General features: G+C 75.0%; 43 protein-coding genes, 2 pseudogenes and 2 riboswitches (1 of these 47 running past the window's edge). Of the genes and pseudogenes, 17 read left to right on the top strand and 28 right to left on the bottom strand.

Going from position 1 to position 44,029, the window contains the following annotated elements:
• The 3 genes and pseudogenes from AB0G14_RS16010 to AB0G14_RS16000 all read left to right on the top strand — a co-directional run.
• A pseudogene (locus AB0G14_RS16010) lies at positions 1–211 on the top strand (IS30 family transposase); the annotation flags it as partial.
• Positions 212–226: 15 nt separating this feature from the next.
• Complete coding sequence (locus AB0G14_RS16005; protein ID WP_357697886.1) at positions 227–547, top strand: HIT family protein; 321 nt, start codon at positions 227–229, stop codon at positions 545–547.
• Between the two features lie 119 nt (positions 548–666).
• Positions 667–981, top strand: coding sequence for a VCBS repeat-containing protein (locus AB0G14_RS16000; RefSeq protein WP_357697884.1), 315 nt, complete (start codon positions 667–669; stop codon positions 979–981).
• A gap of 103 nt (positions 982–1,084) precedes the next feature.
• Here the strand turns inward: AB0G14_RS16000 and AB0G14_RS15995 are convergent, their stop codons facing one another.
• Complete coding sequence (locus AB0G14_RS15995; RefSeq protein WP_357697882.1) at positions 1,085–2,374, bottom strand: lipase; 1,290 nt, start codon at positions 2,372–2,374, stop codon at positions 1,085–1,087.
• 279 nt (positions 2,375–2,653) lie between these two features.
• On the opposite strand from AB0G14_RS15995, the gene AB0G14_RS15990 reads away from it, so the two are divergent.
• Together AB0G14_RS15990 and AB0G14_RS15985 are read left to right on the top strand one after the other, a co-directional pair.
• The gene (locus AB0G14_RS15990; protein ID WP_357697880.1) at positions 2,654–3,592 is read left to right on the top strand and encodes an ATP-binding cassette domain-containing protein; all 939 of its coding nucleotides are present in this window, start codon (positions 2,654–2,656) and stop codon (positions 3,590–3,592) included.
• Complete coding sequence (locus AB0G14_RS15985; RefSeq protein WP_357697878.1) at positions 3,589–4,416, top strand: ABC transporter permease; 828 nt, start codon at positions 3,589–3,591, stop codon at positions 4,414–4,416. Before AB0G14_RS15990 ends, AB0G14_RS15985 begins: the two co-directional genes overlap by 4 nt.
• Positions 4,417–4,495: 79 nt before the next feature.
• Here AB0G14_RS15985 and AB0G14_RS15980 read toward each other — a convergent pair.
• The 12 genes and pseudogenes from AB0G14_RS15980 to AB0G14_RS15925 form a co-directional block, all read right to left on the bottom strand.
• Positions 4,496–4,639, bottom strand: a pseudogene (locus AB0G14_RS15980) (LuxR C-terminal-related transcriptional regulator); the annotation flags it as partial.
• Between the two features lie 110 nt (positions 4,640–4,749).
• Positions 4,750–6,261 (bottom strand): histidine kinase, encoded by a 1,512-nt coding sequence (locus AB0G14_RS15975; protein ID WP_357697876.1) that lies wholly within the window; start codon positions 6,259–6,261, stop codon positions 4,750–4,752.
• 343 nt (positions 6,262–6,604) lie between these two features.
• A complete protein-coding gene (locus tag AB0G14_RS15970) occupies positions 6,605–6,970 on the bottom strand; it encodes a hypothetical protein (RefSeq protein ID WP_357697874.1) in 366 nt (121 codons plus the stop codon).
• A 44-nt stretch (positions 6,971–7,014) separates the two neighbouring features.
• The gene (locus AB0G14_RS15965; protein ID WP_357697872.1) at positions 7,015–7,782 is read right to left on the bottom strand and encodes an ABC transporter ATP-binding protein; all 768 of its coding nucleotides are present in this window, start codon (positions 7,780–7,782) and stop codon (positions 7,015–7,017) included.
• On the bottom strand, positions 7,782–8,948 hold the full coding sequence (locus AB0G14_RS15960; protein ID WP_357697870.1) for an iron chelate uptake ABC transporter family permease subunit: 1,167 nt from the start codon (positions 8,946–8,948) through the stop codon (positions 7,782–7,784). The genes AB0G14_RS15965 and AB0G14_RS15960 overlap by 1 nt, the downstream gene beginning before the upstream one ends.
• A 5-nt stretch (positions 8,949–8,953) precedes the next feature.
• On the bottom strand, positions 8,954–9,961 hold the full coding sequence (locus tag AB0G14_RS15955) for an ABC transporter substrate-binding protein (protein ID WP_357697868.1): 1,008 nt from the start codon (positions 9,959–9,961) through the stop codon (positions 8,954–8,956).
• Positions 9,962–9,989: 28 nt separating this feature from the next.
• Positions 9,990–10,173: riboswitch (cobalamin riboswitch) on the bottom strand.
• 83 nt (positions 10,174–10,256) lie between these two features.
• Complete coding sequence (locus AB0G14_RS15950) at positions 10,257–10,958, bottom strand: ATP-binding cassette domain-containing protein (protein ID WP_357697866.1); 702 nt, start codon at positions 10,956–10,958, stop codon at positions 10,257–10,259.
• Positions 10,955–12,019: an ABC transporter ATP-binding protein gene (locus AB0G14_RS15945; RefSeq protein WP_357697864.1), complete on the bottom strand. Its 1,065-nt coding sequence runs from the start codon at positions 12,017–12,019 to the stop codon at positions 10,955–10,957. Before AB0G14_RS15945 ends, AB0G14_RS15950 begins: the two co-directional genes overlap by 4 nt.
• The gene (locus AB0G14_RS15940) at positions 12,016–12,885 is read right to left on the bottom strand and encodes an ABC transporter permease (protein ID WP_357697862.1); all 870 of its coding nucleotides are present in this window, start codon (positions 12,883–12,885) and stop codon (positions 12,016–12,018) included. The genes AB0G14_RS15945 and AB0G14_RS15940 overlap by 4 nt, the downstream gene beginning before the upstream one ends.
• Complete coding sequence (locus AB0G14_RS15935; protein ID WP_357697860.1) at positions 12,878–13,915, bottom strand: ABC transporter permease; 1,038 nt, start codon at positions 13,913–13,915, stop codon at positions 12,878–12,880. The genes AB0G14_RS15940 and AB0G14_RS15935 overlap by 8 nt, the downstream gene beginning before the upstream one ends.
• A complete protein-coding gene (locus AB0G14_RS15930; protein WP_357697858.1) occupies positions 13,885–15,477 on the bottom strand; it encodes an ABC transporter substrate-binding protein in 1,593 nt (530 codons plus the stop codon). Before AB0G14_RS15930 ends, AB0G14_RS15935 begins: the two co-directional genes overlap by 31 nt.
• Before the next feature lie 441 nt (positions 15,478–15,918).
• Positions 15,919–17,154, bottom strand: coding sequence for a hypothetical protein (locus tag AB0G14_RS15925; RefSeq protein WP_357697856.1), 1,236 nt, complete (start codon positions 17,152–17,154; stop codon positions 15,919–15,921).
• A gap of 214 nt (positions 17,155–17,368) precedes the next feature.
• Here AB0G14_RS15925 and AB0G14_RS15920 point away from each other — a divergent pair, with 214 nt between their 5' ends.
• The gene (locus AB0G14_RS15920; protein WP_357697854.1) at positions 17,369–17,884 is read left to right on the top strand and encodes a sigma-70 family RNA polymerase sigma factor; all 516 of its coding nucleotides are present in this window, start codon (positions 17,369–17,371) and stop codon (positions 17,882–17,884) included.
• Positions 17,877–19,067, top strand: a complete 1,191-nt coding sequence (locus AB0G14_RS15915; protein WP_357697852.1) for a hypothetical protein — start codon at positions 17,877–17,879, stop codon at positions 19,065–19,067. The genes AB0G14_RS15920 and AB0G14_RS15915 overlap by 8 nt, the downstream gene beginning before the upstream one ends.
• 44 nt (positions 19,068–19,111) lie before the next feature.
• On the opposite strand, the gene AB0G14_RS15910 is transcribed toward AB0G14_RS15915, so the two are convergent.
• Positions 19,112–19,570, bottom strand: a complete 459-nt coding sequence (locus AB0G14_RS15910) for a hypothetical protein (protein WP_357697850.1) — start codon at positions 19,568–19,570, stop codon at positions 19,112–19,114.
• A 2-nt stretch (positions 19,571–19,572) separates the two neighbouring features.
• The gene (locus AB0G14_RS15905; protein ID WP_357697848.1) at positions 19,573–22,008 is read right to left on the bottom strand and encodes a molybdopterin oxidoreductase family protein; all 2,436 of its coding nucleotides are present in this window, start codon (positions 22,006–22,008) and stop codon (positions 19,573–19,575) included.
• Positions 22,009–22,188: 180 nt separating this feature from the next.
• Between AB0G14_RS15905 and AB0G14_RS15900 the strand changes: the two genes are divergently transcribed.
• From AB0G14_RS15900 to AB0G14_RS15890, 3 genes are all read left to right on the top strand, one after another.
• Positions 22,189–22,644 carry an ATP-binding protein gene (locus AB0G14_RS15900; RefSeq protein ID WP_357697846.1) on the top strand — a complete coding sequence of 152 codons (456 nt, stop codon included), beginning with the start codon at positions 22,189–22,191 and terminating at the stop codon, positions 22,642–22,644.
• Positions 22,645–22,733: 89 nt separating this feature from the next.
• Positions 22,734–23,567 carry an MEDS domain-containing protein gene (locus AB0G14_RS15895; protein ID WP_357697843.1) on the top strand — a complete coding sequence of 278 codons (834 nt, stop codon included), beginning with the start codon at positions 22,734–22,736 and terminating at the stop codon, positions 23,565–23,567.
• A complete protein-coding gene (locus tag AB0G14_RS15890) occupies positions 23,564–24,526 on the top strand; it encodes an anti-sigma factor RsbA family regulatory protein (RefSeq protein ID WP_357697841.1) in 963 nt (320 codons plus the stop codon). The genes AB0G14_RS15895 and AB0G14_RS15890 overlap by 4 nt, the downstream gene beginning before the upstream one ends.
• Before the next feature lie 27 nt (positions 24,527–24,553).
• Here the strand turns inward: AB0G14_RS15890 and AB0G14_RS15885 are convergent, their stop codons facing one another.
• Together AB0G14_RS15885 and AB0G14_RS15880 are read right to left on the bottom strand one after the other, a co-directional pair.
• Positions 24,554–25,363 carry a hypothetical protein gene (locus AB0G14_RS15885; protein WP_357697839.1) on the bottom strand — a complete coding sequence of 270 codons (810 nt, stop codon included), beginning with the start codon at positions 25,361–25,363 and terminating at the stop codon, positions 24,554–24,556.
• A complete protein-coding gene (locus AB0G14_RS15880; RefSeq protein ID WP_357697837.1) occupies positions 25,363–25,941 on the bottom strand; it encodes a sigma-70 family RNA polymerase sigma factor in 579 nt (192 codons plus the stop codon). Before AB0G14_RS15880 ends, AB0G14_RS15885 begins: the two co-directional genes overlap by 1 nt.
• Before the next feature lie 227 nt (positions 25,942–26,168).
• Here AB0G14_RS15880 and AB0G14_RS15875 point away from each other — a divergent pair, with 227 nt between their 5' ends.
• The 3 genes from AB0G14_RS15875 to AB0G14_RS15865 all read left to right on the top strand — a co-directional run bounded on the left by AB0G14_RS15875 (position 26,169) and on the right by AB0G14_RS15865 (position 29,145).
• The gene (locus AB0G14_RS15875; RefSeq protein WP_357697835.1) at positions 26,169–27,407 is read left to right on the top strand and encodes a DUF2786 domain-containing protein; all 1,239 of its coding nucleotides are present in this window, start codon (positions 26,169–26,171) and stop codon (positions 27,405–27,407) included.
• A 98-nt stretch (positions 27,408–27,505) separates the two neighbouring features.
• Positions 27,506–27,874, top strand: a complete 369-nt coding sequence (locus tag AB0G14_RS15870; RefSeq protein ID WP_357697833.1) for a YciI family protein — start codon at positions 27,506–27,508, stop codon at positions 27,872–27,874.
• Complete coding sequence (locus AB0G14_RS15865) at positions 27,871–29,145, top strand: DUF6596 domain-containing protein (protein WP_357697831.1); 1,275 nt, start codon at positions 27,871–27,873, stop codon at positions 29,143–29,145. Before AB0G14_RS15870 ends, AB0G14_RS15865 begins: the two co-directional genes overlap by 4 nt.
• Positions 29,146–29,196: 51 nt before the next feature.
• On the opposite strand, the gene AB0G14_RS15860 is transcribed toward AB0G14_RS15865, so the two are convergent.
• The 6 genes from AB0G14_RS15860 to AB0G14_RS15835 form a co-directional block, all read right to left on the bottom strand.
• Positions 29,197–31,080 (bottom strand): alpha/beta hydrolase, encoded by a 1,884-nt coding sequence (locus tag AB0G14_RS15860; RefSeq protein ID WP_357697829.1) that lies wholly within the window; start codon positions 31,078–31,080, stop codon positions 29,197–29,199.
• Positions 31,081–31,218: 138 nt separating this feature from the next.
• Positions 31,219–31,719 carry a hypothetical protein gene (locus AB0G14_RS15855; RefSeq protein ID WP_357697827.1) on the bottom strand — a complete coding sequence of 167 codons (501 nt, stop codon included), beginning with the start codon at positions 31,717–31,719 and terminating at the stop codon, positions 31,219–31,221.
• Positions 31,720–31,901: 182 nt separating this feature from the next.
• Positions 31,902–32,075: a CsbD family protein gene (locus AB0G14_RS15850; protein ID WP_357453060.1), complete on the bottom strand. Its 174-nt coding sequence runs from the start codon at positions 32,073–32,075 to the stop codon at positions 31,902–31,904.
• Between the two features lie 207 nt (positions 32,076–32,282).
• Positions 32,283–34,535 (bottom strand): heavy metal translocating P-type ATPase, encoded by a 2,253-nt coding sequence (locus AB0G14_RS15845; protein ID WP_357697824.1) that lies wholly within the window; start codon positions 34,533–34,535, stop codon positions 32,283–32,285.
• A gap of 10 nt (positions 34,536–34,545) precedes the next feature.
• Complete coding sequence (locus AB0G14_RS15840; RefSeq protein ID WP_357697822.1) at positions 34,546–35,547, bottom strand: hypothetical protein; 1,002 nt, start codon at positions 35,545–35,547, stop codon at positions 34,546–34,548.
• Positions 35,548–35,576: 29 nt separating this feature from the next.
• Positions 35,577–35,786 (bottom strand): copper ion binding protein, encoded by a 210-nt coding sequence (locus tag AB0G14_RS15835; RefSeq protein ID WP_357697820.1) that lies wholly within the window; start codon positions 35,784–35,786, stop codon positions 35,577–35,579.
• A 148-nt stretch (positions 35,787–35,934) separates the two neighbouring features.
• Here AB0G14_RS15835 and AB0G14_RS15830 point away from each other — a divergent pair, with 148 nt between their 5' ends.
• A complete protein-coding gene (locus AB0G14_RS15830) occupies positions 35,935–36,237 on the top strand; it encodes a metal-sensitive transcriptional regulator (protein WP_350681148.1) in 303 nt (100 codons plus the stop codon).
• A 54-nt stretch (positions 36,238–36,291) separates the two neighbouring features.
• Here the strand turns inward: AB0G14_RS15830 and AB0G14_RS15825 are convergent, their stop codons facing one another.
• Together AB0G14_RS15825 and AB0G14_RS15820 are read right to left on the bottom strand one after the other, a co-directional pair.
• Entirely contained in the window at positions 36,292–36,921 is a 630-nt protein-coding gene (locus AB0G14_RS15825) for a DUF305 domain-containing protein (RefSeq protein WP_357697817.1), read from the bottom strand.
• Positions 36,922–36,998: 77 nt separating this feature from the next.
• Entirely contained in the window at positions 36,999–37,571 is a 573-nt protein-coding gene (locus AB0G14_RS15820; RefSeq protein ID WP_357697815.1) for a hypothetical protein, read from the bottom strand.
• Between the two features lie 427 nt (positions 37,572–37,998).
• Here AB0G14_RS15820 and AB0G14_RS15815 point away from each other — a divergent pair, with 427 nt between their 5' ends.
• Both AB0G14_RS15815 and AB0G14_RS15810 read left to right on the top strand, forming a co-directional pair.
• Positions 37,999–39,351, top strand: a complete 1,353-nt coding sequence (locus tag AB0G14_RS15815) for a YibE/F family protein (protein WP_357697813.1) — start codon at positions 37,999–38,001, stop codon at positions 39,349–39,351.
• Positions 39,352–39,517: 166 nt separating this feature from the next.
• Positions 39,518–39,649, top strand: a riboswitch (cyclic di-AMP (ydaO/yuaA leader).
• A gap of 3 nt (positions 39,650–39,652) precedes the next feature.
• Positions 39,653–40,672 carry a hypothetical protein gene (locus AB0G14_RS15810; RefSeq protein WP_357697811.1) on the top strand — a complete coding sequence of 340 codons (1,020 nt, stop codon included), beginning with the start codon at positions 39,653–39,655 and terminating at the stop codon, positions 40,670–40,672.
• A gap of 272 nt (positions 40,673–40,944) precedes the next feature.
• Here AB0G14_RS15810 and AB0G14_RS15805 read toward each other — a convergent pair whose 3' ends face one another.
• The gene (locus AB0G14_RS15805) at positions 40,945–41,733 is read right to left on the bottom strand and encodes a carbonic anhydrase (RefSeq protein WP_357697809.1); all 789 of its coding nucleotides are present in this window, start codon (positions 41,731–41,733) and stop codon (positions 40,945–40,947) included.
• Positions 41,734–41,939: 206 nt separating this feature from the next.
• Here AB0G14_RS15805 and AB0G14_RS15800 point away from each other — a divergent pair, with 206 nt between their 5' ends.
• Positions 41,940–42,266 carry a MarR family winged helix-turn-helix transcriptional regulator gene (locus AB0G14_RS15800; RefSeq protein WP_357697807.1) on the top strand — a complete coding sequence of 109 codons (327 nt, stop codon included), beginning with the start codon at positions 41,940–41,942 and terminating at the stop codon, positions 42,264–42,266.
• 220 nt (positions 42,267–42,486) lie between these two features.
• Here the strand turns inward: AB0G14_RS15800 and AB0G14_RS15795 are convergent, their stop codons facing one another.
• Positions 42,487–43,179, bottom strand: coding sequence for a hypothetical protein (locus AB0G14_RS15795; RefSeq protein ID WP_357697805.1), 693 nt, complete (start codon positions 43,177–43,179; stop codon positions 42,487–42,489).
• Positions 43,176–44,029, bottom strand: the 3' portion of a protein-coding gene (gene eccE, locus AB0G14_RS15790; protein ID WP_357697803.1) for a type VII secretion protein EccE. It continues 622 nt past the right edge of the window; the window shows 854 of its 1,476 coding nt (coding positions 623–1,476); the start codon falls outside the window, past its right edge; its stop codon occupies positions 43,176–43,178. Before eccE ends, AB0G14_RS15795 begins: the two co-directional genes overlap by 4 nt.

Below are 44,029 nucleotides of genomic sequence, written 5' to 3'. Positions count from 1 at the left end.
ACGCGGCACGAACGAGAACACCAACGGGTTGCTGCGCCAGTACTTCCCCAAAGGCACCGACCTATCACGACACAGCATCACCGACCTCGGCGCCACCGCCGCCGCACTCAACAGCCGGCCGCGCAAGTCTCTGGGGTGGAGAACGCCAGCAGAAGCCCTGAACGAACACCTAGAATCGATCCAACGAGCCGGTGTTGCAACGACTCCTTGAACCTAAGGAGGTCACATGCTTCTCGTCCCGGCAGGTCACTTCGGCGGCATCGCCGACGTGCCGCCCGAGAAGGCGGCACCCATGCTGGCCGCGCTTCAGGTAACGACGCAGGCGGTGAAGGCTGCATTCGGCGCCAGCGGGACGACGGTGCGCCTTAACCTGGGACCTCCCGCTCAAGACATCTTCCATCTCCACTGGCACATCATTCCGCGGTACGTGGGCGATGACTTCAACAGTGCTAAGTCCTCCGAGCTGCCCCTGAGCGAACGTTTGCAGCTCACGGCGAAGCTTGGCCAGCACCTTGCCAGACGGGCTTCGGCCCGGGTCCGTAAGTGATCAGTCGCCGGCAAACAGCACCGCACCCGTTCGCTCTACCCGGTCTTCCAGACGAGCATGAACGCTCTGGTGGAGCAGGGGCGCACGCCTAAGGGCGGATCCGCTACCCGGTCTACGAGGTGCCGGACGCGATCGCCATCGCCGGCGTGAACAACGACGGTCGTGACGACGTCGCCATCACCCACGGCGGCTGGAGTTCCGCGGGCGTCCTGCTGCAGCGGCCGGACGGCTGGCTGGGCAACGAGTTCCGCGTCTCCCAGTTGCCGCCCGCCAGCTCCTTCACGCCACGGGGGCTCGCGGTCGCCGACATCAACGACGACGGCCTGAAGGATCTGCTGATGGCCAACTACAACTACGGGCTCGTGGTGGTGCCGCAACGCCCCGCAGCGGCGTCGGCGGCGACGTCGACGAAGGTCCAGGTGGGTCGGGCCTGAGCGACGACGGACAACGCCGTTCCCGCCTGGCAGGCGCTGGAGCGTAGGGCCCGAGGACGCCGCCGGCCCGCCTCGACGGGCCGGCGGCGTCCTCGACGGTTGGTCAGCGGACGAAGGTCACGTCGGGGTGCCTCGGCGACGGGCGGTCGAGCAGCGCCCGGGGTCGCTGGCGGAGGTGCTGGTCGAAGAAGGCGGTGAGGTAGGCGCGTTGGGAGGTGACGATCCGGCCCGGGTCGACGGTGCCGATCAGGCCGGCGACGAGGCCCTCCGGCAGCGGGAACGCCGCGTCGAGCTGCGGCAGCAGCACCTGGCGGTCGGTGAAGGTGAAGTGCTGGCCCTCGGGGACGTACAGGTCGAGCTTCCAGCCGGTCGAGTTCACCCAGAACGACCGCCAGTCCGGGGCGTCCAGGTGGGTGTACGGCCTGCTGCCGACGAGACCGGCGCCCATCAGCAGGAACGGGCGGTCCAGCCCGCGCTCGGCCACGTCGCCGAGGTCGTCCCGGCCGTACGCCATGCTGCCGTCCAGGTCCGCTCCCGCGTCCAACCGCCGGTCGGCGAGCATCGCCTCGGCGGTGGTGAAGCCACCGGCCGAGTGGCCGAACATGCCCGCGCGGGACAGGTCCAGCGCGGCGCCGAGGCCGCGCGGAAGCGGGCGCCTGCCGGCGTCGGGGTTGCCGCCGCCGGCGAGGACGGCGAGCTGGTCGAGGACGAACCGGGTGTCCTGGATCCGGGTGCGGATCTGTGCGCGCATGAGGTCGGCGGGTTCCAGGTCGGGTAGGCGCTGCGTTTCCACGCGTCCGCCGGGGAACTCGACGACCGGCGCCTCGTACGTGTGGTCGACCGTCACCACGACGTAGCCCCGGCTGGCCAGTTCCTCGACGAGGACCGTGCCCTCCGCGCGGGGCCGCTCGCCGCCGGGCGAGTACACGACCACCGGGAATCCGCCGCGCTTGGCGCGGGCGGGCGCGCCAGCCCGGGCATGGGTGGTGATGCCCGCCCAGTCGACCTGCCCGGCGGGGATGCCGAGCATGCCGGCGAGATTCTCGCCGTACCGCTGCGCGGCCAGCGGCGGCAGGTACGGCGCGAGTGGTTCGCCGCCCGCCGGGCGAGCCGGGTACCAGACGGTGACCATGAGTTCCCGCGGCTTGGCGGCCACCCACGGATCGGGCCGGCCGTGGTCGACCAGATGCAGTTCGGTGGCGGCGACGGGGTGCGGGCCGGTCGGTGCGGGAAGACGCAACCGCAGCGGCGCGCTCGTGGCCGACGGCGGGGCCGAGCCTGATCCCGGGTCCGGTGCGGCCAGGGCGGGAGCCGCCGGCGCGGTCGACACCATCGCCGCCGACACCGCGACCGCGGCGCCGCCCAACAGCCATCGTCGAGAAATCGTTCGCATGCGGCAAGGCTCGCCCGGCGCGCTCGCCGACGGCATCTGCCGGAAGTAACCATGTCGCCCCTGAGAAATCTCAGGGACGGCGGGCCTCGGGCCGGGAGACACCACGGTGGACGGCAGGTCGGGCCGGTCACGGGCCACCGTCCCGGCCCCGCGCTCCTCGGCGGCGGGCGCACCCGGGTCCTGACTTTCGTCAGGGCCGGCCGATGCCGATCGGCGGCTGTGCCCCGCCCGGCCGGTTCCTAGCGTCGACGCCGAGATGGCACCTTCACCGGGAGAACAATGATCACATTAAGCGGGTTGACGAAACGCTTCGGCGCGACGACAGCCGTCGACAACCTGACCCTGGACCTCGCCCCGGGCCGGGTCACCGGTTTCCTCGGCCCGAACGGGGCCGGGAAGTCCACCACGATGCGCATGATCGTCGGTCTGGACCGGCCCACCGCCGGCGAGGCGCTCATCGGCGGCCGGCGGTACGCGACCCTGCGGCACCCGCTGCGCGAGGTCGGTGCGCTGCTCGACGCCAAGGCGGTGCACCCGGGGCGGAGCGCACGCAACCACCTGCTGGCGATGGCCCGCAGCAACGGCATCCCCACCCGACGCGTGGACGAGGTGCTCGCCACGGTGGGCCTGACCACCGTCGCCGGCAAGCGGGCCGGCACCTACTCCCTCGGCATGGGCCAGCGCCTCGGCATCGCCGGCGCCCTGCTCGGCGACCCCGGGGTGCTGATGTTCGACGAGCCGGTCAACGGACTCGACCCGGACGGGGTGCGCTGGGTCCGCCAGCTCATGCGGTCCCTGGCCGCCGAGGGACGGACCGTCTTCGTCTCCAGCCATTTGATGAGCGAGATGCAGCTCACCGCCGACCAACTCGTGGTGGTCGGCAAGGGCCGGCTCCTCGCCGACGCCCCGATCGCCGAGGTCATCGGGGGCAGTTCGTCGACGGCGGTGCTGGTGCGCAGCCCACAACCGGCCGGCATGGCCGAGCTGCGGCGCCGGCTGGTCGCGGCGGGCGTCGCGGTCGAGCAGGAGGCGGACGGCGCACTCGTCGTCACCGGCGCCGGCACCGAGCAGGTCGGCGACCTGGCGTACGAGATCGGCGTACGCCTGCACGAGTTGAGCGTGCGCGAGGCGTCACTGGAGGAGGCGTACATGGAACTGACCGCCGACGACGTCGAGTACGGCGCGCTGGCGACCACCCGATCGGGGGCGCGGAGATGACGACGGCCGAGACGACCCTGCCCGCCGCCGACCGGTCGACCCGGCGCGGCGACCCGACCGGCGGCGGCCTGACCGGTGCTGTCGCCAGCGAGTGGACCAAGCTCTGGTCGGTGCGCTCGGTCTGGTGGAACCTGCTCGCCAGCGCCCTGCTGATGGCGGCGGCGGCCGGGCAGGAGGCCATCTACGTGGTCAACGAGAACACCAACTCCGACCCCGCCGACGACCCGGGGGTGGTCGGTGTCGGTACCGTCGCGATCAGCTCCGTCCTTCTGGCGCAGTTCACGGTGCTCGCGCTGGCGATGCTGGTGATCACCGCCGAGTACGCGACCGGCACGATCCGGAGCACGCTGCAGTGGACCCCGTCACGGGGCCGACTGCTGCTGGCCAAGACCGCCGTGGTCGCCGTGGTCACGTTCGTGGTGGGCGCGCTGCTCGGGGCGCTGGGCTCCGCCGTCGCCGACCCGGTGCTCGGTGAGTGGGGCCGGTTCCGGGCGGCGGAAACCGTCGGCGACGTGCTGGCGGTGGCCGCGTACCTGTCCCTGATCAGCGTCTTCACCCTCGGGCTCGGGACGGTGCTGCGCAGCGCGGTCGGCACGCTGACCACCGTGTTCATGATCCTCATGGTGGTGCCGATCTCGCTCGGCGCCCTCGACATCGAGTTCGTCAACCGGCTCGTCGACGGGCTGCCGGGGGTGGCCGGATCCCACTTCATGAGCGGCGACACCGACCCGTACCCGCCGGCGGCCGGCCTCGCCCTGCTCGCCGCGTGGGCCCTCGCGGCGATGCTCGCCGGTTACGCGGTGCTGCGGTCCCGGGACGCCTGATCCGGGGGAGGGTGGCGGCGCTGGAGCCTCGGGTCGTCTGAGCCGGGGCAGGGTGGCGGCGGTCCGTGACGGACCGCCGTCACCCGGCGTCGTCCACCAGGCCGGCGTCGTACGCGACGATCGCGGCCTGCACCCGGTTCCGCACGCCGAGCCGGGCGAAGATCGTGCTGAGGTAGCTCTTCACCGTGCCCTCCACCAGGAACAGCCGCCGGGCGATCTCCGCGCACATCTCCTCGGGGTCGGGCGCGGACGGCATTCGGCCCGCGCGGGAACGCATCGCGTGAATGACGAGCCCGGCGGCCGAGCCAGGTCGTCGCCGGCCGCCGGCCGCCGTCAGTCGGACATCCGGTCCTTGGTCAGCAGCCGGCCCTCGGCGAAGCAGAGCCGGTAGGTGGCCTGGCCGAGGGGGAAGTTGCCGTCGGTGTAGAACTCGCAGGAGGCGCCCGGGGGTAGCGACCAGTCCGTCGGGTCCGGCCGTTCGACGACCTGACGCTCCGGCAGCAGGCCCCGCAGTTCGGTGCGGTGCTGACCGATCCGCATCCGGTCGAAGTCCGCCGGTTCGAGGACCGCGTCGAAGGTGGCGAACGGGTAGTAGGCCAGTGACAGCACGCCGGCGGCCACCACCGGGGCGGCCACGGCCACCACGAGGCTGCGCCGCACCCGCCGCCGCGCCTCACGCAACCGGGTCGCCGACGCCGGCCGGACCGGGCGTACGCCCTCGTCGGCGTCGACCGACACGGCGCCGGCGGCGTGGGGCAGGCGGGCGGTGACCTCGAAACCGCCGCCTCGTGGCCCGGCGCTCAGCGCGCCGCCGGCCAGCCGTACCCGCTCCCGCAGGCCCAGCAGGCCGGAACCCGTCGAGGTCACACCGGGCGGCAGACCGTCCGGCGGGGTCTCGTTGACCACGCTCACCACCGTCTGCTCGGCCGAGCGGGTCAGCAGGACGGTCACGGCGGCGCCCGGCGCGTGCCGGGTGGCGTTGGTCAGCGCCTCCTGGACCACCCGGTGCACCGCCCGCTCGACCATCGGCGGGGCCGGCGCCTCGGGCCCCTCCCACCTGAGCCGGACCGTCATCCCGGCGTCGCGGGCCCGCCCCACCAGGTCGGCGACGCCCTCGGCGGCCGGCCGGGTCGGAGCCGGCGCGCCGTCCTCGCGGAGCACGCCGATGATCTGGGCGAGCTGCTCGGTTGCGGCGGTGACGCTGGCACGCAGCTCCCCCGCCGCCCGCCGGTGCCGCTCGTCGAGATCGGTTGCCACCTCCAGCCCGCCGGCCTTCAACGCGATCAGGGCCAGGTCGTGGCCCAGGGAGTCGTGCATGTCCTGGGCGATCCGGGCCCGCTCCCGCATCCGGACCCGCTCGGCGGCGGCGCGCTGCTGCCGTTCGAGCAGATCGGCGTGTTCCCAGCCGGCGTGGACGAGCGCCCGCTGCTGGCGGCGGTGGCGGCCGACCAGCCAGGGGAACACCCCGACGAAGAGCAGGGTGGTGGTGAGGAAGAACCAGGTGGTCACGCCCGAGCCGAGGACGCCGACCGTCAGCGCGGTCCCGCCCGCCGCGATCACGGCGAACGTGTACGCGGCCGGGCGGGCCCGGGGCATCCGCAGGCCCACCAGGTAGCTCATCACCGGGACGGCAAACACGAAGTTGCCCTCGAACGCGGTCGGCACCACGACGATCAGCAGGGAGACCGTCGGGTGGTGCCGGCTGACCACCACCGCGAGGGCCATCAGCAGGAGGGAGCCCGCCAGCCGCCAGCCGGCGTACGGGCCGGTCGGGGCGACGACCAGGTCCCAGCCGATCGGCACCGACAGGACCGCCCAGAGCGACACGTCGGACAGGACCTTCACCCACGATCCGGCCTGCCCGCCGGAAGGCGGCCCGCCGGAGCGGGGAAAAGGCATCCACCGCTGCCGTCCGCCGCGCCACCAACCTGTCACGGGGCCAGGTTACAAAGCCCACCACCTGCGTCGTTACTGCCAAAAGTCAGGTCGGCACGACGGCCCGGGCGGCGGCGACCGGTCGGGCCGCCGCCCGGGACCGCGGAGAGGCGCTGCACATGGACGCGCCGAGCGGGAGGTCCTCGGCGAGATGGCGTTGGGCAGGTCCAAGGTGGGCATCGCTCGCTCGCTGCCCCTGTCGGTGCCGGCCGTCGAGAAGAACGTCAGCGATCCGCCGGCGGCCCCGACCGCCTCACCCGCCGGTAGGGAGCGTCGGAGCGACCACCGACAGCTCCAGGGTGGCGGGCAGCGGCGCGACGCCCGGCCCGCCGGCGCGCACCCAGTCGGTGATGTCGTCGACCACGGAGTCGTGCAGGACCAGGCCGAACCAGACCGGCCGCGCACCGGCCCGTCGCGCCGACGGCGCGGGGTGGACGACGACCAGGTTGGACTGCGCGCAGAGGTCGAGGCAGGCGCTGACGCGCACCCGGTGCGGCGCCGGCAGCGCGGCCCGCAGTCGCCGCAGCTGCGCGTCGTGGTCGACGGCGGGGTGTTTGCGGGTGCTGCCACAGCAGCAGTCGCGGCACACGGTGACCAGACAGCCCGGTGTGACGGTCATGTCCGACTCCTTGGTCGCGGTCGAGCCCGGCGGCACGTGCCGGGTCACGACGCGGGCGGGTGGTAGGTGATGGTGGGCCGCCCGGTGCCCGGGTGCGTCGCCACGTCGGCCCGGACGCCGTAGACGTCGGCGAGCAGCCCGGGTGTGAGGACCTCGGCGGGCGGGCCGGCGGTGACGACCCGGCCGGCGGCCAGGACGACCACCGTGTCGCAGAACATGGCGGCGAGGTTGAGGTCGTGCAGCGCGGCGAGGGTGGTGACCCCGGCGCGGCGGACCAGGTGCAGCAGTTGCAACTGGTGGCCGATGTCGAGGTGGTTGGTGGGCTCGTCGAGCAGCAGCAGGTGCGGTTGCTGGGCGAGCGCGCGGGCCAGCTGGACCCGCTGCCGTTCGCCGCCGGAGAGGGTGTGCCAGCGGCGGTCGGCGTACCCGTCGAGGTCCACCCGGGCCAGCGCGTCGGCCGCGGCGGCACGGTCGGCGTCGCTGTCCGACCATCGCGAGCGGCGGTGCGGGGTACGGCCGAGCAGCACCACCTCCTCGACGGTGAGATCCAGGTCGGTGTCGGCGTGCTGGGCGAGCAGCGCGGCGCGGCGGGCCAGCGCCGCGCGGGGCAGGGTGGCGACGTCGTCGCCGCCGACGGTGACCCGCCCGCTGTCGGGCGCGGCGAGCCGGGCGACGATCCGTAGCAGGGTGGTCTTGCCGCAGCCGTTGGGGCCGAGCAGCCCGACGAGGCTGCCCGCCGGCACGGCACAGGTGACGCCGTCGAGGATCCGCCGGGCCGCGACGGCCCAGGACACGTCGGTGACGGTGAGCATCAGTCGCCCGCCTTCCGGCGCCCGGCCCACCGTCCCCGGAGTCGCCGCGACTCTGCCGGCCGTGCCCGGTGCAGCAGGACCACGAAGGCGGGCACCCCGAGCAGCGCCGTCAGCACGCCCACCGGCAGTTCCCTGGGCGCGAACAGGGTCCGCGCGGCGGTGTCCACCCAGACCATGAAGATCGCGCCGGCGAGGACGACGACAGGCAGCAGGCGCCGGTGGTCCGCGCCGGTGAGGAACCGGGCGGCGTGCGGCAGGATCAGCCCGACGAAACCCACCGCGCCGCTGACGGCGACCAGCGCCGCGGTGAGCAGCGCGGTGGCGACCAGCAGCAGCCACCGGACCCGGGTGACGGGCACGCCGAGGGTCTCGGCGGCGTCCTCGCCGAAGGCGAAGGCGTTGAGCGTGCGGGCGTACGCCGCCACGAGGGCGAGCACGGCGGCCAGCACCGGTACCACCCAGGCCAGGGCGGCCCAGTCGACGCGCGCCAGCGAGCCGGAGAGCCAGAAGGTGATGCTCTGCGTGGCGTGCGGGTCGGCGACCCAGACGATGACGAACGACGTCGCCGCCCCGCACAGTTGCGCGACGGCGACCCCGGCCAGCACCACCCGGGTGGGTGCCAGCGCGGCCCGCCGGCCGGCCACCGCCGCCACGACGGCGAACGCGGCCAGCGCGCCGGTGAAGGCGCCCCCGGTGAGCGCCGCGACCCCGCCGCCGACGCCGAGGACGAGCACCGCGACCGCGCCGAGCGACGCCCCGGAGGAGACCCCGAGCAGGTACGGGTCGGCCAGCGGGTTGCGGGTGACGGTCTGCGTCACCGCCCCGACGGCCGCCAGCCCGGCGCCCACCGCCGCGGCGCCGAGCACCCGGGGCAGGCGCAGACGCCAGACGATGTGCTCGCGCAGCAACGGCACGTCGGCGTGGGCCAGGCCCAGGCGGTCGGCCACGACGGCCCAGACCGTCGACACGGGGATGTCGGCCGGCCCGACGGTGACGGCCGCCCCGATCGACACGACCAGACCCGCCAGCAACGTGACCAGCAGGGCGACCGTGCCGACGGGACGGATGGGCCGGCCGCGCCGGGCCCCGGAGGCAGTGGCGCCAGGGTCCGCGCCGGCCCGACCGCGCACGGCGAGACGGCGGGCCACGGCGGTACGGCGCGCCACGGCGGTCAGCGGCCCGCTCCGTCGGGAAGCTGCGCCATCCCCGCGGCGAGCGCCTCGACGCCGAGCACCGCCCGCACCCCAGCGGTGGTGGACGAGAACGGGATGACGACGAACCGCTGCCCGGCCACTGCGGGCAGGTCCTTGAGGGTGGGGTGCCGGGCCAGGAACGCCTTCTTCGCGGCGGCCGGGTCCCAGGTCGCGTCGACCAGCACGATCGCGTCGGGGTCGCGCGCGACGGCGCTCTCCCAACTGGTGTCGGCCCAGCCGCCGGCGAGGTCGCCGAAGGCGTTGCCGACCCCGACCGCCGACATGATCATGTTGGGGCTGCCGCAGCAGGCGCCCACGCTCGGGGCGTCGGTGCGGGCGTCCCACCAGAGCACGGAGACGTCCCGCGTGCCGTCGAATCTGGCGGCAGCGGCGGCGATCCGGGCGCGGTGGTCGGCGATGAGCCTCTCGGCCCGCGCCGGCACCCCGAAGACGGCCGCGACGTCCCGGATCTCGGCGAACACGTCCTCGACGGTGAGCTTCCCCGGCCGGTGCGGCTTCGGGCACCCGGCGGGTGAGAGGTAGGTGCCGATGCCGAGCCCCGCCAGGGCGGCCCGGTCGCCGACGCCCTCGTCACCGAAGGCGCTGTGGAACGAGGCGTAGACGAAGTCCGGCGCCGTCTCCAGGAGTTTCTCCTTGGCCGGGTACTTTCCGGACAGCACCGGCACCGATGCGTACGCGGCGGCGTGCTCCGGCAGGATCGCGTCGTCCAGGTACGCCGTGCCGGCCATGCGGTCGGCCAGGCCGAGCGCCAGCATGATCTCGGTGGCGGGCTGGTTCAGGGTGACCGCCCGCTGGGGCGGGGCGGCGACGGTGACCGGCGTGCCGCAGTTGGTCAGGGTGGCCGGCGCGCCGGATGCCGGGGCGGGGTCGTCGTCCGTGGCGCAGGCGCCGAGCAGGACGAGGAGGACGGACAGGGGCGCGGCTACGCGCCGGGACAGGGTGGACCGCACAGCGCGCACGCGCATCGGGACCGCCTTCCAGCACCTCGTGGACGGGTCATCGCAGTGCCGTGGCCGGTCTCCTGGCTGACGGGAGGTGCGTCCGTGGCCGGCCTTCCCAGGCGTGCGACACGCCCAGTGACCTCTGACGACGAGGGCCTCGGACTTCCCGATCACAGTGGCGAGGGCCGCACCGGTCTTCCACCGGCTTCCCGAACACCACGGCAGCGTCACCCTAGCCTGCGCCCGACCCCGAATGCCACGGTGACGAATGCCATGGAGCGGCTTCTTCACCACTGTGGACGGTTCGGTGCGCGACGGGTCATGCCCCCGGCGGGGGCGGGAGGTCGACGACCCGGGTCGCCCAGCGGGCCATCAGGGCCGGGTCGTGGGTGATCAGCAGGACCCCGGCGCCGCGCTGTCGCTGGTAGTCGGTGATGACGGCGGCGAGGTGGGCCTGGGTGGAGGCGTCGAGCATGGCGGTTGCCTCGTCGCAGAGCAGGTAGGCCGGCCGGTGCACGAGCGCCCGGGCGAGGCAGGCCCGTTGCAGCTGCCCGTCGCTGACCGCGTGCGGGCGGCGGGCGAGCAGGTCCGTGGTGAGGCCGACGAGGTCGGCCAGCTCGGCCGCGCGGGCCCTGGCCTGCTCGGCCGGTACGCCGGTGGCGCGGAGCGGTTCGGCGACGATGTCCGCCAGGCTGAGCCGCGGGTCGGTGGCGGCGCGTGGGCTCTGGAACAGGATCGCGACGCGGGTACGGACGGCCGCCGGCAGCCGGTGACGGACGCCGGCGACCCGGTGGCCGTCGAGGGTGACGTGCCCGGCGTCCGGGGCGTGCAGCAGGGCGAGCACCCGGGCCAGGGTGGACTTGCCGCTGCCCGAGGGCCCGTGCAGCCCGACCGTCTCGCCGGGGGCGACGTGCAGGTCGACGCGGTCGAGGACGCGCTGCCGACCGTAGGCGACGGTGACCTGGTGGGCGGCGAGCGCGGTCGCGGCCGGCGCGGCGCTCCGACGTGCGGTCGTGGTCATGCCGGCGCTCCGACGGGCAGTGGGTGGTGGCAGGCGACATGGCCCGGGCCGTCCGCCGTCGGGGTGGGTGGGGTGCGGCAGGTGTCGGTGGCGCGGTCGCAGCGCGGGGCGAAGGCGCAGCCGACGGGCAGGTCGGTGAGCATCGGCGGGTGGCCGGGGACCGGTCGGAAGGCGCGCTCGGGCAGGGCGTCGAGCAGGCCGGCGGTGTAGGGGTGGGCGGGCGCGGCGAACAGCGCCTCGGTGGGCCGGCGCTCGACGACCCGGCTGGCGTACATGACGGCGACGGTGTCGGCGACGCGGCGGGCGGCGGCCAGGTCGTGGGTGATGAGCAGGACGGCGTTGCCGGCGTCGCAGCGGCGGCGCAGCAGGTCGAGGGTGTGGTCGACCAGGGGCCGGTCGAGGCCCGTGGTGGGTTCGTCGGCGAGCAGCAGCGGCGGGTCGGGAGCGAGCGCGAGTGCGGTGGCCAGGCGTTGCGCCATGCCGCCGGACAGCTCGTGGGGGTAGCGGTCGAGGTCGGCGGGGTCGAGCCCGACGTCGGCGGCGACCCGCTCGGCCGCCGAGGGCGCGTCGCGGCGGGCGTGCCCGTGGGCGCGCAGGGTCTCCGCCAGCAGCCGCCGGCCGGTGCGTACGGGAGTCAGCGCGGTGGCGGGGCTCTGCGGCACCAGCCCGACCGCGCGGCCGCGTACGGCGCGGGCGAGGTGACGCTCGGTGCAGCCGATCAGGTCGACCTGGTCCCCGCCGGGCGGGCGCAGCCGGGCGCGGCCCGAGACGGTGGCGTTGCCGGGGAGCAGGCCGAGCAGGGCGTGGGCGAGCACGGACTTGCCGCAGCCGGACTCCCCCACCACGGCCACCAGTTCGCCGGGGTGGACGGTCAGGCGCAGGTCGGTGACGGCCCGCACCACGGCGTCGCGGAGCTGGAAGCGGACGGTCAGCCCGTCGACCTCCAGCAGGGCGCGACGAGGACCGGCGGCGGTGGTGGCGGTGCCGGCCGGGCCGGGCGTGGCGTCGCCGGTGGCGGCGGTGCCGGCCGTGACGGTGCGGGGCTCGCGGGTGGTGGTCACAGGTTCAGCTCCGCTCGTACGCGCGGGTCGAGGCGGTCGCGCCACCGGCCGGTGAGGGTGGCCAGGGCCAGCGTGACGACGACGAGGAGCAGGCCGGGGACGAGGCTGGCCCACCAGGCGCCGGTGAGCAGGGACCGCTGCCCGTCGTTGATCATGTTGCCGATGGAGGCCAGGTGCGGGGGCAGGCCGAGACCGAGGAAGGACAGCGCGGTCTCGTGCCAGACGGCGTGCGGCACCATCAGCGTGGTGGCCAGGGCCAGCCGGGGCAACACGTGCGGGAGCAGGTGCCGGGTGATCACCCGGGCGCGGCTGGCGCCGCCGGCGATCGCGGCGTCGACGAACGGCCGGTTGCGCAGGCTGAGCAGCTCGGAGCGGACGATGCGGGCGGTGGACAGCCAGTGCGTCAGCCCGATCGACACGATCACCGCGCCGAGGCTGGGGCGCAGCATCGCGACGATGAAGATGCCCAGCAGCAGGTGCGGCAGCGCCGCGATGGTGTCGACCACCCGCATCAGCGCCCGGTCGACCCAGCCGCCGAGGGTGCCGGCGACCGCCCCGACGAAACCACCGATCACGGTCGCCACCAGCGCGGCGACCGCGCCGACGAGCAGGGAGACACGCAGGCCGTAGAGGCCGCGGTGGGCCACGTCGCGGCCCAGGTCGTCGGTGCCGGCCGGGTGCGCGGCCGAGGGCGCGAGCCGGGTACGCGCCAGGTCGACGGCGCTCTCGTCGAGCGGCCAGAGGACGGGGGCGAGCAGGCAGGCGGCGACCGCGCCGACGAGCACGGCCCAGGCGACGGCGCTACCGGCGCGGCCGGCACGCGGCTTCGGCCGCCGGACGCGGGCGGGGCGGGCGAGGTCAGTCATCGAGGCGTACCCGGGGATCGGCGGCGGAGTAGGCGAGGTCGGTGGCCAGGTTCGCGGCCAGCACCACGACGGTGGTGGCGAGGGTGGTCGCGGCCAGCAGCGGGAAGTCGCTGCCCAGCGCGGCCTGCACCGTCACCGCGCCGAGGCCGGGCAGGGAGAACACGGTCTCGACCAGGACGGCGCCCCCGATCAGCTCCGGCAGGTGGGTGCCGACGAGGGTGAGGAACGGCAGCAGCGCGGTACGCAGGGCGTGGCCGAACAGGACGGTGCGGCCGGGCAGGCCGCGGGCCCGGGCCGCGAGGACGTGGTCGTCGCGGAGGCTCTCGGCGACGGCGTCGCGGATGAACAGGACGAACCACGGCGCCTGGGCGACCGCCAGCACCGTCACCGGCAGGACCAGGTGCCGAGCCACGTCGGCGGGGTCGGTGGTGGTGGCGGTGACGTCGGTGAGCCCGCCCGCCGGCAGCCAGCCGAGGGTCAGGGCGAACAGGGCGATCGCGGCCAACCCGATCCAGAACACCGGCATGGACTGCACCGCGTACGCGCCGGCGCGCAGCGCCCGGTCGAACCAGCCGCCGCGCCGGTACGCCGCCAGGGTGCCCAGTAGCAGGCTCGCCACGAGGACGAGGGCGAGGGCGGCGCCGACGAGCAGCAGGGTCCAGCCGGCGCGGGCGGCCAGCACGGAGGTGACGGGTTCGTGCCGGCTGGTCGACCAACCCAGGTCACCCTGGAGCAGGTTGCCCACCCAGCGGAGGTACTGCACCGGCAGCGGGTCGTCGACCCCCCAGTTGGCGCGGATCTGCGCCAGGTTCTCCTCGCTGGTGGTGAACGCCGCCGCGCCCGCGTACTGGTGGGCGGGGTCGATCGGCGAGGCCGCGCCGAGGGCGAACATGCCGACGCTGGTGGCGGCGAGGATCGGCACGGCCACCAGCAGACGCCGGCGGACCACGGCACCGGCTCCCGCCAGCCGTCGGCGGCGGGCGGGGGTGGCCGGTGCGGTCACTTCCTCGTCCAGGTGTGGATGTTCCACCAGAGGCTGTTGGCCACGTCGTGCTCGTGCGGCTCCACCCGCGGCGTCACCCCGGCGAGGCCGCCCCTCACCACGTAGGTGTGCTTGAGGTAGGTGAGGAACACCCACGGCAGGTCGGTGGCGAGCTGCTTCTGGAAGGTGGCGTACGCGGCCCTGCGGGTGGCCGGGTCGGCGTTGTCGCGGGCGTCCTGCAACGCCTTGTCCACGACGGCGGACCGGTATGAGCCGGGGTTGAAGAAGCCCTGGCCGGCGAAGTCGGAGCGGAACAGCTTGTAGGAGAGGAAGTCCGGGTCGTACGGGGTGCCGAAGCCCATGACCACCGCGTCGTGCTTCATCCGGGGGGTGATCGCGTCCCAGGTCAGGCCCTCCGGCGTGATCTCGATACCGACCTTCTTCGCGTCGGCGGTCACCGCGAGGGCGAGTTCCTTGCGCAGGCTGTCGGTGGCCGGGTACATCAGCGCGAAGGCCGCCCGCCGGCCGTCCTTCGCGCGGATGCCGTCCGGGCCCGGCTTCCAGCCGGCGGCGTCGAGGGCGGCGGTCGCGGCGGCCGGGTCGGCGGCGGGCTTGCCGACGATCGACGGCTCGGCGAACTCCGACGACGGCGGGACCGGCCCGAACGCCGGCTCACCCGCCCCACCGAGCAGGCCGGTGACCATCGCCGCGCGGTCCATCGCCGCGTTCAGCGCCCGCCGCACCGCCGGGTCGCCGGTGACCGGGTTGCCCATCGGCAGCACCACGCCCCGGTAGTCGGCGGTGGGCACCCGCTCCACCCGGTGGCCGGCCAGCCCGTCGAAACCGGCGGCGAGCTTCGGCGCCAGCTCCGCCGCGTCGAACTCGCCCGCCCGCATCCGCTGCGCGCGGACGTTGTCGTCGGGGACGAACGCGACCACGACGCCGGAGTTGGCGGGCCTGCCGCCCCAGTACTTCTCGTTGGCCGCGAGCACGAGCCGGTCGCCCGGCGTCCACGAGGTCACCCGGTACGGGCCGGTGCCCACCGGCCTGCGGTTGAACTCGGCCTTGTTGACGTCCTGCCCGGCCAGCGCCTTGGCCGGCACGATGCCCAGCGCCAGCCGATGCGGGAACGGCGCGTAGGCGTACTTCAGGGAGAACACCACGGTCGACGGGTCCGGCGCGGTGACCGAGGCGAGCATGTCGAGGTCGGAGCGGAGCGTGGAGTCGACCTTCGGGTCCAGCACAGCCTGGTAGGTGAAGACCACGTCCTGGGCGGTCAGGGGACTGCCGTCGTGGAACAGCACCCCGTCGCGCAGCTTCACGGTGACGGTCCTGCCGTCCGCCGACACGGCCGGCAGCTCCCGCGCCAACGCCGGCACCAACTGGTTGCGCGCGTCGCGTTCGACCAGCCCGTCGAAGATCAGCGAGCCGCCGTCGACCCCGTAGTTGAGCACGGGGTTCAACGCCTCCGGCTCCCCCGCCGTCGCCACGACGAGGGTGTCGGCCGCGCCCGGGCCCGTCGACGTGCTCGTCGGGGACGAGCAGCCCGCCACAGCCAGGACAGCGCCAGCGGCCATCGCCGCCACCCGCACGGACACCGGCGTACCCATCACATGCTCCCCGGTCTGTTCGTCGCACGACCCCGGCGTTCGCCGCGCCGGAGCCCTGAGGTGGGCCGACCGTGACCGCGGCCGATGGCGTGCGGCGTGGCCGGCGGCGGGCCGGATCAGCGCCGCGCGACGGGGACGGCCCGCCGCGCGGTCAGATGATCTCCAGCGCCGCTGCCGCCAGCATTCCGCAATTGCCAAACATGTGCAAGAAGGCACCCGGCGCCGCCCGGGAATGGCCCTCCGTCCGTGGGGGCGCTCCCGGCATCCGCCGGGTCGGCCGCCGGTGGTTCAGCCGATCGGCAGGGCCGTCACCCGGCTCTGCCGGGCGGGCTCGGCGCGGGCCGGATCCTGGTCGGCCGCGAAGACGTGGTGGCCGAGGACCGGGGCGTCGCCGCGCCCGGCGCCGGGAAGCCGCAGCCGGCCGGCCGGGGCGGGCGCGCCTCAGGGACCGCTCGGCGGGCAGAGGAGCCGGTCCAGCAGGGGCAGCCGGAGGACGTCCAGACAGAGGTCGACCGCGGCGGGCTCCGACGCCGGCGGCGCGGTGGTCGGGGCCGGCGCCGGGGCGACCGGCGCCGTGGTCGTCGGCGCCGGGGCGGCAGGGGGCGGGGCGGCAGGCGGGGCCGGCGGCGGAGCGGGCGCCGGGCCCCTCGCCGGGGCGGCCGGCGGAACGGGGCCGCCCGTGCTCACCACGTCCTGCCGCACCACCGGCCCCCGCGCTCCCGCGGCGACGCGGGCCCGGGGAACCGCCGTCCCGCCGGCACCCGGCCCGACCTCCTCCGGCACCACCGGCTTCTCGGCGGTGCTCGTAGCGACGGTCGGCACCACCGGCACGGCGGGAAGACTCCCGGCGCCGCCGTCCGCCCGGTACGACGGGCCGGGCTGCTCCGACCCGAACGTGCCGGCGGTCAGCATCGCGTACGCCAGCGTGGCGACGGCGGCGGCGAGCACCGTCCGGCGATCGGGGCGCAGCGCGGTCAACGGGGCCCGGCCCGGCACGGCCGGCGCCGGCGGGACCGGCCGCGCGTGCTGGTGGGCGGCCAGCAGGGCGTCGAGCTGCGCGACGACGGCGGCGCGTTCCCCGGTGGCGACGGCGAGGGCGAGCGTGAGGTAGAAGCGGAAGTTCACCGTGGCGGTGGCCGGCACCCGCAGCCCGGCGAGCCGACTGCCGTCGGTGGTGTGCAGCAGGGTGAGCGGGACGTTGGGGTGGTGCGCGGCCCCGAGCATGTCCGCGTACGCCCACTCGCGCCGCCCGGCGCGGCCGGCGAAGGCCACCCGGCGGTTGGTCACGACGGCCGGGCCCGCGTCGACGACCCGGAGCCCCTTCGGCAGCGCGCGGCCCGTCGCCGCGACCTCGGCCGTGGCGACCGTCAGCCCCGGCGCGGGCAGCCCGGGCACGTGCCGGGCCTCCGCCTCGACCAGCTCCGCGGCCGGCAGCACCCGGAACACGACCTCGTCGTCGCCGAGGTCCACCGGCAGGCCGGCACGCGGCTGCGCGTACCCGAGGAAACCGGCGGCCTCGATCCGCAGCCGGATCAGGTGGTCGTTGCGCCGGCGCCAGCCCTCGACCTCGACGTCGTACGCGCGCGACCGCCGCCCGCTCTCACGCTCCGCCCACCTGACCCGCCAGGCCGGCCAGGCTGCCGCCGCCGGGATCACGATGTTGGTGCGTGGTTCCACCGTCACGCCCGGTACAACCGCCCGCCTTCCGTCCAGGACACGCGCGGCGATCGATACTTCCCATTGTTCCGATAGATGGCGGTGTGCGAACCGTAGGGATCTGCCACCTGCTGAGATCAGCCCGCTGACCGTTGGCCGATCTTTCACCCGAAGCGGATGCAACCCCTCCCCTCTGCCACTGGTCCGTGTAGTAGAGGCGTCGGGAGGAGAGCGGATGGACGGCGTGACGGCGGTGCACGAGGCATACCGGGCGCACTACCGACGGCTGGTGGGTCAGGTGTACGCGTTGACGGGCAGCCTGCCCGAGGCGCAGGACGTGGTGCACGAGGCGTACGCGCGGGCGCTGGCTCGGCCCGCGCGCTTCCTCGCCGTCAACGACCCGGAGACCTGGCTGCGGACGGTCGCGATGAACCTGGCGCGGACCCGGCACTGGCGGCAGCGGTTCCTCGACCGGCTGATCCGCAGCGGCAGGGCCGGGCCGCCCGATGACCATCCCGGACTTTCGCCCGACCGGGTCGCGCTGGTGGCCGCGCTGCGCAAGCTCCCCCGCCCGACCCGCGAGGCGGTGGTCCTGCACTACCTGGCCGACCTGCCGGTGGTGGAGGTGGCGGCAGCGCTGGACGTGCCCGTGGGCACTGTCAAGGCCCGCCTCTCCCGAGGCCGGGCCGCGCTCGCCCGGCACCTGACCGACGAACCCACCAGCGACGAGAGGACGGTGCGGTATGCCTGAGCCGGACTTCCACGGACTCCGCGACGAGGTCGACCGGCTCGTGCGGCAGCCCGACTTCGACACCGTGCGGCAGCGGGCCGGCCGGCTGCGGACCCGGGCCCGGGTCGCGGCGACTACCGGCGTGCTCGGGGCACTGGTCGCCCTCGCGCTCGGTGCGGCCTCCGTGCTGCCGTTCCTGCGGACGCCTGTCGCCCCAGCGGCGGGCGAGGCCCGCGTGCTGTGGGCCGGCGGCGGCGACCGAACCCGCCTGTACGCGGTGCTGGCCGACTGTGCAACCTGCCCGCACCGCCTGGTCGCCTCGACGGACGGGGGACGCAGTTGGGACCGCCGCGCGGAATTCCCGTCCAGCGTCGGTGACGACCCGGTCGCCGTGACCGTGCTCGGCCCGGAGTTCCTGGTGGCGCAGGTCCCGGTGGGACCGGCCAGTAAGGGCGGAGGCGAGACCGTCCGGCGAATCAGCACCGACGGCGGCGCGACCTGGCGGGACGCCGGCCAGGGCGGCACGCCGCGCGCCGCGGCCGTGCCGGGCACCCGGCTCTGGGGCTGCCTGATCCACGTTCCGCAGGGCTGCGACATTCTGGTGCCCGACCCGCGGAACGCCGCCGTGGTGCCGCTGGCGACGCAGCCACCGCTGGACGCGGCCGTGCCCGTCGACGCGCCACCGGCGGCCGGACACTGGGTACGCGGCTGCGATCCGGCGACCGGGCGGAGAGCCGCCGCGGTGAGCCGCACTGGCGGCCGGAGCTGGCAGAAGATCGTCTTCGACCGGGAACCGGAAGCCGACCGTCCGGTCGGCTGCGCGTTCGACCTCGCCACCACCGACGGCAGGACGGTGTTCGCGACGCTCTCCGACGAGCAGGGCGTCCCACGGCGGGTCTACCGCAGCGTCGACGGCGGTGCCACCTGGCAGGGGGAGGAGCCGCGGCTGCCGGATGGCTGGGTCGTGCAGGCCGGTTCGACGGTCACCGTGGACGGAACCCACGTCCTGCTCGCTGAGCTCGAGTCCCGGTTCGGGCTACTGACCAGCCGGGACGGACGGACCTACGCGCCACTGGCGGTCGACGGGCCGGTGCACCACGACGCGCCGCGGGCCGTGGCCCCGGACCGCTGGATCCGCCACGACGAGCGGACGGTGTACCTGTCCGACGACGGCCTTCACTGGCGACCGCTGGACGTCGGCTGACATCCGGGCCCGGCAGCAGGCGGCCCGTCGCGGCCGGGGCACGGCTAGTCGGCGACGACCAGCGCCTGCGGGGCGGCGGCCTTCATGCGGGTACGCAACCACTTGAGCTGGATGGCGGTCTCCGCCTCGCAGCGCTCGACGACGGCCAGCAGTTCCTCGTCCCGGGCGCCGTAGGCGGCCTGACCGACGACGGTCCAGGCGATGTCGCACTCGGCTGCCATCAGGTAGAGGTCCTGCAGGTCGCGGAGCAGGCCGATCCCGCCGGTACGGGTGCCCGTGAACAGTTGCGAGTGCAGCCGGTCCGGTTCGGCGGGAGCCTCCTCGGAGTAGCGGGCGGCGAACGGCCGCAGCCGTTCGGCGCGCTCGTCGCAGCGCTCCGCCTGCCGCTGGCAGAGGTGGCGGACGTCCGGCTCCTCGGCGTGGGCGTCGGCGACCTGGCGGAACGCGTCGGCGAGGTTGACCTGGGCGCGGTGCAGCAGGCCGAGGTAGTGGGCCAGGTGCACGGTCACTCCTTCCCGCTGGTGGCTTCGGCGGCCGGTCCGCCGACCGTCGGCGGCACACCGGCCTCCGGGGGCGGCGCGCTGCCGCCGACGGTGGGTGCCGGGGACGGGGTGCCGCCCCCGTCCGCGAGCTTGGCGACGGCGACCGCGGCGACCTTGAAGAGCGGCTGCTTGGCGACCGGGTCCCAGGCGGTGAGGGTCAGCTCGTTCGCCGCCCGGGGCGTACGGTCGTGCGGATCCTGGTCGAAGTATCCGTAGTGGAACGGCAGGAACACCACGCCGGGGCGGATGCCGCAGAGACGGGCGCGGGCCTGGACGGCGCCGCGCGCCGAGGCGATGCCGACCAGATCGCCCTCGGCGATGCCGAGCCGCTCGGCGTCGGTCGGGTTGAGTTCGACCCAGACGTCCGGGGCGGCGGCGTCGAGCTGCGGGGCACGGGCGGTCTTGGTGCGGGTGTGGAACTGGTAGACCGTCCGCCCGGTGGTGAGCAGCATCGGGTACTCGTCGTCGGGCACCTCGGGCGAGGGCTGGTAGTCCACGGCATGCAGGAAGGCCCGCCCGCCCGGCTCCTTCGCGCGGTACTCCGGCTCGGTGAACTCCGCGCCGGTGGCCAGGTCGTGGCCGTACGTCTCGCAGTCGTCCGGATCGGTACGGAAGACGCCGTCGGAGTAGAGGCGTTCGGTGCCGTCAGGGTGCTCCTCGGTGCACGGCCACTGGATGCCGGAGCCGCCGCGCAGCCGGTCGTAGGTGATGCCGGTGTAGTCGCAGGGCCGCCCCCGGGAGCACTCCTTCCACGCCTCGAACACCTCCTCCGGGCCGGTCCAGCGGACCAGCGGGTTCCCGTCCCGGTCGCGGAAGTCCATCCGGCGGGCGTAGTCGAGGAGGATGTCCAGGTCCGCTCGGGCCTCGCCGGGCGGATCGACCGCCTTGTCGCTGATGTGCACCGTTCGGTCGACGCTGGTGAACGTGCCGGTCTTCTCCCCCCACGTCGCGGCCGGCAGCACCACGTCGGCCAGCTCGGCGGTCTCGGTCAGGAACAGGTCCTGCACGACCACGAACAGCTCCGGCCGGGCCAGGATGCGCCGGATGCGGGACAGGTCGGGCAGGGAGACGGCCGGGTTGGTGGCGGTGATCCAGAGCAGCTTGATCGAGCCCTGCTCGGCGTACCGGAAGATCTGCATGGCGTGGGTCGGCGGCGCCCAGTGCGGGATCGTGTCGGCCTCGACGTTCCACAGCCTCGCCAGCTGCGCGATGTGCTCCGCGTTCTCCCAGTTCCGCAGGCCGGGCAGGTCGCCGTCGGCGCCGGTCTCCCGGGTGTTCTGCGCGGTGGGCTGCCCGTTCATCTGGTAGATGCCGGCCCCCGGACGGCCGAGCATGCCCCGGACCAGGTGCAGGCTGTTCACGCCGCAGGCGGCGGCGGTGGCCTGGTTGGACTGGTAGAAGCCTTGGAGCACCGTCGACAGCAGGCGTTGCGAGGAACCGAGCAGCTCGGCGGCGCGCTCCACGTCGGCGGCGGGCACGTCGCAGATCTCCGCCACCCGCCGCGGCGGGTAGGCGTCCACCGTCCGGCACAGTTCCTCGAAGCCGAGCGTGTGCGCCTCGACGTAGGCCCGGTCGTACCAGCCCCGGCGGACGATCTCGCGGAGCAGGCCGTTCATCAGGGCGAGGTTGGTGCCGTTGCGCACCGCCAGGTGCAGGTCGGCCTCCCGGGCCACCGGCGTCGCGCGGGGGTCGACCGCGAGCATCGCCGGCGGGTTCGGGCCGCGCCGCCGGTCGAGCATCCGCATCCAGAGCACCGTCTGGGTCTCCGCCACGTTGTGCCCCCACAGCGCGATCGCGTCGCAGTGGTCCACATCCGTGTACGACCCGGGCTGCCCGTCCGCGCCGAAGCTCGCCTTGAGCGCCGCCGCCGCGGTCGCGGTGCACAGTCGGGTGTTGCCGTCCATGTGCGGGGTGCCGAGGCCGGCCTTGCCGATCACGCCGAGGGCGTAGTACTCCTCCAGGAACAGCTGGCCCGAGGTGTAGAAGCCGAAGTGCCCCCACCCGCCCGGGCCGTCGAGGAGTTCCTTCGACCTGGTCACGATCCGGTCCATGGCGGTGTCCCAGTCGGTCTCCACCAGGCGGTCGCCGTCGCGGACCAGCGGGCGGGTCAGCCGGTCCGGACTGTTGTTGGCCTGCCAGCCGTACAGGTCCTTCGGGTCGAGGCGGCCCCGGTTGATCCGGTCCACCGCGCGGCCACGCACCCCGACGATCCGACCGTCGGCGACGGCGATGTCCATGGCGTCGCCGTTGGAGTGCAGCACCGAGGCCGACTGCACCCACCGGTCCACGTCCGCCTCGGTCAGGTCGCCGGCGAGGTGGCGATCCACCCGCACCGGCCACGGCTCCCCCGGCCCGTACGGCGTGCGCGACCCCCACGGGTCGGCGATCCGGTCGACCACACTGCCCTCCCCTCCGGCGCGCTCACCGACCTACTTCTCCCAGAACACGATCGTCACACCTTCTCGTCTCCGGAGGACCGGAAATCCGATCCGCCGGTGTGCCGCCCGGCACACACGAACCGGTGCGCTGACCGACCCGTCCCCGGCTTGAGCCGGGCGGGGACGGGGTACCACTCCGCCATGGGTCAGCTCAGCAGTTCGCCGCCCCCGCCGCAGGCCGTCGAGCTGCGGCGGTGGACGTTGTCCGAGGGGGCGGACCTGCGCGGCCTGCGGGCGTCCCTGCACGAGGAGTTGACGGGCGACGTGCTCGGCGAGGGCGAGGCCCTGGAGGAGGTCCCCGAGCTGGTCGTGCTGATCGCCACGGAACTCGCCACGAACGCTCTGCGCGACGGGAGGCCGCCGACCATCGTCCGGCTGCTCGCCACCGACGACCACCTCGTCCTCGACGTCGCCGACCACGACCTCGGTTCCCTGCCGGAGCTCGCCGACACGCAGCCCGAGGGTGCCGGCGGGCGCGGTCTGCAACTCGCCCGCGCCCTCTCCCTCGACGTCGGCTGGTACGCCACCGGCACCACCAAGAACATCTGGGCGTCCTTCCCCCGCACCGCCCGGTTGGGCGGCGCGCGGCACGCCTGACCGGTGGGCCGCCCGCACCGGCCGGGCAGTTCGGGCCCCCGGGGCCCCGTCTCCCGACAACCTACACTGGTTGCCGTGGGGCAATCAGCGTGATCGGCGAAGAGCGGCGGGCCGCGCCGCGGGGGCACCTCTGCTGGGCGTACGAGGACCTGGGGTCGCTCGCCGCCCGGGCGGAGCGCTACCTGCTCGCGGGCCTCGCCGCCGGCGAACGCGTCTGGTACGTCACGCCGCACCCCGCGGACGCGGTGGCCGACCGGCTGCACCGCCTGCCCGGCTTCGCCGCCGCCGTGCGCCGGGGCGCCGCCGCCGTGGTCCCCCTGTTCTCGACCTACTCGCACGGCCACGTCGTCGACCCACCGACGCAGGTCGCCGCCTACGCGGCCGCCACCGACGAGGCGCTCGCCGCCGGGCACACCGGGCTGCGCGTGGCCGCGGAGGCCACCGAGCTGGTCCGCACCCCGGCCCAGCTGGAGAGCTTCACCCGCTACGAGCACCTCGTCGACCGCTACATGCGCACCCGGCCGTTCTCGGCCATGTGCGCCTACCACCGACCCGGGCTGGGCGACCGGGCGGTCGCCGAGCTGGCCTGCATGCACCCGGCCAGCAACGTCGACGACGTGCTGTTCCGGTTGTACGCCGTCCCGCCCGCCGACGGGCACGCCGCGCTGGCCGGCGAGCTGGACCTCTCCAACCACGAGCTGTTCCGCACCGCCCTGGACCGCGCCGACCTGCGCCCCACCGACGGTGAGCTGGTGCTGTCCGCGGCCGGGCTGCGCTTCCTCGACCACCGTGCCCTGACCCACCTCGCCGAGTACGCGCGCCGCCGCGGCGCGACCGCCGTGCTGCGCACCTCCCGCTCGGCGGCGGCCCGGTTGGTCGACCTGCTGGACCTGCCCGGCATCCGGGTGGCGGTCGCGCGATGAGGACCGGCGCCGCCGCCCAGCACCACGGCTACTACCACGAGGCCGTCCGGTACGACTCCGACGACGAACTGCTCGCCGTGGTGGTGCCGTTCCTGCTCGGCGGCGTCGAGGCGGGCGAGCCCACCTACGTGGCCCTGGGCGAGCGCACCGGCGCGCTGGTCCACTCGGCGCTGCCCGCCGGCTGCGGGGTCGAGTTCCTGCCCAGCGGCGACGTCTACGCTCGGCCCGCCTCCGCCATCCGGTCCTACCGTGAACTCCTCGCGGCACAGGTGGCCGCCGGCGCCCGGCAGATCCGGATCCTCGGCGAGGTGCCCCCGGCCGCGTTCGACGCGACGTGGGACTGGTGGGCCCGGTACGAGTCGGCGATCAACCACGCCTACGACGACTTCCCGCTGTGGAGCATGTGCGCGTACGACACCCGGTGCACGCCGCCGGAGGTGCTGGCGGACGTGGCCCGCACGCATCCCCGGTTCGCGACCGCCGACGGCCGGCACGTGCCGAGCACGACCTGGACGTCGCCGACGGATTACCTGCGGGAGACCCGGCCGGTCGTGCCCGACCCCCTCCAGGTGGAGCCGCCGGTCGTCGAGCTGACCGACCCGACGGCGGCCGAGGCGCGCGCCGCCGTGCACAAGGCCGACCGGGGCCAAATGTCGGCCGACGACGTGGACGATCTCGTCGTCGCGGTCAGCGAGATCGTCACCAACGCGCTGCGCCACGGCCGACCGCCGGTCCTGCTACGCGTCTGGTCCGGCGACGACCGCATCGTGGCGACGGTCCGCGACGGCGGCGACGGGCCGGGGGACCCGTACTGCGGGCTGCTTCCCGCGTCCGGCGGCGCCCCGGGCGGGCTGGGCCTGTGGATCACCTACCAGTCGTGCAGCCACGTGACCTGGCACCGCGACGGCGAGGGCTTCACGCTCCGGCTGACGGCCGGGAACCCGCACGCCGCCCACTGACCCACCGGCGCCCTGCCGGCCGCGGCGTCACCGCCCCCAGGGCTCGGCCGGTCGGCAGTCACCGCCGGGCCGCCCGTACACCACCGTGCCGGCGGGGTCGACGTAGCAGTGGTCGAACTCGTCCGAGCGCTGGAACAACCGGCGGCGGTCGATCTCGGTGCCGGCGGCGTCGTAGCTCACCAGTTGCGCCCCGTCCTCGTCGAGGTCGGCCCCGACCGTCATGACGGCGAAGATGCCACCGGAGATCCGGGCGGCGGTGGTCTTCCCGTCGCCGTGTTCCAGCACCAGGCGGGCGACCCGGGAGCTGACCCGGCCGCTGACCGTCACGTCGCCACCGGACCGCTTCGTGGCGGTGAGCAGGAGTCGTTGCACCGGTCCGGGGAGCAGGTCGTGCGCGGGCCAGCGGTCGATCGAGAGCCCGCCCGACACCTCCGCGCCCGCCGGCCGGTGCACGTCGCAGGTCACGTAGCCCGTCTCGGCCAGAAAGAACACCACCGCGCGGTCGCCCCGCTCGGCCGCCATCGCCAGATCGGCCATGGTCGGCTGCACCTGGCCGTCCTGCGGGCTCCACGCCAGGCACTGCCGGACAGCCGCCCGGAGGGAGGGGGACAACTCGCCGGACCCCATCGCCAGCACCTCCACCGTCTCGGCGTCGGAGGGCGCCCGTACGGCGAACCCGGCCGCGACCACCGCCAGCGCGGTCGCACCCACCGCGAGCCGCAGGCGGACCCGTCCGGTCGCCGGGCGGCGGACCGCACGGAGGACGTCCGCCCGCATCCGGTCCGCCACCCGGGGCGGCAGGTCCCGCTCGCCGGGCGGCTCGAGGGTCTTCGTCATCACTGTTCCTCCTCGTTCTCGTCGGTGACCAGCCGCGCCAGCCGTTTCCGGGCGCGGCTGACCCGGGACCGGACGGCGACCTCGCTGACGCCGAGGGCCGCCGCCGCGTTCGCGTACGGCACCCCCGACCAGAGGCAGAGCGCGACGGCCTCCCGCTCCGCCCGGGGCAGCCGCCGGGCGGCGGCCAGGATCGCCCTCATCCGCCGCTCGTCGTCCAGCCGCTGCGCGACCTCCTCCGCCGGGTCGTCCGCCGCCTGCCGGTCGACCGGCAGGCGGCGCAGCAGCGCCGCCCACCGTCGCGCCGACCGCCACTCGGTGCGTACGGCATTGCTCGCCACCACCAGCAGCCAGGGCAGCACCGATCCGTCCACCAGGCGTGCCGCGTCCCTCCTCCGCCAGGCGACCAGGAAGGTGGCCTGGGTGACGTCCTCCGCCGTGCACCAGGAGCCGGTCAGCCGGAAGGCATGGTTGTAGACCGCACGCGAGTGGCGGTCGAAGAGCCGCCCGAACGCGCCCTCGTCGCCGGCGGCGACGGCCGGCCAGAGTTCCTCGTCGCAGGGCCGTGTCTCGGTCTTCACACCCCACTATGGCCGGGTCGCCCGGTGTTGTTGCGGCAGCCGCCACCCGAGCCGCCCGCCGGCGGCCGGCACCGGCCGGACGGGACCGTCGCGCGTCCACGCGCCGCGATCGGCTCCGGTGGCACCCGTCACGACCGGCGGACGGCGGGCGGGCCCGGGGGTACGTTCGGCGGGCAGGCGACGGTCGTTTCCGGGCGCGCCGGAGCAGACCCCAGGAGGACGCGGCCGTGCCGGACGCCGAGGAACTGATCAGCGACGCCCTCGCGGCGGTACGCGGCACCGACGTACGCCTCGCGGAGCGGCAGTTGGACCGGTTGATGATCGGCACGGGCGCGGCGGACGGCGCGGCGGCCGTCGACGCCGCGCTCCTGCGCCGCCTGGTCCGCGGGATCGGCCGGCTGGCGCCGCGCGGCTGGCAGCCGGTGGACCTGGCCCGGCTCGCCACCCGCCGGCTCGGTGCCCGGTCGGCCGGGCTGGTGACCGACGCGCTCGCGGCGCACCGCCGCGACCTGACCGGGCCGGTGCCTCCGTGGTGGGACGACCAGCTCCGCGACCTGGGCGCGCGGGTGTGGTGGGATGCCGACGAGGGCCACCTGGCCGCGTGGTCGGCCCGCGCCGGGTGGGACCGGTTCACCGCGCTGCGCGCGGCGGTCGACGCGTTGGCCCTGGTCGACGGGCTCCCGCCGGTCGCCGTGCTGCGCCCGCCGCCCGGCGCCACCGGGGCGGTCGCCGCGCGCGGCGGGTCCGGCGGCGGGTCGCGGATGCTTGACCGGGTGCGGGCGCTGCTGGCCAAGGCTGAGTCGACGACCTACCCGGCCGAGGCGGAGGCGCTGACCGGCAAGGCCCAGGAGCTGATCGCCCGGCACAGCATCGACCAGGCGCTGCTGGCGGGCGTCGCCGAGCGCGCCGACCAGCCCGGCGGGGTGCGTCTCGGCACCGACCCCCCGTACGCGGGCGCCAAGGCGCTGCTGGTGCAGGAGGTGGCGGCGGCGAACCGCTGCGAGGCGGTGTGGTCCGACGACCTGGGCTTCACCACCGTGCTGGGCTGGCCGGCCGACCTGGAGGCGGTCGAGCTGCTCTACACCTCGCTGCTGGTACAGGCCACCGCCGCGATGCTGCGCGGCCGGGGCGAGCGACGGGCCAAGGGCGCCGGCCGTCGCACCCGGGACTACGACGAGTCCTTCCTCAACGCCTTCGCGCTGCGGATCGGCGAGCGGCTGCGGGCGGCCACCGAGGACGCGGACCGGCAGGCGGCCACCGAGGCCGGGCCGGAGCGGCTGCTGCCGGTGCTCGCCACCCGCGCCGAGGCGGTGCGCGAACGCCTCGACACGCTCTTCCCCGGCGTCACCCGGGCCCGGCTCACCGTCCGCGACGCCGACGGCTGGTCGTCCGGCACCTCCGCCGCCGACCGCGCCTCGCTCGGCGGCAGCCCCAGCCCGAAGCGCCAGGTACGCGGCCGGCGCTGAGAATCTTCCCGCACCGCTGTCGGATCCGGCGGGTCGGCTCCGACCCTTCCCCGGAGACGCGTCACCATGGGCGCGGCCGAGCGGACGAGGAGCACCCGATGAAGTACATGCTGCTGATCTGGAACCGCCCCGGGTTCGTCGAGGAGCTGTCGGAGCAGGAACGCACCGCGCTCTTCGGCGAGGTCGACGAGATCATGCGCGAGCTGACGGAGTCCGGCGAGCTGGTCGGCGGCCAGGCGCTGGCCGACCCGTCGCAGGCGCGTACGGTCCGGCTGGCCGGTGACCGGCCGGAGGTGACCGACGGGCCGTTCATGGAGAGCAAGGAGCAGTTCGCCGGCTACCTGATGATCGACTGCGACAGCCCGGAGCGGGCCGCCGAGATCGCCAGCCGCTGGCCGGACGTGCGGCTGGGCTTCGGCGCGCTGGAGGTGCGGGCGGTCATGAACGAGGCCGGGACGGACATGTGAGCGGACGGCACGTCGAGGACCTGCTGCGCGATTTGGCGCCGCAGGTCCTCGGCCTGCTCGTCCGCCGACACGGCCAGTTCGACGCGGCCGAGGACGCCGTGCAGGAGGCGCTGCTCGCCGCCGCCATGCAGTGGCCGGAACGGGGCGTGCCGGACAACCCCCGGGCCTGGCTGCTCACCGTCGCCGGCCGCCGGTTGACCGACGAGTGGCGCAGCGAGCGGGCCCGCCGGGACCGGGAGGTCGCGGTGGCCGTCCGCGAGCCGGCGTACGCGACGGTCGCGCCCGCGGCCGACGAGGAGCCGCCGGCCGGGGACGACACCCTGACCCTGCTGTTCCTCTGCTGCCACCCGGCGCTGGCCCGGTCCGCGCAGGTCGCGCTGACGCTGCGCGCGGTCGGTGGCCTGACCACCGCGCAGATCGCCAGGGCACACCTGGTGCCCGAGGCGACCATGAGCCAGCGCATCCGCCGGGCCAAGCAGCGGATCGAGGCTGCCGGGGCCCGGTTCCGCATGCCCTCGCCCGGGGAGCGGGACGAACGGCTGCGAACCGTGCTCCAGGTGCTCTACCTGATCTTCAACGAGGGCTACACCGCCTCCGGCGGGCCGGACCTGCACCGGGCCGACCTGACCGCCGAGGCGATCCGGTTGGCCCGCACGCTGCACCAGCTGCTCCCCGACGACGGCGAGGTGAGCGGGCTGCTGGCGCTGATGCTGCTCACCGACTCGCACCGGGCGGCCCGGACCGGGCCGACCGGCGAGCTGGTCCCGCTCGCCGAGCAGGACCGCGACCGCTGGGACGCCGCCGCCATCGCGGAGGGGATCGCCCTGGTCACCGAGGCGCTGACGTGGTCGCCACCCGGCCCGTACCAGCTCCAGGCGGCGATCGCCGCGGTGCACGCCGAGGCGTCGTCGGCGGAGCTGACGGACTGGCCGCAGATCCTGGCGCTCTACCGGCTGCTCGCCCGGATCGCCCCGAATCCGATGATCACCCTCAACCAGGCGGTCGCGGTGGCCATGGTGGACGGTCCCCGCGCCGGCCTGGCCCTGCTCGCCCCGCTCGACGCCGACGACCGCATCGCCGGGCACCACCGACTGGCCGCCGTCCGCGCCCACCTGCTGGAGCTGGCCGGCGAGCCGCGGGCGGCGCGGGCGGCGTACCTGGCGGCGGCCCGGGGCACGACGAGCCTGCCGGAGCAGCGCTACCTGGAGCTGCGCGCCGCCCGGCTGGCGACACCGACGAGTCCCGGCGTGCCCCGCCGAGAGCCGCGCTGACCGGGCGCCGGCCGGCGTGCGGCACGGGGGCGCACGCCGGCCGGCTCTCCGTCAGGCGACCGGGACGGCCGGGCAGCGGGTGTCGCGGGCGGGCACGTCGACCGAGATCAGATAGCGGTCGACCGCGTCCTGCACGCAGGCGCTGCGGGTGTAGTTGCCGTGCCCCCACCCCTCGTAGGTCAGCAGCAGCCCCGAGCGGCCGAGCTGCCGCGCCACGTTCGTCGCCCAGTTGTGGCCGCTCGCCGGGTCGTGCCGGGTGTTGGCGAGCAGCAGCGGCACGTCGGTGCGGACCCGCAGCCGGTGCTGCGGGTTGGCGACCGGGGCCGGCGTGCCGAGGCACGTCGCGATCGCCTGCAGCGCCTGCGGGTAGCGCAGGTCGGGCGCGATCCGGGCCGCCCGGCGCAGGTGGGCGGTGTACTCCCGGTGATCGCGGACCGGCAGGTGCCAGTCGGCGCAGAAGACCGCGAAGGGGTGCGGCCGCACGGCGTCGTCGCCCGCGGCAGCGGTGGCGGCCGGGCGCCCGGTGGAAGCGGGCGGGGTCGCCCGCAGGGCCACGATGTCCCGGGCCAGTCCGGCCCAGTCCGGGCCGTACAGCGCGCGCTGGGCGAGCCGGCTGAGGTCGTACGGGGTCAGCGCCGCCCCGGGCCGGTCCGGGTCCGCCAGCTCGCCCCGCTCCGCGCGGGGGAACAGGCCCGCCCAGGCGGCCCGGACGTCCTCGCCGTGCAACGGGCAGCTCGGCGTACGGGCGCACCAGGCGACGAACTCGTCGAAGGAGTCCTGTGCGGCGGCGCCCTGGGTGTCGAGGAACGCCCGGGTGCCGAGGCTGTGGTCGACCACGCTCTCCAGCACCATGGCCCGGACCCGGTGCGGGAACTCCTCGGCGTACTGCGCGCCGAGCAGGGTGCCGTACGAGCTGCCGTGGAAGGTGAGCCGGGGCTCGCCGAGCGCCGCCCGGACGGCGTCCAGGTCCCGGGCGGCGCTGCGGGTGTCGACGTGGTCGAACAGCGGCCCGGTCCGCTGCCGGCAGTCCTCCCGGAGCAGCGCGTTGTCGGCGAGGGTGGCGTCGAACCGGGCCTGGTCGGTGATGACCTGGGGCTGTCGGTCGAGCAGCACCGCCGAGCAGAGCACGGGGTTGCTGCGGCCGATGCCGCGCGGGTCGAAGCTGACGATGTCGAACCGGCGGCGCAGGTCGTCGCTGAACCGGTCGTTGCGCAGGATCCGCCGGACGCCGGAGTCCCCCGGCCCGCCCGGGCCGAACACCAGCGAACCGATCCTGGCGGCCGGGTCGGTGGCGGCGCGGCGGGCCAGGTGGAGCGTGAACCGGTCGCCGTCCGGCCGGTCCCAGTCGACGGGGAGCGACAGGGTGCCGCACTCGGCGGTGCGGTCCTCCGCGCAGGGCTGCCAGGCGATGCCCGGCGCGGCGGCCGGCGCCGGTGGGGCGGCCAGGGCGGGCGTGGGCGGAGACAGTCCCGCCGCCAGCAGCGCGGCGGTCGCGCCGAGCGCCAGCGCCCGGAGCCGGAGCGGACGCCGGGGTGTGCCCTCCGCGTCCTGTCGGCCCGGGTCGTCCACGACGTCAGGCACCCGGGGTCGGTCGCCGCCGCGAGGGGCGGATTTGCGTACGCGCAGCACGAGATGCCGTCCTCTCCGTCGAAGGAGCGTTGCGATCAGCGGGACCAGCCTGCACTCCATCCCGCCGAGGGCCGCCAGCACCCGGGCGGAGGCCGCCTGGGCCTCGACGGCGGCCTGGGCGAACCGTCGGGACTCCTCGCGGGGCCCCGCAGGTGCACCTGCACCAGCGCCGGGCTCGCGGGCGAGTTCGCCGACGTACGCGTGGCGTCGCGCCGGCACGGCGACCACCCGCAGGCGGTGCGGGTTGGCCAACGTGGCCGGTGGGCGCACCGGCTCGCCGCCGGTGGCCGTCGGACCAGCGCTCATGACCAGCCCTTGCCGATGCGAACGGACGCTAGCGGGTCAGCGTCCGGCGCGTCACCAGTGGACGGTCGATCTCAGGGACGGGTGGGGGATGCCCCCGGCTCCTCCCCGGAGCCACCGGAGATTGGCACGGGGGTCGGCTCAGGCGTGGCACTCCCGGGTCAGCTGCGCCGGGATGCCGGTGAAGGTGGAGCTCATCCAGGCGGCCGGGCGGGACGCCCGGGAGCCGGCGTCGATCCGGTCGGCGGTGTCCTCGATCAGGGTGCGGATCCGCGGGTCGGCGGCCCGGCGGGCCTGGGCGCGTACGTCGTCGGCCAGGTCGGCCAGGTTGCGCCGGAGCTGGTCGGTGACCTGCTCGCCGGTGAGGTCACGGCGGACCGAGGCCGTCGAGTCGGTGGCGATCTTCTGGCTGCCGGTGAGGATGACCCGGTCCACCTGTCGGCAGACGTCGACGGTGTTGGCGGCCGTCGTGGCGACCGGGGACGGGCTCGCGGTGGCACTCGCCGGAGCGGTTGGGCTCGCCGACGAGGCGCCGGTCGGTGCGCCGGCCTCCTCCCGGGGCGCGTCCTGGCAGCCGACGGCCAGCACCGCGAGCGCCACCGTGGCGGCGGCGCGCCGCGCGTACACGACGGATCGGGACATGGGACCTCCCGTTCGCGGGTCTCGGCCGTCCGGCGGACGGCACGGGGTCGACCGACGCCGGGCGGCGAGACGTCGTCCTGCCAACGAGCGGGGTCACCCCCTGGACACGTCGGCCGTCGCGGCCCGACACGCGGTGCGCCGGGCCGGCGAGGGCCGGCCCGGCGGTTTTCCGCGTACGCGGGTCAGCTCTTGAAGGCGTCCTTGACCTTCTCGCCGGCCTGCTTCAGCTTGGCGCTGGTCTGGTCGTTGCGCCCCTCGGCCTCGAGCCGCTCGTTGTCGGTGGCCCGGCCGGCGCCCTCCTTCAGCTTGCCGGCGGCGTCCTCGGTCGCGTTGTTGATCTTGTCGTCGAAGCCCATGTCAACCTCCGATTGGCAGTGCCGGTACGGCCTCGGGGTACCCCGCCCGGCCACCGCCCAACCGCCCCGGCCGCCCACCGTCGACGTGGCGACCCGCGTCGGGCCTGTGTCGGTCACGGCAGTCAGGAAACAGGGACCTGCGAGAACCGCCGCGACGACCGCGCCGCCGGCCCCCCTTCGGGAGGACCGGCGGCGCGGTGGGCAGGGTCAGGCGACCGGGCGGAAGCCGCGCAGCCGCAGGCTGTTGGCGACGACGAAGACCGAGGAGAAGGCCATCGCGGCGCCGGCGATCATCGGGTTGAGCAGGCCCGTGGCCGCCAGCGGCAGGGCCGCCACGTTGTAGGCGAAGGCCCAGAACAGGTTGCCCTTGATGATGCCGAGGGTGCGCCGGGAGAGCCGGATCGCGTCCACGGCGGCCATCAGGTCGCCCCGCACGAGGGTCAGGTCGGACGCCTCGATCGCCACGTCGGTGCCGGTGCCCATGGCCAGGCCCAGGTCGGCCTGGGCCAGCGCGGCGGCGTCGTTGACGCCGTCGCCGACCATCGCCACGGTCCGCCCCTCGCCCTGGAGCCGTCGCACCACGTCGACCTTGTCGGCGGGCAGCACCTCGGCGATCACCTCGTCGATGCCCACCTCGGCGGCCACCGCGCGGGCGACCGTGGTGTTGTCGCCGGTCAGCAGCACCGGGGTCAGACCCAGCTCCCGGAGCCGCGCGACCGCCGCCCGGCTCGTCGGCTTGACGACGTCGGCCACCGCGAGCACGCCCCGGGCCCGCCCGTCCCAGCCGGCCAGCACGGCCGTCCGTCCCTCGGCCTCCGCCGTGGTCGCCGCCCGCGCCACCTCCTCCGGTACGTCCAGGCCGCGCTCGCGCAGCAGCCGGAGCCGGCCGACCAGCACCTCGCGGCCGTCCACCGTGCCGGTCACGCCGAGCCCCTCGACGTTGGCGAAGCCGGTCACCGGCGGCAGCACGCCCGCCTCGGCCGCGCCGGTGGCGACCGCCTGGGCGATCGGGTGCTCGGACGCGGCCTCCAGCGCCCCGGCCAGCCGGAGCAGCTCCGCCCGGTCCTCGCCGGCCGCCGGGAGCACGTCCACCAGGGTCATCCGACCGGTGGTGACGGTGCCGGTCTTGTCCAGTACGACGGTGTCCACCTGCTTCGTGGACTCCAGCACCTCCGGGCCCTTGATCAGGATGCCGAGCTGGGCACCGCGGCCGGTGCCGACGAGCAGGGCGGTCGGCGTGGCCAGCCCGAGGGCGCACGGGCAGGCGATGATCAGCACCGCCACGGCGGCCGTGAACGCGGCCGTCGCGCCCGCCCCGGCGCCGAGCCACCAGCCGAGGGTGCCCGCCGCGAGGGCGATCACGATCGGCACGAAGACGCCCGAGATCCGGTCGGCGAGGCGCTGCACCGCCGCCTTGCCGGTCTGCGCCTGCTCGACCAGCCGGGCCATCTGCGCCAGCTGGGTGTCGCCACCGATCCGGGTGGCGGTGACGACGAGACGGCCGCCGGCGTTGACGGTGGCGCCGACGACGGTGTCGCCGGGGCCGACCTCGACCGGGACGGACTCGCCGGTGAGCATGCTCGCGTCGACCGCGGAGGTGCCCTCGTCGACCACCCCGTCCGTGGCGACCTTCTCGCCGGGCCGGACCACGAACCGGTCCCCCACCGCGAGCTGGTCCACCGGGATCCGGGTCTCCACGCCGTCGCGCAGCACCGCGACGTCCTTGGCGCCCAACTCGAGCAGGGCGCGCAGGGCCGCCCCGGCGGTCCGCTTCGCGCGGGCCTCGAAGTAGCGGCCGGCGAGGATGAACGCCGTCACCCCGGCCGCCGCCTCCAGGTAGATGTTGCCGGCGCCGTCGGTGCGGCTGATGTCGAGGGTGAACGGGTGGGTCATCCCCGGCTCCCCGGCGGTGCCGAGGAAGAGCGCCCAGACCGACCAGCCGAACGCGGCCAGGGTGCCGAGCGAGACCAGGGTGTCCATGGTCGCCGCGCCGTGCCGCAGGTTGACCCAGGCCGCCCGGTGGAACGGCAGGCCGCCGTAGACGACGACCGGGGCGGCCAGGGTCAGCGACAGCCACTGCCAGTAGGTGAACTGCCAGGCGGGCACCATCGCCAGCACGATCACCGGCACGGTGAGCACGAGCGAGACCCACAGCCGGGTACGCAGGCCACGCAGCTCGTCCACGGGCTCGGCGGCCGGCTCCGCGCCGGCGGTTGCGGGCGGGGGCGGCAGGGCGGCGGTGTAGCCGGTCTTCTCCACCGTGGCGATCAGGTCGTCCGGGCTGACGTCGTCGGCGTACCGGACGCTGGCCTTCTCGGTGGCGTAGTTGACCGTGGCGGTCACGCCGTCCATCCGGTTCAGCTTCTTCTCGATCCGGGAGGCGCAGGAGGCGCAGGTCATCCTGCCGATCGCCAGCTCGATCTGGTTGGGTGCCATCTGCAGTGGCTTGGTGGTGGTCATCACGGTCCCGTCAGTTGTGCCCGTGGCCGGGGGCGCCGTGGCCGGCGTCGGCGGTCGGGGAGCTCGTGGCGGCGGGCGTGGGCGCCGCCGGGGTGCCCGTCGCGGCCGGCGTGGCCGACCCCGTCGGGGTGCCGGCGACGACGGTGAACTCGGCGGTGCGCACCACGCCGCCGTGCTTGAAGTCCAGGTAGAGCCGGTAGGCGCCGGCCGACGGCACCTCGGCGAAGAACCTCACCTCGGGGCCGGGCTTCGTCCGCCCGTCGCCCGGCTCGCCGTCGGGGTGCACGTGCAGGTACGCCAGGTCGCCCTGGCGCAGCGCCACCAGGTGGCCGTACGCACCCAGGTAGGGCTCCAGGTCGGTGACCGGCGCGCCGTCGCGGTTGACGGTCAGGGTCAGTTCGGCGGTGCGGCCGGGCTGCGGGGCACCGGTGAGGGTGACGGTGTAGCCGTCGACCGTCGTGCTGGCCGCCGCGGCGGGCAGCGGCTGCTCGGCCAGGGCGCCGGGAACGGTCACGTCGACGCCGAGGGTCAGCGCCTCGCCCCCGGTGGGGGTGAAGTCCGCGAACGCCCGCCAGACGCCGGGCCCGCCCAGCGGCGAGTCGACCCGCCAGGTGCCGTCCGCCGCCATCTCCGGGTGCACGTGCCGGAAGCCGGACAGGTCGCGGCGGGCCACGATCAGGTGCATGCGCTTGTCGTGCGCCACGTCGTACGCGGTGACCGGCCGGCCGTCCGGGCCGGTGACCTGGAAGGCGAACTGCCCAGCCGGGGCGTCGACCGGTCGGAGGGTGTAGCCGCGGTCGGAGACGAGCAGTCCACCCGGCAGGTGGGCTGCCGCGCCGCCCTCGTCGCCCCCGTGTCCGGCCCCGCCGGTGTCCCCGTGGCCGTCCGCGGCGTCGTGGCCGGTCTCGGCGGCCGGGGCCACGGGGCCGGCCGCCTGGCCGACCCCGTACGCCGCGCCGAAGACCGCCGCGAGACCGAGGACGAAACCGCTCAGTTTCGTCGCCGTGTTCATGGTGTGCCTCGGTTTCCCCGTGCCCGCCGTCAGGCGCCGACGAGGTCGTAGCCGGCCTCGTCGACGGCGGCGCGCACGGTGTCGATGTTCAGTGGGCTCTCGCTGGTGACGGTGACCCGCCCGGCGGCGAGGTCGACCTGGACGTCGCTGACGCCCGGGATGGCGCCGACCTCGGCGCTGACCGAGCTGACGCAGTGCCCGCAGGTCATGCCCTGCACCTGGTACGTCGTGGTGACCATCGAACTCTCCTCTCGACGCCTCCAGCATATACCCCCCAGGGGTAATGAGGAGGCGGACGGATGCCTGCTCTGCGCACCGATACCCGGTGGGGGTATCGGTCATGGACGACAGTACCATACCCCCGAGGGGTACGCTATCCTGGATCGCATGACCACACCGACGCCCGCCCCGACCAGGGGCTACACCGCCAGCAAGGACCAGTTGCTCGCGCGGCTGCGCCGCGTCGAGGGGCAGGTCCGCGGCATCGAGAAGATGGTCGACGACGACCGCTACTGCATTGACGTGCTCACGCAGATCTCCGCGATCCAGGCCGCCCTGGACAAGGTCGCCCTCGGCCTGCTCGACGGGCACGCCCGGCACTGCATGCACGAAGGGGCGGCCGAGGGCCGGGCCGACGAGATGGCCACCGAGATGATGGCCGCCGTCGGCCGCCTCATGAAGCGCGGCTGACCCGGCCGGCGGTGCCCCGGCGCTCGCACGGTGCGAGCGCCGGGGCGGCCCGGGTCAGAGCCGGCCGAGGATCTTCTCCATCGTGTCGATCTCGGCCTGCTGGGTGGTGACGATCTGCTGGGCCAGGGCCTTGGCCTCCGCGTTCACGCCCCGGGCCAGCTCGTCCCGGGCCATGGTGACGGCGCCCTCGTGGTGAGCGATCATCATGGTCAGGAACTGCCGGTCGAACTCCCGCCCGGAGGCCGCCGCCAGCTTCTGCATGTCGGCGTCGGACATCATGCCGGGCATGCCGTGGTCCATGTGCGGCGTCTCGGCGCCGGGCGACGGCACCGGCCGCCCCCAGGCCGACAACCAGCCGCTCATGGTGGCGATCTCGGGCGCCTGGGCGGCCTTGATCTCCCCGGCGAGCCGCTTGACCTCCGGGTCCGCCGCCCGCGTGGCGGCCAGCTCCGCCATCTCCACCGCCTGCCGGTGGTGCGGAATCATCATCTGGGCGAACATCGCGTCGGCGTCGCCGAAGGCGGCCGCGCCGGACGCGGTGGCCGCCGGCCCGCTGGTGGCGGGCGTGCCGTGCCCCGCGCCCGGGGACGAGTGCCCGTCGCCGCCGCAGGCGGTCAGGACGAGGGCGGCGGTGACGGTGGCGCCGGCCAGGGCGGCACGGCACGCAATGGTACGAGTGGTCACGTCTGGGCCTTTCGGTGTCAAAACGTACGCAGCAGGACGGGGACGCGGACCGGCCGACCGGGCCGCGCCGGGGCGTCCTATCTGCGCAGCACCGAGACTGTGGCGAGCCGCAGGCCGACCGGCCGGGACGGCGGAGCACGGGGCGACCGGGCCGGCCCGCCCGACCCCTGGCCCGCCAGGCCGGCGGCCGGTACGCCGGCCAGCAGCAGCACGGCGAGCAGCAGCGGAGCGGCGAGCGCGCCCAGCACCGCCAGGCACACGCCCCACCAGGGCAGCTCGCCGCCCGGCCCGCCGGACGGGAGGAACCGCTCGTGCGGGCAGTCGCCCGAGCAGCCCACGACGCCGGACAGCGCCGCCGGGACGACGTACGCGATGGCGGGGACCTGACCGAGCGGCGCGGCGGCGTCGTGACGGGGCAGCGCGGCGGGGACCTGACCGAACGGCGCGGCGGTGTCGTGACGGGGCAGCGCCTGCGACGCGCCGTCGTGCGCACCGGCCGCGGCGACGGCGTGCGCGGAAACCTCGGCGGAATGGCCCACGGCGTGCGAGCCGTGGCCGAGGGTGTGCATCGCGGCCAGGCCGAACAGCGTGCCGACGAGCAGCAGCAGCCGGGCCCATCGCCCCGCCGTCACCGTCGCCGCCGCCCGCACACCGACCACGGTAGTCCCCGGGGCCGGTGCGGCTGGGGGCCACCGGCACAGTCGACGGCGAATCCGCCCCGGACGAGACCGCGGTGTCGGCCACCACGGGACGGTCGACCGGCGGCACCCGGCAGTGACATGGTGGTGACCGACGGTTGCCGGACGGGCGGCCCGCAGCCGACACCAGCCCTCACAACCTGCGACCGGATGTCGGGATGGCTACCATTCGGCCGGTGGCCCTCCGCACTCCGCGCCGCCCGCACCGTCGCCCCGACCGGGCGGCGGTACCGAACGACCGCGACGGGCCGGGCCGGGCCGTCGCGGTGCGCGACCGGCCCGCCACCCCAGGGCGATCCGTTGCGGCGGTCACCCGGGCACGCCGAACCGACCGGCCTGCCGGCACGTACCCCGCCCTGGATTCGTTGGGAGACACTCGATGGGCGCCGACCACACCCGTCCCGCACCGTCCGCCCCGCCGAGGGTGCGACGGATCCTCGTCGCGACGGTGGTGCCCCTGTTCGTCGCCACCCTGATCGCGGCCCTGCTGCTCTGGCCGTGGGACGCCCCGGACGCCGCGCCCGGCACCGATCCGCCCCGCCACCACGGCACGGTGACCCGGGTGGTGACGGAGCCGTGCCCGCCCACCCCGGAGGCGCCGGAGGGCGCCCCGGGCGCCGCGGAGGGCCCCTGCGGCACGGTGACCGTACGCGTCGACGACGGCCCCGACGCCGGCCAGCAGGTGGAGACGCCCGTACCGGCAGGGCCGGGGGCGCCGACGGTCGCGGTCGGCGACGAGATCATCCTGGTCCAGCTCACCGATCCCGCCGACCCCTCGGCGAGCGCCTACAACATCGCCGAGCACCAGCGCGGCAAGCCGCTGCTCTGGCTGGTGGTGCTGTTCGCCGCCGCGATCGTCGCGTTCGGGCGGTGGCGGGGGCTCGCGGCGCTGGCCGGCCTGGCGGCGAGCTTCGCCATCCTGCTGACCTTCGTGCTGCCCGGCATCAGCGCCGGCAGCCCACCGCTGCTGGTCGCGGTCGTCGGCGCGGCACTGATCATGTTCGTGGTGCTCTACCTGACGCACGGGGTGACCGCGCAGACCTCGGTCGCCGTCCTCGGCACGCTGGGCAGCCTGGTGCTGACCGGCGTGCTCGGCACGATCGCCACCGCGGCGACCCACCTGACCGGGTTCGGCACCGAGGACGCCACCACGCTGTCGATGTTCCAGGCCGACGTCGACCTGCACGGCCTGCTGCTCGCCGGGATCATCATCGGCTCGCTCGGCGTGCTCGACGACGTCACCGTGACGCAGGCCGCGACGGTCACCGAGCTGGCGCACGCCAACCCGGGGCTGTCCCGGATGCAGCTGTACCGGGCGGCCACCCGGGTCGGCCGCGCGCACATCGCCTCGACGGTGAACACCATCGTGCTGGCGTACGCCGGGGCCTCGCTGCCGGTGCTGCTCCTGCTGACCGCCGACTCCCGGGCGGTGAGCCAGATCCTGACCAGCGAGTTCCTGGCCCAGGAGATCGTCCGCAGCGCGGTCGCCACCCTGGGCCTGATCGCCGCCGTGCCGCTGACCACCGGGCTCGCGGCCGTGGTGACCACGGCCGGCCGGCGCGGCGACGAGTCAGCCGACCGCGGCGCACCCCCGACCCCGCCGGCCCCCCGGCCGGCAGCCGACCGGTCCGAGGCGCTGGAGGCCCTCAGCGGGCCGCGCGCCGGAAACACCCCCTCCGCCGCCCCCGCCGGGTGGCCCGACCGAAACGGGAGCACGGACACCGCATGGTGAAACTCCTCAGCGTGACCGATCAGGACGTCCCGCCTGATAAACGCGTCACTGGTCACCCTCCGCCGTTACGAAATAACGCATTTAGTCGGCTTAGGGACGTAGATCCCCGGGAGGGCTCTCGGGTAACCTCGCTGCCGGTCACCGCCGAAGGCGCGCAGCGGCGCCTGCGGTGCCGCCGCCCAATCGCCGCCAGGCGAGCCGGGGACCCAGGTACGTGGGGTGAATCCGCGACAGCGGTAGGGGCCACTTCCGCCCCGAACCCGTCAGCTAACCCGGTCGGCGGTCGACGGAAGGGAAAACTGTGACGGCACCCCTACGCCGCTGGTTGACACCTGTGGTGGCCGTGATCGCCGCCCTGGCCGTCTTCGCCGGGCCCCTCCCGGCGGCGGCCGCACCCACCCCCCCGGCCCAACCCTCCGGCCACGGGGACGACGAGCCCAAGCTGCTGAACGACCTGATCGAGACGCGGAACCGCAGCTACGTCCAGGCCAAGGCGAAGCTCGCGAAGTCGAAGAAGCGCCAACTGGAACTGGCCCTGGAGGTCGACCGGGCGCAGGCCGACCTGGCAGCGCTGGCCCCGCAGGTGAGCCAGATCGCCGCCCAGTCCTACCGGACCGGGCGGATCGGCGCGGTGTCGATGCTGTTGGACACCGCCAGCCCCGACTCGTTCGTCAAGCGCGCCGCCGCCCTCGACGAGCTGAACCTGGTCAACGCCAAGAAGCTCGCCGAGGTGAACGCGGTCAAGAACCGCGCCGAGCAGGCCAAGCTGGCGCTCGACGCCGAGGTCCGCGAGCAGCAGAAGCTGACCAACGAGATGGCCCGCGGCAAGCGCGAGGCGGAGAAGGCGCTCGCCCTGGTCGGCGGCAGGGGGCTGACCGGCGGCAAGGTGGTCGCCACCTCGCCGGTGGCCCGGATGGCACCGGGTCGTACTGCCGACGGCGACTGGAAGCCCCTGTCCTGCACCGAGAACGACCCCACCACCTCCGGCTGCATCACCGCGCGCACCCTGCACATGTACAAGGAGGTCAAGCGGGCCGGCTTCAACCGCTTCGTCGGCTGTTACCGCTCCGGCGGGCCGTACGAGCATCCGAAGGGCCGGGCCTGCGACTGGTCGCTGCAGAGGAGCGGCTTCTCCCCCTGGCACAACGACGACACCTACATGTACGGCAACAACCTGACCGCGTTCCTGGTCCGCAACGCCGACCGGCTCGGCATCTACTACGTGATCTGGAACCGGCAGATCTGGTTCCCGGCGACCGGCTGGAAGTCCTACAGCGGCCCGTCGAACCATACGGACCACGTGCACGTGTCCCTGCTCTGACGCAGCCAACGACAGGGCCGCCCCGCGTCTGCGGGGCGGCCCTGTCGGCGTCTCTAGACCCTGTCGGCAGCTGTAGCCCTCTCGGACGCTGTCGGCGTCTCTGCGACCCGCTCCGGCGTCGCGCGGCCCGGTCCGGACGGGCTGTGGGCCCTGTCGGCGCTTCGGCGCTCTCGGCGCTTCTGGGACCCGTGGGCGGTTGAGGCCCACTCGGCGTCCGTCGGCTCCCGTCGACGGGCGTCGGCGTCCCGAGCCGGGCCGAGCGAAGGAACGGGTCAGGCGAGGGCGGCACTGACGGCAGGCTGCGCCCCGTCGACCGCGCCCGGCCCGTTGGCCACCTCGGCGCCCCCCCGCGCCTCGCCGGCGGACACGGCGGTCACCGCCCGCGCCTCGCCGGCCGCCAGCCGGTACGACATGCCCACGACGGCGCAGCGCCCGGCGGCCACCTCGGCGGCGAGCACGGCCGACCTGTCCAGCATCGCCTCGACGGTCTGCGCGATGTGGATGTCGACGATGCGGTCGATGTCGTCCACGCCCTCGGCGGCGGCGCGGCGCAGGCTGGGCACCACGGCGTCCACCACGGCGCCCAGGTGCCCGGCCGGGGACGTGCCGGTGGCGTCCGCCGTACGGGCCGCCTGGACCGCCCCGCAGGAGTCGTGCCCGAGCACCACCACCAGTGGTGTGCGCAGGACCGTCACGGCGTACTCGACGCTGCCCAGCACCTCGGGGCCGACCGTGTGCCCGGCGGTGCGTACCACGAAGAGGTCGCCGAGGCCGCGGTCGAAGATGATCTCTGCGGCGAGCCGGGAGTCGGAGCAACCGACGATCACCGCGAACGGGTGCTGCCCGTCCGCGACCGCGGCACGGTGCCCGGCGTCCTGGTTGGGGTGGCGGGGGGTGCCGGTGACGAACCGGCGGTTGCCGGCCTGCAACTCGGCGAGCGCCTGCTCCGGACCGCCCGGAGTGGGGAACGCGTCCCGCACGGCGGTCGGGTCTCCCGGTGCCGGCTCCGACGACTTCCGCTCCGGGCCCGGCTGAGCGCCGGGGGATCCGGGACGACTCATCTCCCTCACCTCGTCCCTCACGAACGACCTGGTCACCCCGGCCGACGCTGGGCGCGGGCTGCCCCCACGGTCACACGCACCCGAAGGTACGTCAAGGGATGCGTGATATGCGTTTCATATGTTCGCGCCCGCCCGCAGACGTCGGGCGGGGCCTCCCGCGCGAGGGCGCGGCGGAAAACCCGAAAGGCGCGCCATACGATGACGACATGGCGACGACAGGGGAGAACGGGAGCACCCGCAACTGGACGTTCCTGACGAACCACGGGCACGTGCTGCTCGCCATCGCCCGCAACCCCACCGCCCGGCTACGCGACGTCGCGGACGAGGTGGGCGTCACCGAGCGGGCCGCCCAGGCGATCGTCGCCGACCTGGAGGCGGGCGGCTACCTGCACCGCACCCGGGTGGGCCGGCGCAACGAGTACACGCTCAACCCGGCCGGGCGGTTCCGGCACCCCGCCGAGGCCGACCGGCAGGTCGGCGACCTGCTCGCCCTCTTCACCGACGACGATCCCGAGAGCGCCGGCCGCACCTGAGGCCGGGGGCAGGCCCCGCCGTCGGCGCGCGACGGCAATCTCACCGCCTGCGCGACATCGGCGGCGCCGCGTCCGTCGCCAGGCTGTCAGGGCTCTCGCCGGCGACACCGACCGACCCGGCGCCGGACACCCCCGGACACGCTCCGCGACACCGGCGACGGCTACCCGGCGAGGTCTTGGTCGTAGTCCGGACCAGGCCGAGACGGCCGACGGAGGACGATCAGCCGCCGCGGGCGACGGGGCCGATCAGCTGACGTTCGATGGGGGTCATGCTGAGCATCACCCACTGCACCTTGCCCTTGGTGATCAGGCCGACCATCTCCGGGTGCAGCTGGGTGAACCAGCTCTGCACGCTCATCAGGCCCAGTGCGCTCGCCGCCGTCGCGGCCTCCGTCTCTGCCAACCGCTGGAGCAGCACGATGTCGCTGCGTACCAGCGCGTCGACGTCCCAGCCGGCCAGGTCGTCGCGGACCACCAGGGTGGCCCGCCAGGGCGCGCTGAGGCCCGAGTCAGGGCCCGTGACCGGGCCGGTGTCGATCACGACGAGCTGCGGCTCGGTCGGGGTGGCCGCGGTCGGCGGCGCAACGCCCGGCGGTAGAAACGAGGCGACCTCCCGGCCGATGACGCAGCGCCGCAGGAAGCTGTCCCACTCCTGCTCGCGGGCGGTCTGGATGAACAGCCGGGCACCGAGCGCCAGGGCGCGGAACGCGAGCAGCTCGGCGCAGCGTACGCCGCCGGTCAGGAGCAGCCGCGTCGGTTCGGCCCGGAACAGGCGCAGTCCCACCGGCTCCTGCTGCCGGCTACGCCCGACGACCAGGCCGCCGCCCCCGGCAACCAGGTGCAGACTGCCGACCGTGGCGGTGTCGGCGACGTGCAACCCCATCCGGCTGCCGGGGAAGGCGACGCTCTTCACCGCAGGAAACCTCCGAGCGGAAGCGTGGCGGCCACGCCGTGCGCGTGCTCGCCGTCGAGTCGTTGCAGCCGACCGCCGTGGCCGCGGATCGCCTCGTGCAGGGCCTGGTCGGCGGCGGCGAGGGCGGTCGGGTCGGTGCCCATCAGGCGGAACGCCACCTCCACGGCGACGTCGTCGCCGACGGTGCGGCTGGCCGCGATCGACACCACGCTGGCGGCGGCGGGCAGCCCCCGCAGCAACGGGTCGACCTCCCACGGCCGGCGGGGCCAGGCCAGCATCCGGTGACAGCTCTGCGGGGCGCCCTGGGTCGACCAGCCCCGCCAGGTCTCCCGGGCCAGCGGCCGCTCCCCCGCAGCGCCGGGCGACCCGCCGGTCAGGTGGGTGAGGGCGGTGACGGCAGCGAGCACCTCGTCCCGGTTGAGCATCCGGGCGGTCACCCGCTCCTGCCGCAGCTGCCGCCGCATCCGCCGAATCGCCGCGGTGAGCGTCGGGCGCAGGTCACGGTCGGCGTGGAAGTCGGGGGTCCGCGCGACCTGGAGCACCACCCAGGCCTGCCGGCTGGCCGGCACGTCCCCGTTGGTCAGCTCCCGGTATGCCCGGTCCACCGCCGCCGCGCCGGAGCGGGCGCGCGGTGCCGGCGTCACCTGGATCAGCAACTGCACCACCACCGGGGGCGCTTTCTCGTCGGCCGCCGGCAACAGCGAGGCCGGGGACGGCAGGGCCTGGGGCGCACTCATCAGCAGGGCGCCCTCGGTCGGGTCGACCTCGAAGACGGCGCTCAGCCCGCCCCGATGGGTCAGCAGCACGGCCGGCTGGTCGTCGACCTCGACGGTCTCCAGCTCGACGCCGC

It is taken from the genome of Micromonospora sp. NPDC023814, from assembly GCF_040639595.1.
Taxonomy (GTDB): domain Bacteria; phylum Actinomycetota; class Actinomycetes; order Mycobacteriales; family Micromonosporaceae; genus Micromonospora.
Note: the sequence above shows the minus strand (reverse complement) of the source record. Positions and strands in the feature narration are given on the sequence as shown.

Excerpts from the sequence above, each read along its gene's own strand:
- AB0G14_RS16005 (WP_357697886.1), top strand. The coding sequence starts at position 227 with ATGCTTCTCGTCCCGGCAGGTCACTTCGGCGGCATCGCCGACGTGCCG.
- AB0G14_RS15995 (WP_357697882.1), bottom strand. The coding sequence starts at position 2,374 with ATGCGAACGATTTCTCGACGATGGCTGTTGGGCGGCGCCGCGGTCGCG.
- AB0G14_RS15990 (WP_357697880.1), top strand. The coding sequence starts at position 2,654 with ATGATCACATTAAGCGGGTTGACGAAACGCTTCGGCGCGACGACAGCC.
- AB0G14_RS15985 (WP_357697878.1), top strand. The coding sequence starts at position 3,589 with ATGACGACGGCCGAGACGACCCTGCCCGCCGCCGACCGGTCGACCCGG.
- AB0G14_RS15970 (WP_357697874.1), bottom strand. The coding sequence starts at position 6,970 with ATGACCGTCACACCGGGCTGTCTGGTCACCGTGTGCCGCGACTGCTGC.
- AB0G14_RS15965 (WP_357697872.1), bottom strand. The coding sequence starts at position 7,782 with ATGCTCACCGTCACCGACGTGTCCTGGGCCGTCGCGGCCCGGCGGATC.
- AB0G14_RS15955 (WP_357697868.1), bottom strand. The coding sequence starts at position 9,961 with ATGCGCGTGCGCGCTGTGCGGTCCACCCTGTCCCGGCGCGTAGCCGCG.
- AB0G14_RS15950 (WP_357697866.1), bottom strand. The coding sequence starts at position 10,958 with ATGACCACGACCGCACGTCGGAGCGCCGCGCCGGCCGCGACCGCGCTC.
- AB0G14_RS15940 (WP_357697862.1), bottom strand. The coding sequence starts at position 12,885 with ATGACTGACCTCGCCCGCCCCGCCCGCGTCCGGCGGCCGAAGCCGCGT.
- AB0G14_RS15930 (WP_357697858.1), bottom strand. The coding sequence starts at position 15,477 with ATGGGTACGCCGGTGTCCGTGCGGGTGGCGGCGATGGCCGCTGGCGCT.
- AB0G14_RS15920 (WP_357697854.1), top strand. The coding sequence starts at position 17,369 with ATGGACGGCGTGACGGCGGTGCACGAGGCATACCGGGCGCACTACCGA.
- AB0G14_RS15915 (WP_357697852.1), top strand. The coding sequence starts at position 17,877 with ATGCCTGAGCCGGACTTCCACGGACTCCGCGACGAGGTCGACCGGCTC.
- AB0G14_RS15900 (WP_357697846.1), top strand. The coding sequence starts at position 22,189 with ATGGGTCAGCTCAGCAGTTCGCCGCCCCCGCCGCAGGCCGTCGAGCTG.
- AB0G14_RS15890 (WP_357697841.1), top strand. The coding sequence starts at position 23,564 with ATGAGGACCGGCGCCGCCGCCCAGCACCACGGCTACTACCACGAGGCC.
- AB0G14_RS15885 (WP_357697839.1), bottom strand. The coding sequence starts at position 25,363 with ATGACGAAGACCCTCGAGCCGCCCGGCGAGCGGGACCTGCCGCCCCGG.
- AB0G14_RS15870 (WP_357697833.1), top strand. The coding sequence starts at position 27,506 with ATGAAGTACATGCTGCTGATCTGGAACCGCCCCGGGTTCGTCGAGGAG.
- AB0G14_RS15860 (WP_357697829.1), bottom strand. The coding sequence starts at position 31,080 with ATGAGCGCTGGTCCGACGGCCACCGGCGGCGAGCCGGTGCGCCCACCG.
- AB0G14_RS15855 (WP_357697827.1), bottom strand. The coding sequence starts at position 31,719 with ATGTCCCGATCCGTCGTGTACGCGCGGCGCGCCGCCGCCACGGTGGCG.
- AB0G14_RS15850 (WP_357453060.1), bottom strand. The coding sequence starts at position 32,075 with ATGGGCTTCGACGACAAGATCAACAACGCGACCGAGGACGCCGCCGGC.
- AB0G14_RS15845 (WP_357697824.1), bottom strand. The coding sequence starts at position 34,535 with ATGACCACCACCAAGCCACTGCAGATGGCACCCAACCAGATCGAGCTG.
- AB0G14_RS15840 (WP_357697822.1), bottom strand. The coding sequence starts at position 35,547 with ATGAACACGGCGACGAAACTGAGCGGTTTCGTCCTCGGTCTCGCGGCG.
- AB0G14_RS15835 (WP_357697820.1), bottom strand. The coding sequence starts at position 35,786 with ATGGTCACCACGACGTACCAGGTGCAGGGCATGACCTGCGGGCACTGC.
- AB0G14_RS15830 (WP_350681148.1), top strand. The coding sequence starts at position 35,935 with ATGACCACACCGACGCCCGCCCCGACCAGGGGCTACACCGCCAGCAAG.
- AB0G14_RS15815 (WP_357697813.1), top strand. The coding sequence starts at position 37,999 with ATGGGCGCCGACCACACCCGTCCCGCACCGTCCGCCCCGCCGAGGGTG.
- AB0G14_RS15805 (WP_357697809.1), bottom strand. The coding sequence starts at position 41,733 with ATGAGTCGTCCCGGATCCCCCGGCGCTCAGCCGGGCCCGGAGCGGAAG.
- AB0G14_RS15800 (WP_357697807.1), top strand. The coding sequence starts at position 41,940 with ATGGCGACGACAGGGGAGAACGGGAGCACCCGCAACTGGACGTTCCTG.